General features: G+C 68.7%; 50 protein-coding genes, 3 tRNA genes and 1 pseudogene (1 of these 54 running past the window's edge). 21 read left to right on the plus strand and 33 right to left on the minus strand.

Annotated features, from left to right (window positions below; all coding sequences use genetic code 11):
- Positions 1 to 269: 269 nt before the first annotated feature.
- The 11 genes from L324_RS25835 to L324_RS25885 all read left to right on the plus strand — a co-directional run bounded on the left by L324_RS25835 (position 270) and on the right by L324_RS25885 (position 16422).
- Positions 270 to 1586 carry a nucleotide sugar dehydrogenase gene (locus L324_RS25835; RefSeq protein ID WP_037314143.1) on the plus strand — a complete coding sequence of 439 codons (1317 nt, stop codon included), beginning with the start codon at positions 270 to 272 and terminating at the stop codon, positions 1584 to 1586.
- Complete coding sequence (locus tag L324_RS25840) at positions 1567 to 2754, plus strand: glycosyltransferase family 4 protein (RefSeq protein WP_037313934.1); 1188 nt, start codon at positions 1567 to 1569, stop codon at positions 2752 to 2754. Before L324_RS25835 ends, L324_RS25840 begins: the two co-directional genes overlap by 20 nt.
- 139 nt (positions 2755 to 2893) lie before the next feature.
- Positions 2894 to 4174, plus strand: a complete 1281-nt coding sequence (locus L324_RS25845) for a GumC domain-containing protein (RefSeq protein ID WP_051174099.1) — start codon at positions 2894 to 2896, stop codon at positions 4172 to 4174.
- Positions 4171 to 5811, plus strand: a complete 1641-nt coding sequence (locus tag L324_RS25850) for a Wzz/FepE/Etk N-terminal domain-containing protein (RefSeq protein WP_037313944.1) — start codon at positions 4171 to 4173, stop codon at positions 5809 to 5811. Before L324_RS25845 ends, L324_RS25850 begins: the two co-directional genes overlap by 4 nt.
- Positions 5812 to 5826: 15 nt before the next feature.
- Positions 5827 to 7734 carry an asparagine synthase (glutamine-hydrolyzing) gene (gene asnB / locus L324_RS25855; RefSeq protein ID WP_037313947.1) on the plus strand — a complete coding sequence of 636 codons (1908 nt, stop codon included), beginning with the start codon at positions 5827 to 5829 and terminating at the stop codon, positions 7732 to 7734.
- Positions 7735 to 7749: 15 nt separating this feature from the next.
- Positions 7750 to 9921, plus strand: coding sequence for a bi-domain-containing oxidoreductase (locus tag L324_RS25860; protein WP_037313950.1), 2172 nt, complete (start codon positions 7750 to 7752; stop codon positions 9919 to 9921).
- Positions 9921 to 11867 carry a heparinase II/III family protein gene (locus L324_RS25865; RefSeq protein WP_037313953.1) on the plus strand — a complete coding sequence of 649 codons (1947 nt, stop codon included), beginning with the start codon at positions 9921 to 9923 and terminating at the stop codon, positions 11865 to 11867. Before L324_RS25860 ends, L324_RS25865 begins: the two co-directional genes overlap by 1 nt.
- Positions 11864 to 13393, plus strand: a complete 1530-nt coding sequence (locus L324_RS25870) for a right-handed parallel beta-helix repeat-containing protein (protein ID WP_037313956.1) — start codon at positions 11864 to 11866, stop codon at positions 13391 to 13393. The genes L324_RS25865 and L324_RS25870 overlap by 4 nt, the downstream gene beginning before the upstream one ends.
- 1 nt (position 13394) lies before the next feature.
- Positions 13395 to 14612 (plus strand): O-antigen ligase family protein, encoded by a 1218-nt coding sequence (locus L324_RS25875; RefSeq protein ID WP_037313959.1) that lies wholly within the window; start codon positions 13395 to 13397, stop codon positions 14610 to 14612.
- Complete coding sequence (locus L324_RS25880) at positions 14609 to 15790, plus strand: glycosyltransferase family 4 protein (RefSeq protein ID WP_037313962.1); 1182 nt, start codon at positions 14609 to 14611, stop codon at positions 15788 to 15790. The genes L324_RS25875 and L324_RS25880 overlap by 4 nt, the downstream gene beginning before the upstream one ends.
- Complete coding sequence (locus L324_RS25885) at positions 15787 to 16422, plus strand: phosphatase PAP2 family protein (protein ID WP_037313964.1); 636 nt, start codon at positions 15787 to 15789, stop codon at positions 16420 to 16422. Before L324_RS25880 ends, L324_RS25885 begins: the two co-directional genes overlap by 4 nt.
- Here the strand turns inward: L324_RS25885 and L324_RS25890 are convergent.
- The 17 genes from L324_RS25890 to L324_RS25970 form a co-directional block, all read right to left on the minus strand.
- Positions 16406 to 17077 (minus strand): hypothetical protein, encoded by a 672-nt coding sequence (locus tag L324_RS25890; RefSeq protein ID WP_328286159.1) that lies wholly within the window; start codon positions 17075 to 17077, stop codon positions 16406 to 16408. The two genes, L324_RS25885 and L324_RS25890, sit on opposite strands and share 17 nt — an antisense overlap.
- A 401-nt stretch (positions 17078 to 17478) precedes the next feature.
- Complete coding sequence (locus L324_RS25895) at positions 17479 to 18924, minus strand: right-handed parallel beta-helix repeat-containing protein (RefSeq protein ID WP_152547002.1); 1446 nt, start codon at positions 18922 to 18924, stop codon at positions 17479 to 17481.
- Between the two features lie 56 nt (positions 18925 to 18980).
- A complete protein-coding gene (locus L324_RS25900) occupies positions 18981 to 20480 on the minus strand; it encodes a right-handed parallel beta-helix repeat-containing protein (RefSeq protein ID WP_235783650.1) in 1500 nt (499 codons plus the stop codon).
- Positions 20477 to 21793 (minus strand): glutamate-1-semialdehyde 2,1-aminomutase, encoded by a 1317-nt coding sequence (locus L324_RS25905; RefSeq protein ID WP_081736472.1) that lies wholly within the window; start codon positions 21791 to 21793, stop codon positions 20477 to 20479. Before L324_RS25905 ends, L324_RS25900 begins: the two co-directional genes overlap by 4 nt.
- Before the next feature lie 6 nt (positions 21794 to 21799).
- Positions 21800 to 22348, minus strand: coding sequence for a dTDP-4-dehydrorhamnose 3,5-epimerase family protein (locus tag L324_RS25910; protein ID WP_037313968.1), 549 nt, complete (start codon positions 22346 to 22348; stop codon positions 21800 to 21802).
- Positions 22345 to 23532: a polysaccharide pyruvyl transferase family protein gene (locus L324_RS25915; RefSeq protein WP_037313971.1), complete on the minus strand. Its 1188-nt coding sequence runs from the start codon at positions 23530 to 23532 to the stop codon at positions 22345 to 22347. Before L324_RS25915 ends, L324_RS25910 begins: the two co-directional genes overlap by 4 nt.
- Positions 23529 to 24479 (minus strand): glycosyltransferase family 2 protein, encoded by a 951-nt coding sequence (locus L324_RS25920; RefSeq protein ID WP_037313973.1) that lies wholly within the window; start codon positions 24477 to 24479, stop codon positions 23529 to 23531. The genes L324_RS25915 and L324_RS25920 overlap by 4 nt, the downstream gene beginning before the upstream one ends.
- Positions 24476 to 25750: an MATE family efflux transporter gene (locus tag L324_RS25925; protein WP_037313975.1), complete on the minus strand. Its 1275-nt coding sequence runs from the start codon at positions 25748 to 25750 to the stop codon at positions 24476 to 24478. The genes L324_RS25920 and L324_RS25925 overlap by 4 nt, the downstream gene beginning before the upstream one ends.
- A 2-nt stretch (positions 25751 to 25752) precedes the next feature.
- Positions 25753 to 27030 (minus strand): DUF4910 domain-containing protein, encoded by a 1278-nt coding sequence (locus L324_RS25930; protein WP_037313977.1) that lies wholly within the window; start codon positions 27028 to 27030, stop codon positions 25753 to 25755.
- Positions 27030 to 28052 carry an NAD-dependent epimerase/dehydratase family protein gene (locus tag L324_RS25935; RefSeq protein ID WP_037313980.1) on the minus strand — a complete coding sequence of 341 codons (1023 nt, stop codon included), beginning with the start codon at positions 28050 to 28052 and terminating at the stop codon, positions 27030 to 27032. The genes L324_RS25930 and L324_RS25935 overlap by 1 nt, the downstream gene beginning before the upstream one ends.
- A gap of 5 nt (positions 28053 to 28057) precedes the next feature.
- Positions 28058 to 28711: a PIG-L deacetylase family protein gene (locus tag L324_RS25940; RefSeq protein ID WP_037313983.1), complete on the minus strand. Its 654-nt coding sequence runs from the start codon at positions 28709 to 28711 to the stop codon at positions 28058 to 28060.
- Positions 28708 to 29505 (minus strand): sugar phosphate nucleotidyltransferase, encoded by a 798-nt coding sequence (locus tag L324_RS25945; RefSeq protein WP_037313986.1) that lies wholly within the window; start codon positions 29503 to 29505, stop codon positions 28708 to 28710. Before L324_RS25945 ends, L324_RS25940 begins: the two co-directional genes overlap by 4 nt.
- Entirely contained in the window at positions 29502 to 30737 is a 1236-nt protein-coding gene (locus tag L324_RS25950) for a class I SAM-dependent methyltransferase (RefSeq protein ID WP_037313989.1), read from the minus strand. The genes L324_RS25945 and L324_RS25950 overlap by 4 nt, the downstream gene beginning before the upstream one ends.
- A 272-nt stretch (positions 30738 to 31009) precedes the next feature.
- Positions 31010 to 32977 (minus strand): DUF8729 domain-containing protein, encoded by a 1968-nt coding sequence (locus L324_RS25955; RefSeq protein WP_037313994.1) that lies wholly within the window; start codon positions 32975 to 32977, stop codon positions 31010 to 31012.
- Between the two features lie 150 nt (positions 32978 to 33127).
- Positions 33128 to 33652 (minus strand): acyl-CoA thioesterase, encoded by a 525-nt coding sequence (locus L324_RS25960; RefSeq protein ID WP_037313998.1) that lies wholly within the window; start codon positions 33650 to 33652, stop codon positions 33128 to 33130.
- A gap of 10 nt (positions 33653 to 33662) precedes the next feature.
- Entirely contained in the window at positions 33663 to 34850 is a 1188-nt protein-coding gene (locus L324_RS25965) for a BtrH N-terminal domain-containing protein (RefSeq protein ID WP_037314001.1), read from the minus strand.
- A gap of 40 nt (positions 34851 to 34890) precedes the next feature.
- A complete protein-coding gene (locus L324_RS25970; RefSeq protein ID WP_037314004.1) occupies positions 34891 to 35859 on the minus strand; it encodes a YncE family protein in 969 nt (322 codons plus the stop codon).
- Between the two features lie 143 nt (positions 35860 to 36002).
- On the opposite strand from L324_RS25970, the gene htpX reads away from it, so the two are divergent.
- Entirely contained in the window at positions 36003 to 36869 is an 867-nt protein-coding gene (htpX, locus tag L324_RS25975) for a zinc metalloprotease HtpX (protein ID WP_037314007.1), read from the plus strand.
- A gap of 245 nt (positions 36870 to 37114) precedes the next feature.
- On the opposite strand, the gene rfbA is transcribed toward htpX, so the two are convergent.
- Together rfbA and L324_RS25985 are read right to left on the minus strand one after the other, a co-directional pair.
- A complete protein-coding gene (gene rfbA / locus L324_RS25980) occupies positions 37115 to 37996 on the minus strand; it encodes a glucose-1-phosphate thymidylyltransferase RfbA (protein ID WP_037314010.1) in 882 nt (293 codons plus the stop codon).
- Positions 37997 to 38049: 53 nt separating this feature from the next.
- Positions 38050 to 39198 (minus strand): sialidase family protein, encoded by a 1149-nt coding sequence (locus tag L324_RS25985; protein ID WP_037314012.1) that lies wholly within the window; start codon positions 39196 to 39198, stop codon positions 38050 to 38052.
- Positions 39199 to 39381: 183 nt separating this feature from the next.
- Here L324_RS25985 and L324_RS25990 point away from each other — a divergent pair, with 183 nt between their 5' ends.
- On the plus strand, positions 39382 to 40071 hold the full coding sequence (locus L324_RS25990) for a hypothetical protein (protein ID WP_037314014.1): 690 nt from the start codon (positions 39382 to 39384) through the stop codon (positions 40069 to 40071).
- A gap of 52 nt (positions 40072 to 40123) precedes the next feature.
- Here L324_RS25990 and L324_RS25995 read toward each other — a convergent pair whose 3' ends face one another.
- Positions 40124 to 40615, minus strand: a complete 492-nt coding sequence (locus tag L324_RS25995; RefSeq protein ID WP_037314015.1) for a YajQ family cyclic di-GMP-binding protein — start codon at positions 40613 to 40615, stop codon at positions 40124 to 40126.
- Positions 40616 to 40734: 119 nt separating this feature from the next.
- Here L324_RS25995 and L324_RS26000 point away from each other — a divergent pair.
- Positions 40735 to 40816, plus strand: a tRNA-Tyr gene (locus L324_RS26000).
- Positions 40817 to 40877: 61 nt separating this feature from the next.
- On the opposite strand, the gene L324_RS26005 is transcribed toward L324_RS26000, so the two are convergent.
- From L324_RS26005 to L324_RS26020, 4 genes are all read right to left on the minus strand, one after another.
- A complete protein-coding gene (locus L324_RS26005; RefSeq protein WP_037314018.1) occupies positions 40878 to 41873 on the minus strand; it encodes a hypothetical protein in 996 nt (331 codons plus the stop codon).
- A 9-nt stretch (positions 41874 to 41882) separates the two neighbouring features.
- On the minus strand, positions 41883 to 42206 hold the full coding sequence (locus tag L324_RS26010; RefSeq protein WP_037314019.1) for a hypothetical protein: 324 nt from the start codon (positions 42204 to 42206) through the stop codon (positions 41883 to 41885).
- Positions 42207 to 42319: 113 nt separating this feature from the next.
- Positions 42320 to 42697, minus strand: coding sequence for a hypothetical protein (locus L324_RS26015; protein WP_037314154.1), 378 nt, complete (start codon positions 42695 to 42697; stop codon positions 42320 to 42322).
- Positions 42698 to 42793: 96 nt separating this feature from the next.
- Complete coding sequence (locus tag L324_RS26020; protein ID WP_037314021.1) at positions 42794 to 43363, minus strand: dihydrofolate reductase family protein; 570 nt, start codon at positions 43361 to 43363, stop codon at positions 42794 to 42796.
- A 39-nt stretch (positions 43364 to 43402) separates the two neighbouring features.
- Between L324_RS26020 and L324_RS26025 the strand changes: the two genes are divergently transcribed.
- Positions 43403 to 43942: a GNAT family N-acetyltransferase gene (locus L324_RS26025; RefSeq protein ID WP_037314025.1), complete on the plus strand. Its 540-nt coding sequence runs from the start codon at positions 43403 to 43405 to the stop codon at positions 43940 to 43942.
- On the opposite strand, the gene L324_RS26030 is transcribed toward L324_RS26025, so the two are convergent.
- Positions 43924 to 44562 carry a TetR/AcrR family transcriptional regulator gene (locus L324_RS26030; protein ID WP_037314026.1) on the minus strand — a complete coding sequence of 213 codons (639 nt, stop codon included), beginning with the start codon at positions 44560 to 44562 and terminating at the stop codon, positions 43924 to 43926. The genes L324_RS26025 and L324_RS26030 overlap by 19 nt on opposite strands.
- A gap of 96 nt (positions 44563 to 44658) precedes the next feature.
- Here L324_RS26030 and L324_RS42860 point away from each other — a divergent pair, with 96 nt between their 5' ends.
- Positions 44659 to 44802, plus strand: a complete 144-nt coding sequence (locus L324_RS42860; RefSeq protein ID WP_161780884.1) for a hypothetical protein — start codon at positions 44659 to 44661, stop codon at positions 44800 to 44802.
- A 46-nt stretch (positions 44803 to 44848) separates the two neighbouring features.
- Positions 44849 to 45229 carry a VOC family protein gene (locus L324_RS26035; protein WP_037314027.1) on the plus strand — a complete coding sequence of 127 codons (381 nt, stop codon included), beginning with the start codon at positions 44849 to 44851 and terminating at the stop codon, positions 45227 to 45229.
- Between the two features lie 62 nt (positions 45230 to 45291).
- On the opposite strand, the gene L324_RS26040 is transcribed toward L324_RS26035, so the two are convergent.
- The 4 genes and pseudogenes from L324_RS26040 to L324_RS26055 form a co-directional block, all read right to left on the minus strand.
- A complete protein-coding gene (locus L324_RS26040; protein ID WP_037314028.1) occupies positions 45292 to 45681 on the minus strand; it encodes a VOC family protein in 390 nt (129 codons plus the stop codon).
- Positions 45678 to 45881 (minus strand): annotated as a pseudogene (locus L324_RS26045) (helix-turn-helix domain-containing protein); the annotation flags it as partial. The pseudogene L324_RS26045 and the gene L324_RS26040, both read right to left, overlap by 4 nt.
- Positions 45882 to 45887: 6 nt before the next feature.
- Positions 45888 to 46532 carry a response regulator gene (locus L324_RS26050; protein WP_037314031.1) on the minus strand — a complete coding sequence of 215 codons (645 nt, stop codon included), beginning with the start codon at positions 46530 to 46532 and terminating at the stop codon, positions 45888 to 45890.
- Positions 46523 to 47674 (minus strand): sensor histidine kinase, encoded by a 1152-nt coding sequence (locus L324_RS26055; protein ID WP_037314033.1) that lies wholly within the window; start codon positions 47672 to 47674, stop codon positions 46523 to 46525. Before L324_RS26055 ends, L324_RS26050 begins: the two co-directional genes overlap by 10 nt.
- A 135-nt stretch (positions 47675 to 47809) precedes the next feature.
- Between L324_RS26055 and L324_RS26060 the strand changes: the two genes are divergently transcribed.
- Positions 47810 to 48460 carry a DedA family protein gene (locus L324_RS26060; protein WP_037314035.1) on the plus strand — a complete coding sequence of 217 codons (651 nt, stop codon included), beginning with the start codon at positions 47810 to 47812 and terminating at the stop codon, positions 48458 to 48460.
- Positions 48461 to 48522: 62 nt separating this feature from the next.
- Here the strand turns inward: L324_RS26060 and L324_RS26065 are convergent, their stop codons facing one another.
- From L324_RS26065 to L324_RS26080, 4 genes are all read right to left on the minus strand, one after another.
- On the minus strand, positions 48523 to 49683 hold the full coding sequence (locus L324_RS26065; protein ID WP_037314038.1) for an alkaline phosphatase PhoX: 1161 nt from the start codon (positions 49681 to 49683) through the stop codon (positions 48523 to 48525).
- A 140-nt stretch (positions 49684 to 49823) separates the two neighbouring features.
- Complete coding sequence (gene lon / locus L324_RS26070; protein ID WP_037314041.1) at positions 49824 to 52226, minus strand: endopeptidase La; 2403 nt, start codon at positions 52224 to 52226, stop codon at positions 49824 to 49826.
- A 359-nt stretch (positions 52227 to 52585) separates the two neighbouring features.
- Entirely contained in the window at positions 52586 to 53437 is an 852-nt protein-coding gene (locus L324_RS26075) for an SAM-dependent methyltransferase (protein WP_438938465.1), read from the minus strand.
- Between the two features lie 36 nt (positions 53438 to 53473).
- On the minus strand, positions 53474 to 54412 hold the full coding sequence (locus tag L324_RS26080; RefSeq protein WP_037314045.1) for a GNAT family N-acetyltransferase: 939 nt from the start codon (positions 54410 to 54412) through the stop codon (positions 53474 to 53476).
- A 280-nt stretch (positions 54413 to 54692) separates the two neighbouring features.
- On the opposite strand from L324_RS26080, the gene L324_RS26085 reads away from it, so the two are divergent.
- The 3 genes from L324_RS26085 to L324_RS26095 all read left to right on the plus strand — a co-directional run.
- Positions 54693 to 57308, plus strand: coding sequence for a putative bifunctional diguanylate cyclase/phosphodiesterase (locus L324_RS26085; protein ID WP_037314049.1), 2616 nt, complete (start codon positions 54693 to 54695; stop codon positions 57306 to 57308).
- 79 nt (positions 57309 to 57387) lie between these two features.
- Positions 57388 to 57460: transfer RNA gene (locus L324_RS26090), tRNA-Thr, on the plus strand.
- A 49-nt stretch (positions 57461 to 57509) separates the two neighbouring features.
- Positions 57510 to 57542, plus strand: a tRNA-Met gene (locus tag L324_RS26095); it runs 40 nt beyond the window's last position.

Below are 57542 nucleotides of genomic sequence, written 5' to 3' on the forward strand. Positions count from 1 at the left end.
GTGGGTCGTGAGTGGTAAGTGTCGTTCTAACGACACTTACCACTCACGACCCACGCGACCCACTCGGTCCCGCCGCCGCCCCTCCCGCCGCGCCCCAATCGAGACGAAACCCTTACGCGCGGCCTGTAGCGTTTCGCGGCTCTCGAACGATGAGTAATTCCCTTGCCGCACAGGCATTCCGCCAAAAGCAGGCGAAGCGTGGACACCGGTAACGAAGCCGGTCCTTCCGCCGACCAACGGGCAGCGGAATGCGGCTGGAGGAATTCGTCATGAAGATCAGTGTCTTCGGGCTCGGTTACGTCGGTTGTGTGTCGGCGGCGTGCCTGGCCGGGCGCGGGCACGAGGTCGTCGGGGTCGACGTGAACCCGGTGAAGATCGACCTCATCTCCAGCGGCAAGGCGCCGGTGGTGGAGGAACGGATCGGGGAACTGACCGCGGAGGTCGTCGCCAGTGGTGCGCTGAGAGCCACCACCGACGTCGGACAGGCGATCGCGGACAGCGACGTCTCCCTCATCTGCGTCGGTACCCCCTCGGCTCCCAACGGCAGCCTGTCGACGGCGTTCCTGGAGCGGGTCGCCGAGGAGATCGGTGAGGCGCTCAAGGAGAAGGCGACCAGGCACACCGTCGTCTTCCGCAGCACCATGCTGCCGGGCACCTGCCTCGACCTGCTCGTCCCGATCCTCGAGAAGGCGTCCGGCCGCACCGCCGGCGTCGACTTCGGGGTCGCGGTCAACCCGGAGTTCCTGCGCGAGGGCAGCAGCGTCAAGGACTTCTACGACCCGCCCAAGACCGTCATCGGCGAGCTCGACGCGGCCAGCGGCGACGTCGTCGCGGCGCTCTACGAAGGGCTTCCCGGCGAGGTCTTCCGCGTCGCGATCCCGGTCGCCGAGATGACCAAGTACGCCGACAACTCCTTCCACGGGCTCAAGATCGGCTTCGCGAACGAACTCGGCGCGATCTGCCGCGCGCTGGGGCTCGACTCGCACCAGGTGATGGACGTCTTCCTCGCCGACCGCAAGCTCAACATCAGCCCCGCCTACCTCCGCCCCGGGTTCGCCTTCGGCGGCTCGTGCCTCCCCAAGGACCTGCGTGGCCTGGTCTACGCCGCGCACCGCGCGGACGTCGCCGTCCCGATCCTGTCGCACGTCCTTCCTTCCAACGACGAACACCTGCAGCGTGCCTTCGACCTGGTCGCGCGCACCGGCAAACGCAAGGTCGGGCTGTTCGGCCTGTCCTTCAAACCCGGCACCGACGACCTCCGCGAGAGCCCGCTCGTCGAACTCGCGGAGCGTCTCCTCGGCAAGGGCTACGACCTCCGTATCTACGACGCCAACGTCAGCCTTTCCCGGCTGATGGGCGCGAACCGTGAGTACATCGAGGGCAGGCTGCCGCATCTCGGCCAGCTGCTGGCCGGTTCCATCGGCGAGGTCGTCGACCACGCCGAGGTCTGCCTCATCGGCTGCACCGACCCGGACGTCCTCGCGGCGCTCCCGGCGGGCGGCGGCCACACCATCATCGATCTCGTCCGCGTACCCGACGCCGACCGGCGCCGGACTGAAGAGGGATATGTCGGTCTTGCCTGGTAAAGCTCTCATCCTCGTCGAGAACCTTTCCGTCCCCTTCGATCGCCGCGTCTGGCAGGAGTGTCAGACCCTCCGTGACGCCGGCTGGGAAGTCCACGTCATCTGTCCACAAGGGACGAAACGGGACACCGAGGCCGAAGTCACCATCGACGGCGTCCACATCCTGCGGTACCCGCTGAAGGCCGCCACCGGCGGTCCGGCCGGGTACGTCCAGGAGTACGGCTCGGCGCTGTGGCACACGCTCCGGCTGGCCCGCAAGGTCGGCCGGGTCGACGTGGTGCACGCCTGCAACCCGCCGGACCTGCTGTTCCTGGTCGCGCTCTACCTCAAGCGCCAGGGCGCGAAGTTCATCTTCGACCAGCACGACCTCTGCCCCGAGCTGTACCTCTCGCGGTTCGACCGCGGCGAGGACTTCCTGTACCGGGCGGTCTGCGCGCTGGAGCGCCGCACCTACAAGACCGCCGACGTCGTCATCGCGACCAACGAGAGCTACAAGGACGTCGCCGTGAAGCGCGGCGGCAAGTCGCCGGACGACGTCTTCGTCGTGCGCAGCGCGCCGGTGGTCGAGCGGTTCCACCAGGTCCCGGCCGAAGTCGAGCTGAAGAAGGGCAAGCCGCATCTGCTGGCGTACCTCGGCGTGATGGGCCCGCAGGACGGCGTCGACTACGCCCTGCGCGCGCTCGCTTCGCTGCGTGACACCGTCGGGCGCACCGACTGGCACGCCGTGTTCATCGGCTCCGGTGACGCCTTCGACGCCATGGTCGCGCTCTCCAAGGAACTCAAGCTCGACGACCAGGTCGAGTTCACCGGCCGCATCTCCGACGAGGACCTGCTGCGCTACCTGTCCACGGCCGACGTCTGCCTTTCGCCGGACCCCCTGAACCCGCTCAACGACGTGTCGACCATGAACAAGATCATGGAGTACATGGCGATGAGCCGCCCGATCGTCTCCTTCGAACTGCGGGAGGCCCGGGTTTCGGCCGGGGAGGCCGCGCTGTACGCGCCGGCGAACGACGAACCGGAGTTCGCGAAGCTGATCGCGCATCTGCTCGACTCGCCGGATCAGCGGGCCGCGATGGGTGAGCTGGGGAGGGCGCGCGTCGCCGGTCCGCTCTCGTGGGAAAACTCCCAGAAAGCCCTGCTCGCGGCCTATGCGGCCGCGGTCCGTTGATCGACATCCCGGTCGCGTTTTGAACAAGACTCGGGCAATCCTGTAACCAACGCCGCGATCAAGCCGACGGGATTGATGCCGCACGCACACGCACCGATGGGAGATCCCGGCTTTGACTGACGATACGGTGCGCCTGTCCATGATCGGGCAGGTTCTGCGCGGACGATGGCGGACCCTGGTGGTCGTCGCCGTCCTCGGTGCCCTGGTCGGCGCGGGATCGTCGGTGATCCTTTCCCCCGGCTACCGGACCACGTCCAGCGTGCTGCTCCAGGGGCCGCGCGAGGCGGACGAACTGCTCACCCAGGCCGAGGTGGCGACCAGTTCGGTCGTCCTCGACCGGGCCGCCGCCGTGCTCGGTGACGGCCAGACCGGCGCCGACCTGCGGGACAAGGTGGCCACGTCGGTCGCACAGGGCAATGTGATCACCATCGAGACCACCGGCGACACCGCCGAACAGACGCAGCGGCTCGCGGATCAGGTCGCGCAGGAGTTCGTGAAGTACTCCACCCAGATCATCGCCGGTTCCGCCGACGCCGCCGTCCAGCTGGCGCAGGAGCGCCGCGAGACGTTGCGCCAGCAGGTCGCGCAGACCAACCAGCGGATCAGTGAGCTTTCGACGAAGGTCAACGACGGCAAGACGACCGTGGAGAGCGTCCAGCTCCGCACCGAACTGCAGGGCCTGCGCTCGTCGATCGAGTCGGCGATGTCCACGCTGAACGCGGCCGACACCGCCAGCGGCCTCGGCAACATGGTCGTCCTGGGTTCGGCCGAGCTGCCGTCCTCGGCGGCGGCGCCCACGCTGCCGCAGCTCGCCCTCGGCGGTGCCGCGCTGTTCTTCCTGATCGGCCTGTTCGGCCACCTCTTCACCGCCCGCGTCGACCGGCGCCTGCGGGACGAGGAGGAGATCGCCGCGGCGCTCGGCGGCCCGGTGCTGGCCACTTTCGACGTCGTGGACGAGCGGCCGGCCGGGACCTCGCTGCGGGCGAAGATCCTCCGTGACGACAGGCCGTGGAACATCCCGCGGGTCGACGTCTTCGCCGACGAGATCGACACCGTCGTCCAGTACCGGCGCCTGGTGTCGCGCCTCCCGCACCGGCGGCTGCTCGTGCTGGCCGCCGCCGACGACCACGCCGGGCAGCGGGCCGCCGAGCGGATCGCCGGCTTCGCCGACCGGTGGTGCGACGTCGTGACGGTTTCCCCGGTGCGGCCGGTCATCCAGGACACCGAAGCCGAAGGGGTCCTCGTCGTGTCGAGCCTCGGCTCCCGGTCCGCCTGGGAGCTGGTCGGGATCGCGGAAGCCTGCGCCGACGCCGGTCTCTCCGTGGCGGGCACCGTGCTGACCCGCCCGGTCCGGCCCACCCGCGGCCGCTCCGCCGCCTCCACCCCCACCGACCACGAAGCACTGGCAGGGACACCGTGACGAGCGCCGAAAAAGCGAAGTCCGAGCCGCTCATCGACCTGCAGCGGCTGGTCGTCTCGGTCCGGAGACGCCGCCGCCTGTGGCTGGCCACCGCCCTGCTGGGGCTGATCCTCGGCGGCCTGGTCGCGGCGTTCCTGCCGTCGCCGCCCACCGCGGTGGCGCAGATCCTGGTCGTCCACCCCGACGACTCGCCGACCGACAGCGGGACGCTCATGCGGACCGACGTCGCCGTGCTCCAGACGACGAAGATCGCCACCGAGGCGCTCAAGAAGCTGAACAGCACGCAGGCGCCGGAGGAGTTCCTCAAGGACTACGAGGGACTGGGCCTGACGAACAACGTCCTGCAGCTGACGGTCAAGGCCAAGAGCAAGGACGAGGCGCTGGCCCGCGCGCAGGCGCTTTCCGACGCCTTCATCACCGAGTACATCGCCCGTAACCAGGCGGCCGCGGCGGCGCAGCAGAAGGCCCTGCTCGACCAGCGCAACCAGGCCCAGAACGAGCTCACCCCGATCGAAGCGGCGATCGTCACCGAAGAGGCCAAGAACCGCAACGCCAACCCGGCCCAGCTGGAGCGGCTGTACGCGCGCCGGGCGGAGCTGACCTCGAAGATCTCCGACTACGACGGCCGCGCGCAGGAGGCGGGCATCGGTACGCCGAAGGTCGCCGCCGGGACGCAGATCGTGGACGCGCCGCGGATCCTGCCGCGGTCGCTGCTCAAGACCCTCGCGACCGACATGGGGATCGGGCTCGCGCTCGGCCTGCTCGCCGGGCTGGGGCTCGCCGCCGTCACCAGCGTGGTGAAGGACCGGCCGGTGCTGCGCCGCGAGATCTCGCGGCACCTCGGCGCCTCGGTGATCGCGCAGCTGCCGAAACCGCTGCGGTTCCTGCGGAGTTCACGGGCGGGCGCCCGGCGGCAGCGGGTCGCGGCGACCCTGGTCCGGGCCGTCCGGCAGGGCAACGGCCCGGTGTCGCTGCTCGACCTCGGCGCCCGCCAGGTCACCGCCGCGCTCGCCGTCGACATGGCGCGTGAGCTGGCGGAGACGGGGCCGGTCTCGCTCGTCGACGACCTGCCGAAGGCGAACCTCCGCGAGCTGGCCGGTGAAGGCCCGGTCCAGGTGCTGGACCGCGGTGACGCGCCGGTGGCCGCCGGCGAGCGCCGCATCGGCGTCGGCTCGGTCGAGCCCGGTACCGCCTGGACCGACCTCGAATTCCTCGGCAAGGAGACGATCCTCGTCGTCCGCACCGGCCACGCGAACACCGAATGGCTGCACACCGTCGCGCGGCAGCTGGCGGACCGGCGGATCCCGATCATCGGCGTCGTCGTGGTGGATCCCGATCCCCGCGACCACACCGACGGGACCCTGTGGGACGGCCTGCACACCGCGCTGCGCGGGCGGGCGGGCGTCGTGCCGGAGCGGCGCGAGGAGGTGCCCGAGCGCAAGGCCGCGCCGGTCCGGCGGGCGCCGGTCGAGCAGGCCGAGCGGCCCACGCCGAAGCCGGTCGAGATGTTCCCGCGGGAGAAGAAGATCGGACGGCGGCATCCGACTCCGTACAAACGGGCGGGCGAACTCGACAACGCCGATCAGCCGACCAAACGATTCGCACCGGTTTCACCCGATAACGCCGAAGCTTTGTAAGGGGAGCGAGCGCAGATGTGCGGTATCGCAGGGGCCTACCTCTGGCCGGACGGGGGACCGCTCCGGGATCGGCTCACCAAGACCCTCGCCCACCGCGGACCCGACGGTTCCGGCCGGTACGACCACCGGGCCGGTGACGGCGAGGTCCACTTAGGACACCGAAGGCTGTCGATCGTCGACCTGACCGAGACCGGCGCACAGCCGATGGTCAAGGACGGTCTCGCGCTGACCTACAACGGCGAGCTGTACAACGCGCCGGAGCTGCGGAAGGAACTCGAAGCGACGGGCGTGCGGTTCCGGGGGACGTCCGACACCGAAGTCCTCCTGGAGGCCTGGCGCGAGTGGGGCACCGAAGGCATTTCCCGGCTGCGCGGCATGTTCGCGTTCGGGGTCTTCGACGAGCGTTCCGGCGAACTGGTGCTCGTCCGCGACCAGCTGGGCATCAAACCGCTGTTCCTGGTGCGCCGGGGCAAGGGGGTGGCGTTCGCCTCCGAGCTGAAGGCGCTGGCCGCCGAACTCGGCGGTTCGCTGACCGTCGACGACACCGCGCTCGTCGCCTCCCTGCTCTACTACTGGGTTCCGGACGGCCGTTGCGCCTTCAAGGAGGCCGAGAAGCTCCCGCCGGGCAGCTGGGCGCGGTTCCGGCCGAACGGCGACGTCGAGCGCGGCACCTTCTGGTCGCTGCGTCAGGTCGCCGAAGAGGGAGCGGCGTATGAAGGCGAGTTCGACCTCAACGCCGTCATCGAGGACTCGACGCGCAAGCACCTGATCGCCGACGTTCCGGTCGCCACGTTCCTTTCCGGCGGGCTCGACTCCAGCTACCTGACCGCGCTCGCCGCCCGCGAGCAGCCGGGGATCTCCGCTTACACCATCGGTTTCCGGGCCGAGGACGCGAAGTTCGAGGCGATGCCGGACGACCTGATGTACGCGAAGAAGGTCGCCGCGAAGTTCGGTGTCGACCTGCACGAGATCGAGATCGCGCCGCAGGTGCTCGACCTGCTCCCGCGGATGACCTACCACCTCGACGAGCCGATCGGCGACCCGGCGGCGATCAACAGCTACCTGATCTGCACCGCCGCCCGCGAGGCCGGGGTCAAGGTGATGCTGTCCGGGATGGGCGCGGACGAGCTGTTCGCCGGATACCGGAAGCACCTCGCGAACAAGATCGCCGTGCAGTACCAGCGGGTGCCGGGTCTCGTGCGGCGGCCGGTGGAGTCCCTTGTGGACAGACTGCCGGTGGCGACGTCGAAACGCGGGTTCCGCTCGGTCCGGTTCGCCAAGCGGTTCCTCTCATTCGCGGAACTGCCGGAGGAGACCGCCTTCCGGCGCAGTTACACGATGTACGACCAAGCCGAACTCGTCGGTCTGCTGAACCCGGACCTCGCGGGCGCCGTCGACGACGTGATCACCGAACACGCGGACACCTATCACGACAACACGTTGACCGACTTCGTGAACCGCATGTGCCTGGCCGATTCCCGGCTCTTCCTGCCGGGGCTGAACCTCGCCTACACCGACCGGTCCAGTATGGCCGCCTCCACCGAGGTGCGGACGCCGTTCGTCGACATCGAGGTCGTCAAGGCCGCGTTCCGGATCCCCGGCGACAAGAAGATCGTGAAGCGCCAAGGGAAGATGGCGCTGAAGGAAGCGGCGCTGTCGATCCTTCCCGCCGAGATCGTGCACCGGCCGAAGGGCCTGTTCAGCGCGCCGCTGCGGGCCTGGATGAGCCGCGACCTCGCGCCCCTGGTGCGCGAGGTGACGAACGAAGGCGAATTGGTGAAGGCCGGTTTCCTCCGCCGTGAGGCCCTGCAACGACTCGTCGACGAAGACGCGTCCGGGCAGCAGGACCGGTCCAAGCATCTCTGGCACATCTTGACCCTCGAGTACTGGTACCGCGGCGCCGTTTCGGCCCGATCCACTTGATCGCTTAGGAGCGACGTGAAGCAGGTAGTGCAGAACTACAAGAGCGGGGAGCTGGCGCTCCTCGACGTCGGAGTCCCCGCGTGCAAACCGGGTGGTGTGCTGGTCCGCACCGCCTATTCGCTGATCTCCACCGGCACCGAGATGATGAAGGTGTCCGAGGCGAGCCTTTCGCTGGTGGGCAAGGCGAAGGCGCGGCCGGATCAGGTCGCGAAGGTGATGCAGAGCGTCGCGACCAACGGGCTCACGGCCACCTACCGCAAGGCGATGAACAAGCTCGACTCCTACACGCCGCTGGGGTACTCGCTGTGCGGTGTGGTCGAGGAGGTCGGCGCGGGCATCGACGACGTCGCCGTCGGCGACTACGTGGCGTGCGCCGGAAACGAGCACGCGCTGCACGCGGAACTCAACTGGGTGCCCAAGAACCTCTACTCGAAGGTGCCGGACGGCGTCGATCCCCGGCACGCCGCGTTCGGCACGGTCGGTTCGATCGCCATGCAGGGTGTCCGCCAGGGCGAACCGCAGATCGGTGACATCGCGCTGGTCATCGGGCTCGGCCTGATCGGGCAGCTGGTCGTCCAGCTGCTGGTGGCCTCCGGTGTCCGCGTGGTCGGCGTCGACCCGGACCCGGCGCGCTGCGCGCTGGCCGAACAGCTCGGGGCGCTGAAATGCGGTGATCCCGGATCCGGCGTCATCGACACCGCCGTCGCGGAGATCAGCTCCGGGCACGGCGTCGATCAGGTGTACCTCGCCGCGGGCGGCAGCACGAACGAGCCGGTGGAGCTGGCCGCGAAGCTGGCCCGCGACCGCGGCCGGGTGATCGACATCGGCAAATGCTCGCTGAACCTGCCGTGGAACGCCTACTACGAAAAGGAACTCGACGTCCGGTTCTCGCGTTCGTACGGCCCCGGCCGCTACGACCCCGAGTACGAACTCGAGGGCCGCGACTATCCGATCGGCCAGGTCCGCTGGACCGAGCGCCGCAACCTCGAATGCGTCGTCGACCTGATGGGCAGCGGCCGCCTCGACGTCGAACCGCTGATCTCGCACGTCTCGGACTTCTCCGACGCCGTCGAGACGTACCGGAAGCTGAACGAGGGCGAACTCAAGGCCGTCGCGGTGCTGTTCGAGTACGAGAAGCGCGCGGCGGCCGCCGCCGAGCAGGCCGTCGCCTCGGTTTCCGTGCCGAAGCCCTCGGCGGTCCGCGCGGCCCCGAAGTCCGGCGGCGTGCGGATCGCGTTCGTCGGCGCGGGCAACTACGCGTCGTCGATGCTCCTGCCGCATCTGGCGGAGATGGAGTACGTCGATCTCACCGAGGTCGTCACCACCTCGGCGCTCTCGGGCGCGAACGCCAAGCGCAAGTTCGGGTTCGCCCGCGCCACCACCGATCTCGACACGATGCTCGAAGACACCGCCATCGACGCGGTGTTCATCGTGACCAGGCACAGCTCGCACGCCGAGCTGACCAGGCGCGCGCTGCTCGCGGGCAAGGCCGTCTTCGTCGAGAAGCCGCTGGCCCTGACCGAGAAGGAACTCGAGATCGTGCTCGGCGCGATCGAGGAATCCGGCAACGACCGGCTGCAGGTCGGCTTCAACCGCCGGTTCGCGCCGCTGCTGAACGAGTCGATGCTCCACTTCGGACCGCGGATCGGCCCGGCTTCCGTGCGGTACCTGGTCAACGCCGGTCAGCTCGACGCCGGCAGCTGGTACAACCAGGCCGACAGCGAGGGTTCGCGGTTCGCCGGCGAGGGCGGCCACTTCATCGACACGGTCAGCTGGCTGCTCGGCTCCGACCCGGTCTCGGTGTACGCCACCGCGACGCCGGGGCACCAGGACCTGCAGATCCTGCTGCGCTATCCGGACGGCTCGACGGCGTCGATCGCCTACACCACCAGCGGTTCGTCGGCGTTCCCGAAGGAGACCATCGACGTCACCGCCGACGGCAAGGTGCTGAAGTTCGACGACTTCGCGCGCGCGTCGGTGTTCGGCCGCAAGAAGTGGGCGAGTTCCCGGATCCCCAAGGGCCGCGACAAGGGCCAGGCCGCCGAACTCGAAGCATTCGTGAACGCGCTGACGACCGGGGTCGCGATGCCGGTGTCCGTCGATTCGCTGGTCTCGACGACGTTGGCCACGCTCGCGGTGAACCGCAGCCTGGAAACCGGCGCACCCGTCCAGATCGGGCGCGACTGATGGATCCCTCCTGGTACCTGCGAAGACTGTCGCGGATGGGGCCCGCCGAGATCGCGGGCCGGGTCACCGACGTCGTGCGCAAACGCCAGTGGCGCGCGGTCGCGGGGGAGAAGGCGGCCTGGCTGCCGGACCGGCGGTTCGCGCCGGTGCCCGGTGACGAGGTCCTCGCCGCCGTCTCCGGTGAGGCGGTGAAGGATCTGCTCGTCACGGCGGATCGCCTGATGGAGGGCCGCGCCGAGTACTTCGGTGTCGAACGGGACGACCTCGTCGACCCGGACTGGTCCTTCGATCCGAAGACCGGCAGGCGCGCACCGTCCGATGTGTACTCCTTCGACATCCCGTACCGGAGCGAGGAAGCGGTCGGTGACATCAAGCAGATCTGGGAGCCGTCCCGGCATCAGCACCTCACCGTGCTGGCCGCCGCGTACGCCCTGACCGGCGAGGAGCGCTACGCCGAACGCGTGGCCGCGCACCTGAAGTCCTGGTGGGCGGCCAATCCGCCGATGCGCGGGGTGCACTGGGTCAGCGGGATCGAACTCGGCATCCGGCTGCTGTCGTGGGTGTGGGTCCGGCGGCTGCTCGACGGCTGGCCGTCCGCGGCGGCGTTGTTCGAGGACAACCCGGTGGCGCTCAACCAGATCTGGCATCACCAGCGCTGGCTCGCGGCGTTCCCCAGCCGGGGTTCGTCGGCGAACAACCACGTGATCGCCGAGGACGCCGGGCAGCTCGCCGCCGCCTGCGCGTTCGGCTGGTTCCCGGAATCGCCGCGGTGGCGGGACGCGGCGCTGGCGTCGCTGGACAAGATGCTGGGCCACAACACCTTCGACTCCGGCATCAACCGGGAACTCGCCACCGAGTACCACGGGCTCGTCCTGGAGCTGGGGCTCGCCGGGGCGCTGGAGGCGAAGGCCGCCGGTGTCGCGGTGCCCGAATCGACCTGGCTCGTCCTGCTCCGGATGACCGACGCGCTGGCGTCCCTGGTGGACGACAGGCTGCGGCCGCCGCGTCAGGGTGACGCGGACGACGGCTTCGGGCTCATCGTCGATGGGGACGAAACCAGTCGCTGGGCGTCCTTGCTCGACACCGGATCAGTCCTTTTCGGACGGTTGGACTGGTGGCCCGAGACGCCGGGTGGCGATGTCCGCACCCAGCTCTTCTCCGCACTGGCCAAGGACATCCAGGTCGGCGCGCGGCGTCCGGTGCGGCGGCGGGACGACTTCGCCGACGCCGGGATGACCATCCTGCGCGAGGGCGGGATCTGGTGCCGGTGCGACGGCGGGCCGCACGGCTTCCTGTCCATCGCCGCGCACGCGCACGCGGACGCGCTCTCGGTCGAGGTCCGGCACGACGGCGTGGACATCCTCGCCGACCCCGGAACCTACTGCTACCACGGTGAACCGAAGTGGCGGTCGTACTTCCGCTCCACGGCCGGGCACAACACGCTCGAACTGGGCGGTCGCGACCAGTCCGTCTCCGGCGGCCCGTTCCTGTGGACGAGACACGCCGTCACCACGGTGATCTCGGCCGGGACGCCGTCACGCTGGAGCGCCGAGCACGACGGCTACGCCCCCGCGGTCCACCGGCGCTCGGTGGAACTGGAGGGCTCCGGCCTGCGGATCCTCGACGAGGTCCGCGGCGGCGAGTCCCAGCCGTGCCGCCTCGCGTTCCACTTCGGCCCGGCCGTCGAGGTGGCGCTTTCCGGCGGGACGGCGACGCTGTCCTGGACGGTCGACGGCCAGGAGCGGAAGGCTTCGCTCGAACTGCCGCCCGAGCTGCGATGGTCGGCGCACCGCGGCGAGACCACCCCGCCACTGGGCTGGTACTCGGCCGGGTTCGGCAGGCGCGAGCCCGCGTGGACGGTGCTCGGCGCCGGCACCGCGGCCGACGGGGCCACGTTCACCACCACGCTCACCTTCGAATCAGGTAACGAGGATCCCCCATTGTGATCGCACGACCGCCCCGCCTCCGCCGGGCAGCGCTGCTGGTGCTGCTCGGTTCGATGACGCTCACCGCCTGCACCACCCCGGCCGACGAGGCCGGACCGGGACCGGATCCGGCCAAGGTGCCGTCCGGTTCGCTCGCCCAGGTGTGCGACAAACTGCCGGAAGGCCCGGCGGAGGTGCCGTCGGGGGCGGTGAAGATCGACCCGGCGGTGCCGGGTGATCTCGCCGCGAAGACGCGGTCGAGCCCGCCGGGGACGACGTTCTGGCTGGCCCCGGGTACGCACAAACTCGGCGACGACCGCTACGACCAGGTCAACCCGAAGCCGGGCAACAGCTACGTGGGCGCTCCGAAAGCCGTCCTGGACGGCCGGAAGATCAACCAGTACGCCTTCGCGGGCAACGCCGCCGACGTCAAGATCCAGTACCTGACCGTGCAGGGCTTCGCCGCACCGCACGACGAGGGCGTGGTCAACCACGATTCGGCCGACGGCTGGATCATCGAGCACAACGCCGTCCAGGACAACGACGGCGCCGCGCTGATGGCGGGCGCGCGCCAGCAGGTCCGGGGGAACTGCCTGCGGCGCAACGGGCAGTACGGGATGAACGCCTACGCCCAGGGCAACCGGATCACCGGTCTCGTCGTCGAAGGCAACGAGATCTCCGGCAACAACACCGGCGACTGGGAACGCAAGATCGACGGCTGCGGCTGTACCGGCGGCGTCAAGTTCTGGTCGGTCGACGGCGCCGACATCCGCGGCAACTGGGTGCACGACAACCGCGGTGTCGGACTGTGGGCCGACACGAACAACAACGACTTCCTCATCGAGGGCAACGTCATCGAGAACAACGACGGCTCCGCCCTGATGTACGAGACCAGCTACAACGCCGTCATCCGGGGCAACACGATCCGCCGGAACAACTGGGTGGACGGCAAGGGCTACATCGATCGCGGAGACAGCTTCCCGGTGGCGGCGATCTACGTGTCCGAATCCGGTGGCGAGCCGAGGGTGAAGGCGCGGACGGACAAGCTGGAGATCTCCGGGAACTCGTTCGAGAACAACTGGAACGGGGTCACCCTCTGGGAGAACTCCGACCGGTTCTGCAACAGCCCGGCCAACACCTCGTCCGGATCCTGCACGCGGCTGGTGCCCGAGCAGGCGAAATGCGCGCAACCCGGGATCGCGGCGGGCGCGCTGAACGCCGACTGCCGGTGGAAGACCCAGCGCGTCGAGATCCACCACAACCGGTTCGTGCTCGATCCGGCCGCCACCGGCTGCGAGGAGAGCTGCGCGCGGATGGCGATGCTCGCGAACTTCGGCACGTTCCCGGAGTGGTCGCCGTACAAGGGCGAGGCCGTCCAGCACGCCATCACCTTCGCGCAGGGCAACCGGTTCTCCGACAACACCTACTCCGGCCCGTGGACCTTCGTGGCCTTCGAGCCGAGCCGCGTACTGGGCTTCGGCGAGTGGCAGGGCGCGCCGTACAAACAGGACGAAGGCAGCAAGTTCGCCCGAGCGGGAGGTGGCTGACGTGCTCGATCCCGCGGTCCGCCCGGCGACCGTCACCCGGCCCGGCCTGCCCAAGGCCGCCGGCCTCGCCTGGACGCTGCTGATCATCAACACCCTGGGCTCGACCGGCGCGAAGACGGTCATCCCGCTGCCGAGGTCGGTCAGCCAGCTGATCACCATGGGCTCGCTCGGCGCCGCGTTCCTCATCGCGCTCGCCCTGAACCACAAGCTGCGCATCAGGCCCAGCGCGTACCTCTCCCTGCTCACCCTGTTGCTGGTCTTGAGCACTTTCGCGAGTTTGGACCTCGAAGGCGGCTTCGGCTCGCTGTTCCGCTGCTTCCGGTTCACCCTGTTCCTCAGCACCCTGTGGTTGCTCACCCGCTGGTGGGGCAGCCTCGACCTCGTCCGCACGTACATCCGCGCGTACGCCGTGGTGCTGGTGACGGTGGTGATCGGGCTCGCGATGAGCCCGGCGAAAGCGATGCCGTTCGAGTACGGCGGACGGCTCACCGGGGCGCTGTGGCCGCTGACCCCGCCGCAGGTCGGCCAGTACTCGGCCATCGTCATCGGGCTCACGATCCTGTTGTGGCTCGGGGGACGGCTGGACCGGCGGAACGCGCTGATCGTCATCGTCCCGGCGTTCGGGATCCTGCTGCTGACCCACACCCGCACCGCGACGCTCGGCCTGGTGGCCGGGACCGTGGTGGCGCTGATGTCGCAGTGGATGTCCAGCGCCCGTGCCCGCAAGGTGTTCACCGGGCTGGTCTTCGGCGGCGTGTTCCTCGTGGTGGTGCTGGGCGGACTGCTGCAGGCGTGGTTCCTGCGGGGGCAGTCCGAGGAGAACTTCTCCAGCCTCACGGGCCGGGCGAAGGTGTGGGACGCGCTCCTCGACGCGCCGCGCACGACGCTGGAGTACCTCTTCGGTGTCGGCCTGACCGACAAGTCCTACGACGGGCTCCCGATCGACAGCAGCTGGCTCGCGGTCTACCACGAGCAGGGCTTCGTCGGGATCGCGATCGTGGCGGCGTTCCTGCTCGTGCTGATCGTGGTCGCGGTGCTGCGGCCGCCGTCACCGGCCAGGGCGTGCGCGATCTTCCTGATCACCTACTGTCTTTCCGCCTCCTACACCGAGGCGGGCCTCGGCGACGCGTCGCCGTACCTGCTGCACCTGGCCCTGGCCGCGTCGCTGCTGGTGCGTGTACCCGCCGAAGAACCCGAATTCCTCAAGGAGACGGCGTGAAGGTCCTCGTGATCCACAACCGGTACAGATCCGAGCAGCCGAGCGGCGAGAACAACGTCGTCGACCAGGAGGTCGCGCTGCTGGCCGGGGCCGGGCACGACGTCGGCCTGTTCGAACGGCGCAGCGACGACATCTCGGAGATGTCGTTGCCGCGCAAGGCCGTCGTCCCGCTCCAGGTGCCGTGGAACCGCGCCGTACGCGCGGAACTCGCCCGCCGTCTCGCCGACGACCGGCCCGACGTCGTCCACATCCACAACACCTTCCCGCTGCTGTCGCCGTCGGTGCTGGCCGCCTGTGCCGACGCGGGTGTCCCAACGGTCGCGACCGTGCACAACTACACCCTGATCTGCCCGCCCGGCACGCTGTACCGCGACGGCCAGGTCTGCACGGACTGCGTGGGACGCAAGCCGATCCCGGCGGTGCGGCACGGGTGCTACCGCGGTTCGGCGCTCGCCACCGTGCCGATGGCGGCGAGCCTGATGCTGAACCGCGGGCGCTGGTGGTCCGGGGTTTCGCGGTTCTTCTGCATTTCGCGGGCGCAACGCGAGGTGCTGATCACCGCCGGGATGCCCGCCGAGCGGCTCGCGGTGAAGTACAACTACGTCGATGACCCGGGCAAGACCCGCCGGGGTGCGGGGGAGCATGTGCTGTTCCTCGGCCGGATCACCGCGGAAAAGGGCGTCGGCCTCCTGATGACCGCCTGGGACCAGCTCGCCGCGGCGGGCGGGCCGCTGCCGCCGCTGGTGATCGCGGGCACCGGCCCGATGCAGGACGAGGTCGCCCGCTGGGCGCACGGCCGCGACGACGTCCGCTACGTCGGCCTCCAGTCCAAAGAGGAGTGTCGCGACCTGATCGCCCGCTCGAACGCCGTCGTCGCCCCGTCGGAATGGCTGGAGACGTTCGGGCTGGTCGTGGTCGAGGCGATGGCCGCCGGTGTCCCGACGGTCGCCGCGGCCCACGGCGCCTTCCGCGAACTGGTGGAAGACGGCGTCACCGGCCTGCTGCACGAACCCGGGAACCCCGAATCACTCGCGGCGCGGCTGCGGGAGATCGTCGGCGACGCCGAACGGAACCAGCAGATGGGCTGGGCGGCCCGGCTGGTGTACGAACAGGAGTTCACCCCGAAGGTCGGTCTCGAACGACTTGTCGGCGGGTACCAGGCCGCGATCGACGCATGATCACCGGTCCGCCCGCGGTCCCGCCGAGGGCGCGGATCCCGCTCTGGGTCTTGGGTGCCTTCGGCTTCCTCGTCGCACTCGTCCTCGGCGTGCGCTACGCCGGTACCTCCCACACCGCCGGACTGGACGCGCTCCTGCTGCCCGCCATCGACCGCGTCGAAGGCCCGCTCTGGTACCTGGCGACCGCGATCGACTTCGTGGGCGAACCGGTGGGCGCGGTCGTGGTCATCGCGCTGTTCGGCTGGGTATGCCTGCGGCACAGGCGGCCGAGGACGGCGATCCTGCTGGTGGCCGCCGCCGGGGTGACGGTGGCGCTGACCACCGGGCTGAAACCGCTGACCGGGAGGCTGATCCACGGCGAGTTCCTCTCGTATCCGAGCGGGCACACGGCCTTCGCGGTGACCGTGGCGTCGGTCGTCGCGCTGCTGGTGATCGACGTACGCGATCTCGGGCCCGGCAGTGCGGCTTCGGTGCTGGTGGGACTGGTCGCCTTCGCGGGGCTCGCGATGGGGTGGGCCGAGGTGGCACTGGGCGCGCACTATCCGACGGACACCTTCGGCGGCTTCGGCGTCGCTGTCGCGGTGGTGCCGGTGGTGGGGTGGGCGGTGGACCGGCTCACGCGGCGGGATTGACGTCCGGGCGCTGCCGGGCCCGCGCCGCCCGGAACGCGGCGCGGAGTTCGGCGAGTACCCGGTCCGGCTCGGTGCGCAGCCGGGAGGGAAGGGTCTGCAGCACGACGATCCCCGCGGCGGCGTATCGGGCGTTGCGGGCGACGGTGGCGCGGTGGTCTTCGAGGCTCGTGTGGTGACGGTAGGAGTCGATCTCCCAGGCGAAGGCGACCGCATCGCACCAGAAGTCGGAAGTGGCGATGTAGTTCCCGTTCGCGTCGTAGATCGCGACGTTCCACTGGCCGGGCGGGAGACCGGAGCGTTGCCAGAGGCGGTAAGCGTCGGCTTCCGCGACGGATCTGGCGCCATCGAGAAGCGGGGCGAGGGCTCGTCTCGGTAGGGCGGTTCCGGTGCGTCCCGCTTGGTCGAGTTCGTGGGTGAGCATGGCGGTGGTGCAGAAGCGGCGTTGGACGGCCTCGGCCATCATCGCCTGGATCTCGTCTTCGTCGGTGAGCCTGCGTGCGGCGTCGATGACGGCTCGGGGGACGGGCGCGACGGGAAGGCCGCCTCGGAGGTGGGGGCGGGGCAGGTGCCGTGTCCGTTCGACGTGCACGAAGCCCGCCGTGACGACTCGGCGATCGTGAGGGATCAGGATGTGCACGTCGCGTGGTGAGGGCAAGCGCTCCAAGCCATGGCGACGAAGTGCCCAGAGACCGGTCAGGCTCGTGTCTTCACCTCCATGGAGCAATGCACCGCGGAGTCGTTGTTCGTCGGTGGGTTCTCCGCTGTGGAGCAGCACGATTCCGGGCAAGAGCCGCTGCCAAGGGCCACCGGGAGCGCATCGGCGCCGGATCGTCCGTTCCGGCACACCGGCGGCTTCCAGGTTTGACGCCCGGATGACCGGTGGGCCATGCGTCAAAAGGGGACTGTTCGCCCAGGTTCGTCTTTGCACCTGATCACCATGCGCCCCACCACCGACAAGATCGCGCTGTGAGCAGCATGAGCGGACCTGTCACGCCGAAACTCGCTCGAGTGGGGAAGATTCCGGCCGTTGGACGGCCGGAATCTTCCCCACTCGCCTCAACATCCACCGTCCCCAAAAGAACTACAAGCGTCCTGCGAGTAAGGAGCCCCCCGCCACTCCGCAAACCCCACCGTCCGCGAAGTGTCATGAACGACGAACCGCCAATCCCCCGAGTAAGCGTTCTCGTACCACCGATTCTCCTGCCGGAACGTCACCGCGTCCGAAATCACCGAGCCCCGGTAAGGCGACCAGTCCGGATAGGTCCCGAAATTCGCCAAAAGCGCCATCCGCCCGCAGAACCCCGTGCACCCCGAGCCGTGAGAGAACCTGTTGCCGTGCACCGAAACCCGCTGCGTCTTCCACCGGCAGTCGTCGTACAGCGGCCGCGACGCGATCCCCGGCGCGGAACAGGAGGACACCGAAGGCACAAGCCGGGTGCACGAGCCGGACGAGGTGTTCGCCGGGCTGTTGCAGAAGCGGTCCGCGTTCTCCCACAGGGTGATCCCGGCCCAGTTGTCCTCGAAGACGTTGTCGACGATCTCGATCAGCGACGTCCGCGCACGAACCCGCGGCTCACCGCCGGACTCGGACAGGTAGATCGTCCCGACCGGGAAGTCGTCCCCGCGCGCGGCGAACGCGCGGCCTTGGACAAGGGTGTTGCGCCGGAACGTGTTCCCCCGGACGACGAGGTTGTAGGAGATCTCGTAGAACAACGCCTCCGCCTCGTTGTCCTCGATCACGTTGTCCTCGATGAGGAAGTCGTTGTTGTTCGTGTCCGCCCAGAGCCCGGCGCCGTGGTTGTGGTGGACCCAGTTGCCGCGGACGTCGGCGCCGTCGACCGCCCAGAACTTGACGCCGCCGCTGCACCCGCAGCCGGGGACCTTCTGCTCCCAGTCGTCGGTGTTGTTCCCGCTGATCTCGTTGCCCTCGACGAGCAGCCCGGTGATCCCGTCGCCGGCGCGGTAGGCGTTGATGCCGTACTGGCCGTTGTTCCGCAGGCAGTTCCGCCGGATCTCCTGGCGCGGCCCCGCCATCATCGCCGCGCCGCGGTTGTCCTCGATGGTGTTGCCCTCGATGATCCAGTGTTCGCCGGAGTCATGGTTGACCACGCCCTGATCCAGTGGTGCCGCGAAACCGCGGATCGTCAGGCCGCGGATCACGACGTCGCGCGCCTGCTGGGTGAAGGCGTAGCGGTTGACGCCGCCGCCGTCCAGGACGGCGCCGGGTGCGCCGAAATAGGCGTTGCCGTCCTTCGGGATGATCTGGCCGAACTCGTCGGGGCCCAGCGTGTGCTTGCCCCCGGCCAGCCAGAACGTCGTGCCGGCCGGGAGTTCGCGGGTCTTCGCGGAAAGATCGATCCCCGGTTCGATGACCACGGCGTCGTCCGGTTTCGACGGACTCGCCGGTCCCGCGTCGCAGACCGCGGCAGGAGCCGCCGTGGCCGGGGAGGCCGTGACGACTCCTGCCGCGAGGAGCAGCGACAAAATCAGGAACACGGGCATACCGCAAACGGTAAGCCACTATGGACAGTCCCAGAGGGACACTTACAGGTGAAACTTCAGCAGGTCGTCCCCTCCCCGAACCCACTGCAAACGTCCTGTCGATACGGCTCGGCCTGCCATTGCGCCGCGGTCAGCCGCCGCGACGTGTCGTGGGCGACGAACGTCCACGGCCCGTAGTACTGGTTGTCGTACCACCGGTTCTCTTGCCGGAAGGTGATCGCCTCCGAGATCACCGCACCCCGGTACGGCGACCAGGCCGGATAGGTCCCGTAGTTCGAGAGCACCGCCATCCGCCCGCAGAGGGCGAGGCAGCCCTCCATCGTCGAGTCGAACTCGAACGTGTTCTCGTGCACGGAAACCCGCTGGGTCTTCCACCGGCAGTCGCTGTACAGCGGCGCCGTGGCGATGCCCGGATCGGAACAGGCCGAGGTCGGGGAGACCAGCGCCGTACAGGAAAGCGTCGAGGTGTTGGCCGGGCTGTTGCAGAAGCGGTCCGCGTTCTCCCACAGGGTGATCCCCGACCAGTTGTCGGAGAACAGGTTGCCGCGGATGTCGATCTTGTCGGTCCGGGCCGGAAGCCGGGGTTCCCCGCCCGATTCGCTGAGGTACACGGCGGCGACCGGGAAGTTGTCGCCCTTGGCGGCCCGGGTGCGGCCCTGGACCAGCGCGTTGCGCCGGAACGTGTTCCCGATCAGTTCCAGGTTGTAGGAGATCTCGTAGAACACGCCCTCGGACGCGTTGTCCTCGATCAGATTGTCCTCGATGAGGAAATCGTTGTTGTTCGTGTCGGCCCAGAGCCCGACACCGTGGTTGTGGTGGACCCAGTTGCCGACGATGTCGGCGCGGTTCACCGACCAGAACTTCGCGCCACCGCTGCAGCCGCAGCCCGGGATCTTCGCTTCCCAGTCGCCGGTGTTGTTGCCGGAGATCTCGTTGCCTTCGATGACCAGATCGGTCAGCCCGGTGGCGAACCGGTAGGCGTTGATGCCGTACTGGCCGTTGTTGCGCAGGCAGTTCCCGATCACCCGCTGGCCGGATCCGGTCATCATGGCGGCGCCGTCGTTGTTCTCGATGACGTTGCCCTCGATGACCCAGCGGTCACCGGAGTCGTGGTTCACCACGCCCTGATCGCGTTCGGCGACGAAACCGCGGATGGTCAGCCCGCGGATCACGACGTCCTTGGCCGACGTGGTGAAGGCCGCCCGGTTGAGCCCGCGCCCGTCCAGCACGGACCCTGGTGCGCCGAGATAGACGTTGCCGTCCTTGGGCATCACCTGCCCGTACTGATCGGAACTCAAGGTGTGCGTGCCGGGCGCGAGCCAGAACGTGGTCCCCGGCGGGTTGAAGCGGGTCTTGTCGGTCAGATCCGTTCCCGGTTCGACGACCAGTGCGCCTTCCGGCGCGGTGGGGACGCCGACGGTCGTGCCGCACACCCCTCGGGTCGGCTCAGGATCCGCCACCGCTGTGCTTTCAACGGCGACCTGGAGCAATAACACCGACAACGCGACGCAAAGCGCGCGCGTGCCGGCCGAGCGGCGTGCGATCCCTGGGGTCATACCCTTCTCCGAAATACCGGCTTCACCGGACGGCCACCCAGCCACGGCGCCGGATCATCCGCGTCGAGTGCTTTGCGGTACACGAGGCAGGCCTGCGCGACCACTTCGACAGTCCGGTCGATGTCTTCTTCGGACAGCGCGCTGCTGACCACGAACGACGGTCCGAGGATCCCGCCCGTGATCAGCTGCCGCAGGAACAACGTTCGGTAGTCCTGCGACGGTTTCTTCTCGGCGTCGAGCGTGCCGAAGACGAGGTTGCTCGCCCGGCCGCGCACGACGACGTGTTCACCGACCCCGGCCGAGGCCGCGACTTCGCGGACCCCGGCGGCGAGCCGGTCGCCGAGCGCGTGCAGCCGCGCGGCGATGCCTTCTTCGGTGTAGGTCTCCATGACCGCGATCGCGGCGGCCAGTGAATGCGTCTCGGCGCCGTGCGTGGTGGACAGCAGGAAGACGCGGTCCCCGCCGGTGCGGAGCCCGCCGAGTTCCATCAGCTCGCGTTTGCCCGCGAGCGCCGAGACGGCGAACCCGTTCCCGAGTGCCTTGCCGAACGTCGAAAGATCCGGCGTGACACCGTAGAGCCCCTGCGCTCCGGCCTCCGACCAGCGGAAACCGGTGATCATCTCGTCGAAGATCAGCACGCAGCCGTACCGGTCGGCGAGTTCCCGCAGGCCGATGAGATACCCCGCCGGGGGTTCCTGCTGCGTGGACGCCTCCAGGATCAGGCAGGCGACCCGGCCCGCGTGCTCCCGCAGCAGCGCTTCCGTCGCGGTGAGATCGCCGTAGGGGAACGACACGGTCAGGCCGGTGATCTCGTCCGGGATCCCCGACGCCATCGGCGTGGTGCCGATGAACCAGTCGTCGATGGAGAAGAACGCGTGGTCGCGGCAGATCGCCACCAGCGGCCTGCCGGTGGCCGCCCTGGCGAGCTTGACCGCGGCCGTGGTGGCGTCCGAACCGTTCTTGGCGAACTTGACCATCTCCGCGCCTGCGACGGTCTCCAGGAACTTCGTCGCCGCCCGTTCCTCCACAATGGACGGACGGGCGAAGTTGGCGCCCCGGTCGATCTCGCGGTGGGCGGCCTCGCTCACCCGCGGGTGCACGTGCCCGAGGCTGACCGCGCGCAGTCCCGAGCCGTACTCGATGTACTCGTGCCCGTCCACGTCCCAGACGTGCGCGCCGCGCCCGTGGGAGATGACCGGTGCCAGGTTCTCGGGGTACTGGTCGTCGCCCTTGGCGTAGGTGTGGGCGCCTCCGGGGATCATCGCGTGGAGACGCTCGTTGGCCCGCATGGATCGGGGAAGATGCCGGTGCACCTGTGCTCACCTCATGTTCTGTAGTGCCTCGGAAAGCGAGAGGGCCTGCCGGTCCCGTGCCGAGACGAACGCGACCGGCAGGGGCCAGGAAATAGCCAGATCGGGGTCGTCGTAGGCGATCGCGACGTCTTCCGCGGGATCGTGCGCGCGGTCGATCCGGTAGGAGACGTCGGCGTACTCGGTGAGCGCCTGGAAGCCGTGCGCGCAGCCCGCCGGGATGTACACCGACACCTGGGTGTCCCCGGTGAGTTCGAACGTCTCCTTGCCGAGATAGGTCGGCGAATCCGGCCTGAGGTCGACGACGACGTCGAAGACGGCGCCCCACGAGCATCGGACCAGCTTCGCCTCGCCGAGACCCGACCGGAGGTGCATTCCGCGCAGCACTCCCTTGCGGGACCGCGAAACACTGTCCTGCGGGAACCCGTCCGGATCGATCCCCACCGACCGGACGACGTCGGCGTCGAACGTGCGGCTGAAGAAGCCGCGTTCGTCGACGTGCGGCGTCGGCTCGAACAGGTACGCCCCCGCGATGGCGGGCACCGGGATCGCTTTCATCGGACTCCCTTCGGCAGGAAGGCGGCCGACAGCTCGGAGAACTGCCGGTCCAGCAGCCGCTCCTGCTCCGCGCCTCGTTTCGCCACGACTTCGGCCAGTTCGCCCGCCCGGGATTCGAGTTCGGCGAACTGGCGGACCAGCGCGTCGAAGTCGATGTCCTTGGCCTGCTGGCAGAACTCCCCGAGGCCCAGTTCGGTCATGAGCACGTCGTTCTTGCGGGCGTACCCGATGGACAACGTCGGTTTCGCCAGTTTCAGCGCGCACAGGACGTTGTGGTACCGGGTGGCCACGACGGTCTCGACCCTCGACATCGACCGCAGCAGTTCGTCCAAAGTGGACATCTCGGCCGCCGCGACCAGCGGCGAGCCGACCACCGTCACGATCTCGTCGACGACCTGCCGGTCCGCCTGGTCGCCGATGAACAACCGGACCGGGCGGCCGTCGGCGACCAGCTTGGCGATGAACCGGGTCATCTTGTCCACATAGGACCGGTAGATCTCGTCGGCGCGTGCCCTGTCCTCGTTCCCGCCGTGGTAGGCCATCACCCCGACCCCGACGGAGCGGGGCAGCACCGGTTCGGACGGCACCGGCAAGGCGAAGGCCAGATCGGGATAGACGTGATCGCGGGTGACGTCGACGCCCATCTCGCGCATCGCCTCGCGGGAAGGTTCGTCCCGGTAGGACCGGAACGCCGCCAGCCGCGCGGCACCGCCGACGATCGCCCGGATGGCCCGTTGCCCGCTCACGTTGGCCCCGACGCTCACCAGCGCCACCTTGGTGCCGACCAGGCGGCCGGACGCCGACAGCAGGAACAGGGAGTACGGGAAACCCCACGGGCGCACGGGAAGGGTGGCTTCGAGGACACCCATCCCCGGCACGATCACCACATCCTGGCGCCGGACCCACGCCGCCGTGCGGACGACGTCGACGAGCTTGCCGAACCCCTTCATCGCGATGGACAGCGGTCCCGAGGCCGTCCGGTACTCGCCCTGGTACCAGTTCAACGCCGTCGTCTCTAGGCCGTAGCGCGACGCGACGATCTCCGGACCGCCGCACATCACGCTGATCGCGGCGTCCGGATGCGCCGCGCGCAAATACCCGAGAACCGCCTCGAAGGAACCGTCGTTGCCGAGGTTCCCGGATCCGAGGAGCCCGAAAAGGCCGATCCTCGCGGGCGGGGTCAAGGGACTCTTCCCTCCTGGCCGGCGACGACTGAGAGCACGGAGACCTCACGCGGGCCGAGTTCGGCCTCGGCCTGCACCGGCATCCGGCCCATCGCCGGGTTTCCCGCCCGGTTCAGCAGCCATTGCCGCAGGTACCGGAAGCATTCGCGCTTCTCCGCGCCGGTGATCGGCGCGTTGCGGATCGCGTTGACGTACCCCAGGACGTACTCGCCGAGCAGCCGGACCATCGGATGGCGCAGTTTGTCGGCCCGTTTCGGGTCCAGGTTGCTGGCGCGTTTGCGCACGGTCGGGTACTCGTGCTCGGAGCGGCCGGGGTGGTCGCGCCGGAAGTACAGCCAGTCCGGCACCTGGTGGAACGGGCCGTGCAGGGCCAGTTCCGAGATGATCGTGCGGTCCGCGTGGTGGTAGCTGTCCAGCGGCGCGACCCGGCGGAGCACCTCGGTCCGGATGACCGCGCCGTCGTCGTCCCCGCCGGTGGCGAACAGCGTGCTGCGGAAGCGTTCCGCGGCGTGCGGCGAAACGGTGTTGAGCGGGTACTTCAGCGCCTGCGTGACGACGCCCTTCTCGTCGATCATCGCCGTCCACGAATGCGACAGCACGAATTCGGGGTGCTCGTCGAGCGCCTCGATGCAGCGCTCCAGCAGGTCACGTGCGTAGAGGTCGTCGTCGGAGCCCCATTTGAACAGTTCGCCGCGGGCGACGTCGACGCAGTAGTTGTGGTTGGGCGCGCAGCCGATGTTCACCGGTTGGCGCACGTAGCGAACACGGGGATCCTGCTTCGCGTACTCACGGCTGATCTCTTCGGTGTGGTCCGTGGACGCGTTGTCCGAGATGATCAGTTCGAAGTTCTCGTAGGTTTGGCCGAGAAGTGCGTCCAGCGCTTCGGCGAGGTAGTCCTCGCCGTTGTAGACCGGGACCCCGATGCTCAGCCGAGGAGCGGTGCTCATGACGTCCTCATCTCTTCCTTTTTCGAAGTCAGATGTTCTTTGAGCGCGGCGAGCAGCTGAAGCCACCACACCGCCGACCCGCAGGTGATCGCCAACGCGACCCCCCAGGCGGATCCCGACGCCCCGGCCAAGAAGGCGCCGATGAGCCCGAAACCGACGTAGCCGGCCGAGTTGATCAGCTGGGCGCGAAGGCTCCTTTTCGCAGCGCCGAGCGCACGCAATCCGGCGGCCGCCCCGGTGTTGAAGCCCGCCGCGGCGATACCGATGGTCACCGGGAGGATCAGTTCCGAAGCGGGATCCCAGACGTCGCCGAGGACGAACCGGCCGGCGTCGTGGGGTACCAGAAGCAGGGCGAGACCCCAGAGCAGGGCCGCGGCCGCCTGACCGGCGCCGAGAACGGCGCAGAAATGCCGGAGGCGATGCGGGGCCCGTTGGAGCACCCGCGCGCCTTCGGCCACCGTGGCCAGGGAAAGTCCCATCAGCAGGGCGAAGAACGGCCCGAGCAGCAGCTCGGCGCCGCGCACCGCGCCGACGCTCGCCAGTCCCGCGATCGCGCCGAGGCCGTACATCCGCAGTTGCGACGAGCCGCTGTTGCTGACGTTCTCGATCAGGTAGCGGGTGCCGAGGTCACGGTGCCGCTTGAGCCAGTCGAGGGTGCCGCGCGGAGCCGGCCGGACCCCGGCCTGCAGGCAGCCGTATCCGGCGGCGACCGCCCCGGACAGGCCCCACGCCAGGATGAAGGCGACGACCGTGTCGAACCACCGGTGCGCGACGAACAGGGCCGGGATCAGCGCGACACCCCAGACGACGTCGTTGACGAACGCCTTCTTCCCGTGTCCCGCGGCGAAGAACGAGAAGCGCCAGGCGTCCTGCAACAGCAGCGTCGGGATGACGAAGCCGAGTGCGACGAACGCGCCGCCGATGGGCCCACCCACCACGAGACCGGCGACCACGCTGATGGCACCGGCGACGACACCCGCGGAGAGCGCCGTCCCGGTCGCCTTGGCGGTCGCGGTCCGCCAGGTCTCGTCTGCCACCCCGGAGAACCGCACCATCAGCGGATCCGTCGTCAGCCCGCGGGAAAGGTTGAGCACCACGCCGTAGCTGACCCAAGCGAGGCTGAACATGCCGAAGGCGAACGTGCCGAGTGAGCGCGCCACGAACAGACCGACCACGAAGTTGGTGATGCTGGAGACTGCCTGGTCGCCCAGACCCCAGCTGAGCCGTCCGGCCATTGCCCGGACGGCCTGGGAACGCAGAAGTGATCGCATCTCTAACCCTTGAGCAATCCGGCGTCGTGCAGCGCCTGAGCGGCCGCGACGACGGAATCGAACGGCAATCCGGATCGCTCGGCGACGTCGAGCAGGCTGTGCTCGCCGTCCGAGAGGTTGAGCACCCACAGCATCGCCATCTGGGCCTGTTTCGCGTCGCTCCGGCCGCCGAGCGAGTCGTACAACCCGCGTTTGCCGAGCTGCGGCTCGCCGTACGGGCTGAGGTTGACGTAGCTGCGGTCGCGGTCGAGAACGGCGTACGTGTCCCGCAGCGTCTGGAGGGTTTCCTCCATGGCCGCCGTGGACACGAAATCGAGGTTGTCGGCCGAGGTGTGGTACTCGGGGTAACCCGCGTACGGCGTCCTCGTCAACGATCCGACACCGAGGTTGAAGCCGGGGGAGCAGAACTGGCGCTCGTCGTAGCCGTACGGCGAGAAGTCCACGATCTTGTGCTTGCGCCCGGCGAGGACGTACGCGAGCACGCGGTCGATCTCGGCGTCACCCCGGCGGCTTCGCTTGTACGTCAGCGATCCCGGGTCGCCGGCGCAGGCCAGCACCAGCCCGGCCTTGATCCGGCCGACGCGTTCGGTGTTGCGCGCGAGCCAGGTGATGGCGCCGATCGTGCCCGGCATGAACAGGAACCGGTACGTGTAGTGGGGATTCTCCAGCGTCTGCGCGAAGGCCGCGGCGATCGCGATCCCGGCCACGTTGTCGTTCGCCAGCGACGGATGGCAGGTGTGGCAGGAGATGATCACCTCGTCGGCGACCTCGCCGGGCACGACGTGCTCGGCGTAGGTGAGGTGCCCATCGTCCAAAGTGGAATCGATACGCACCTCGTACTCGCCGTCCGGCATCGCGTCGAGGGTCTCCTGCGCCAGGCAGAACCCCCACGTCGGCGAGTAGTAGCTGGTCCGGTATGGCACCCAGGACGGCTGTTCGGGCAGCGTGTGCAGGTGTTCGCGCAGCTCGGCGAGCGGCATCTTCCGCGACACCGGGACGCTGTAGCCGACGACGTGCAGGTTCGACTCACCGAAGTCGACCACGCGACGGCCGGAGGCGTCCTTGATGTACGCGTCGCGGATGTTCCACTCCTGCGGCACCGTCCAGTCCAGTACCTGGGTGCCGGTGGGGACTTCGTGGATCTCCAGCGGGATGTGCTCGCCGACGATCTCCAGCGTGCGGCGGACGCCGTCGCCGGTGATGCTGCGGCACAGCGGATACAGGCGCTCGACCAGCTTGCGCAGGTCGGCGCCCGTCTCCAGTCGCCGGTGGTCGGTCATCAGCGACGCCGCAGGGTGTCGTCGAGTTCACCGGCGGCGGTGCGGTCCTGCAACCGGGCCAGCCGGGTGAACAGGCGCTGGAAGCCATGCTCGGTCAGGCCGTGGGTCTTGTAGGCCTCGATCAGTTCGAGCGCGCCGTCCTTGACCGACCAGTCGCAGTCGAAACCGGGGATCGCCGCGCGGAACCGGGAGAAGTCGACCCGGTAGGAGCGCGGGTCCGCGCCCGCCTCGCCGGTGATCCGCAGCGTCGAACCGGGAACGGCCTCGACGACCTCTTCGGCGATCTCGGCCACGGTGACGTTGTTGCGTTCGGTGCCGATGTTGAACGCCTTGCCGTGCACTGCCTCCCTCGGCGCCTCCAGCGCCGCGGTGAAGGCCCGCGCGATGTCCTTGGCGTGCACCAGCGGCCGCCACGGCGTGCCGTCGGAGAGCACCAGCACCTCGCCGGAGAGGTGCGCGTGCGCGGTCAGGTTGTTGAGCACGATGTCGCCGCGCAACCGGGGCGAGAAGCCGAAAGCGGTCGCGTTGCGCATGTACACCGGGCTGAAGTCGTCGTCGGCGAGTTCCTGGACGTCGTCCTCGACCCGCACCTTCGACTCGGCGTACGGCGTCACCGGGCGCAGCGGCGCGTCCTCGTCGACCAGGCCGTCGCCGCCCGAAGCGCCGTAGACCGAACACGTCGAGGCGTAGAGGTAGCGCTTGACCCCGGCGTCCTTCGCCAGCTTGGCGAGCTTCACCGAAGCGTGGTGGTTGATGTCGTAGGTCAGTTCCGGCGCCAGCGAACCGAGCGGGTCGTTGGACAGCGCGCCGAGGTGGATCACGGCGTCCATCCCGGACACGTGCTCGGCGGTGACGTCACGGAGGTCGACCTCGAAACCCTCGGGATCTTCGGGCGCGGGGCCCAGCACGCAGGTGTCGTAGAGACCGGAGTCGAGGCCGATCACCTCGTGGCCGGCGGCGGCCAGCACCGGGGCCATCACCGTGCCCAGGTAACCCTTGTGCCCGGTCAGCAGCACACGCATGGCTTTCAGCCTTTCGAGGAGAGATCGAGCGTCAGTTTTTTGAGGTCGAAGGCTTCCGCGTACTTCTGCCCGCATTCGATACCGCGGACGCGGGCGAGGCCGAGGAAGGCTTCCCGGTCGTACCAGGGGCGGTGCCGCTGCGAGGCGTAGTGCTCCTGCAGCAGGCGGACCTTCTCCTCGGCGCGCTCGGCGGGCAGCGGGACGTACGCGGACGGTTTGCCGAGGTCGCCGTCCCATTTGACGATCTCGTACTCCAGCTGGAGATGGGTGCGGAACACCGTCGGCACCAGCGTCGCCAGGCCGCGGTGGTCCTGGTGCGCGTCGGCCGTGCGCGGGGAGAGGACGAGGTCCGGATCCGTGCGGCGCCGCAGCTCCTCCAGCGCGTTCTTGGCCTCTTCCCAATGCGAGGGAAACCGGCCGTCGGGCAGTTTCAGCACGGTGACCTCGACGTCGGCACCCGGGCAGAAGGCCGCGAGCGCGGCACGCTCCTCGGCCTCCCGTTCGGTGCCGCCGCCGGACAGGACGAGCGCGTCGACCCGGACGCCTGGGTTGTCCGCGCAGATCGTCAGCAGTGTGCCGCCCGCGCCGATGGCGATGTCGTCACAATGCGCGCCGAGCGCGACGATCCGCTGGAGCCCGCCGGTACCGAGTGCGATCACGCGATGCCCACCGGAGCCGGTTCGTGTTCCCACAACGCCCACGGGCGGTCGCCGTGCGCGTAGGCGTCGTCGAGCTGGACCCGTTCCTTGACCGTGTCGGTCGGCTTCCAGAAGCCGCGGTACGGGTAGGCGAGCAGTTTCCCCTGCTTGGCGAGTTCGCCGCAGCCGTCGGCCACCAGATCGCCGCCCTCGGGGATGTGGTCGAAGACCTCCTGGCGCAGCACGAAGTACCCGCCGTTCTCCCACAGCGGCATCTCGCTGACCGGGGTCAGCGCGCCGATCCGGCCGTCCTCGCCCATTTCGACGCAGTGGAACGACGACTGCGGCGGCACCACCATCATCGAGGCACCGGCGTCGGAGTTCGAGAACCGCTCGATCATCTCCGGGAGCGGGGCGTCGGTGAGGACGTCGGCGTAGTTGGCGAGGAACATCTCGTCGCCTTCGAGATACGGGCGTACCCGGCGCAGCCGCTCGCCGATGGCCGATTCGAGGCCGGTCTGCACGAAGGAGATCGACCAGTCCGCGATGTCGGTGGACAGCAGTTCCGCCTTGCCGTTCCGCAGGACGAAGTCGTTGGAGGTGGTCTCCTGGTAGTTGAGGAAGAATTCCTTGATGTGGTGCGCGCCGTAACCGAGGCAGAGGATGAACTCGGTGTGGCCGAAATGCGCGTAATACCGCATCACGTGCCAGATCAGGGGTCTGGGGCCGACCATGGCCATCGGCTTGGGCACGTCGGACGCGTCACCGTTGCGCATCCGCATGCCGTAGCCGCCGCAGAAGAGGACTACCTTCACGACTTCACCTCGACGATTTCCAGGTGCGGGATGGGAAAGACCAGTTTTCCGCCCCAATCGTCCACAAAGGACAATTGGGCGGTCAGTTCCTTCCGGAGGTTCCACGGAAGGACGAGCACGTAGTCGGGCCGGTCCGCCTCGATGCGCTCCGGCGGGAGGATGGGGATCCGGGTGCCGGGGGTGAACCGGCCGTGCTTGTACGGATTGCGGTCGACGGTGTACCGCAGTACGTCCGGGCGGATGCCGCAGTGGTTCAGCAGCGTGTTGCCCTTGCCCGGGGCGCCGTAACCGACGACGGTCTTGCCTTCGAGCGCCGCGTCGGTGAGGAACTTGTTCAGCTCGAGCCGGACCTTGGTGACCCGCTCGGAGAATTCGGTGTAGCCGGACATTTCGTGCAGTCCGGCGGCCTTTTCGGCGTCGAGGACCTGCATCATCCGCTCGCTCGGCTCACCGGCGACGGCGTCCGGGCGCGCCCACAGCCGGATGGAACCGCCGTGGGTGGGGAGGAGTTCGACGTCCACAACGGACAATCCGCCCCGCGAGAGGGCCCGGCGCGCGGATTCCACCGTGTAGTACTGGAAGTGCTCGTGGTAGATCGTGTCGTACTGGTTCTCCTGGATCAGCGTCAGCAGGTGCTGGACCTCGATGCTGACCCAGCCGTCGTCGGCGACCAGGGCGCGAAGGCCCTCCGTGAAGCCGATGATGTCCGGAATGTGAGCGTAAACATTGTTCGCCACGACGAGGTCGGCGGGACCGTGCTCCGCGCGGACGTCACGTCCGGTTCCGGGGCTGAGGAAGGCGGTCTTCGTCGGCACCCCGGCGTCACGCGCGGCTTGGCCCACGTTCACCGAAGGTTCCACGCCGAGACACCGGATCTGCTGCGCCACAACGTGTTTGAGCAGGTATCCGTCGTTGCTGGCGACCTCGACGACGAAGGAGGACTCGTCGAGCCCGAGCCGCTCGACGGCGCCGTCGACGAACGTCTTGGCGTGTTCGACCCAGGAGGCGGAATACGACGAGAAGTAGGCGTATTCGGTGAAGGTCTCTTCCGGGGTGATCAACGGTGGGATCTGGGCGAGCCAGCATTCGGTGCAGACCCGCAGGTGCAGGGGGTAGGTCGGTTCCGGTTCCGCGAGCTGCTCGGCGGTCAGGAAACGCTCGCACGGCGGCGTCGCCCCGAGGTCGACGACGCTGGCGAGATGGGCCGAGCCGCAGAGTCGGCAGGTGGTCATCGAGAAGCTCCTTGGCTCGCGTCACGTATCCCAGACGTCGGCACCTTGGGTCGCCTCGTTACATGCCTTTCAAAGCTCTCGTGCTTCCGTCTCACAACCGAAACCTGCCGTCTCGGCCATCGGCGCAGGCGCCTCGGCCATCCGGGCGCGGGCAACCGAGCCGATCGCCTTTAGCGGGCTAACTGCGATCCGCGAGCCCCCCGCCCCGCCGCGTCGCGTTTAGCGGGCTAAACGCGACGCGGCGGGCGCGCAGCGTGGCGCCTCTCACACCGTCAAGAAACCACCAACGCGTAGTCCGCGTCGGTCGCCGAGGTCTCCGGATGCCCGTCGGCGTTGACCTGGGTCGCCACGACCTCCACCGTCCAGGTCCCCGCCGCCGGCTTTTCGAGGATGACGTTCTCCACCGTGTCGACGGTGTTCGGCGACCCGCCCGCGGTCGAGAAATTGCCCGCACGCAGGCCGTTGTTGCCGTAGTACACGGTCCCGTTCGGCGCGGTGACCTTCAGCGTCAGGTCGTTGACCCTGGTGACCGACGCGGTCGGCGAACCGGCCGGATCGGTGTAGGCCAGCGTCGCCTTGAACTGTTTCGTCCCGTTCACCGCGACCGTGTACTTCTTGCTCTGCCCGGTGTCCAGCAGATCCGTCTCGTTGACCAGCACCGGCAGCTTCCACCCGTTCGCCTTGGCCTGTTCGTGCAGGTAGCGCACGTTCGCGGTACCCCAGCCCTGATGCGTGCGGGTCATGTCGTGCGACGTGCCGCTGAACGCGAACTGGTCGGCCCCGTTGACCAGCAGCGCCTTCGCGGTCGCGGCGTGCGGTCGGCTCGCGAAGACGTCACGGGCCTTGCCGGGACCGCCGTCGAACACGCCGTCGGCCCACATCTGGAACAGCAGCCCGGCGTTTCCGCAGGTGATCGGGGTCGCGCCGCTCGTGCCGCCGAACGAGGTCGTGTACGAGGTGTCACTGGTGGACGACGTCGTGTCGATCCGGTCGTAGTAGTTCGACAGCTCCGGCTTGATCCGCCCGTCGGCGGCCGGGCCGATACTGGCGCCGCCGCTCCACTTGTCGTCGGTGCGGCCCAGCGTGTTGTAGTGGTACTGCCCGCCGACCGAGAGCACGTTCTTCGACCACGCCTGCGGCCGCGACTGCTGCGTCCCAGCGTTGCTCTGCGACTGGCAGATCAGCAGGTCGTGATCGAAGACGATCTTGTCGAGTTCGGCCGAAACCGAGGTGTACGCCGTCGTCAGCCCGCCGCCCCAGCTGTTGCTCTGGAACACCGCGCGGTACTTGCCGGCCGGGTCGACGAGTTCCTTCGTGTGGGCGTAGCGGTCCGGTGCGTTGTAGGTGGCGAAGATGCCCTGGCCCTCGGGCAGCAGGCCGCGCTGCGGCGCGCTCACGCCGGAGGCGAAGATCTCGCCGTAGGTCGAGGTGCCGTGGCTGGTGCTGGTCGAGTTCGAGCCGTGCAGCACCGTAGGCCGGGCCTTGAACTCCTGGTGGGTGACGCGCAGCCCGCCGTCCATCACCTCACCGCGCACGCCCTGGCCGCGGTAGCCCCCGACGCTTTCCAGGTAGTTCGCGCCCCCGCTCTCGCGGGCGTTGGCCATGTCGGTCTCGGGCGCGGTGATCGCGCCGACCGCGAGCACCTCGGCGCCCTCGGCCACGGCACCGACCTGACCGGCACCGAGCGTCGCGACGATGTGCTGCCCGCTCTGCGAGATCGCCTCGATGCCGCCGCCGAGCCGCAGGATCCGCTCGGCGACCGCGCGCTGGTCCCGCGCGTCGGATTCGACCAGCGTCACCAGATAACTCCCGGTGCCGCTCGCCGAGAATGCCGACGCCTCCACCTTGTCACCCGGCCGGTATTCACCGAGCCAGCGGACGAAATTCAATTTCGCGATCGATTCCCGGTTCTCCGGACGCAGGCGGACCACGTACGCGAAATCGGGAATGTAGGACCCGATTCGCACGCCGAGCGCGCGCAGCCGCCCCCGCTGCGCGTCGGTCAGCGCACCCCGGACCTGGAGCAGGTAGGCACCCCGCCACTCCTGGCTCGCGGCACCCCGCTGACTTGCGTTTAGCGGGCTAAACGCGCTCCGCTCGCCTAGTGGGTCGAAGGTTCCGCCGGCCAGGCGGATGAACTGCGGGTCGCCCTCGGCCGGGGTGGCGGCGGCCACCCCGCTGGTCAGGAGGAGCGCGCCGACCAAGGGCGCGAGTAAGCGGACAGACTTCGACCGTGGCATGAAATACCTCCGGGGATCTCTGCAGGGGAGAGTCTTTCGAAGGTACCGGCCGAAAGGCGCGGTGATCAGCCGCTGAACGGCCCAGCTGTATTTCGTGCCTGCGGGAAATGGAGCATAAACGGTTAAAAAGAATTCCGTCGCCGCTCTTGCTCAGCGCGCGGTGGGGAGTTCGTCGATCGTTCCGCTGAACCGGGTCAACCGGGCGCGTTCCTCGTCGTCGAGGCGCCGGGTGCTCCCCTCGGGCAGGGTGCACGCGATCCAGATCGTCCGGCAGCGCGCGTAGACGGCCCGCTCGTCCCGCAGCCTGCTGTTCACCACGACGTCGGAGGTCCCGATCCGGCCGACCACGGTCTCCACCTCGACGGGATGATCGCGGAACGTCAGCCGCCGCACGTAGCTGACGTTGTGCTTCGCGATCAGATAGGTCGGCCCCTTCGTCCGGAAAACGCGCTCACGCCGCGGGTCGAGCATCGCGACCTGGGCTTCCTGGAGGTAGTCCAGCAGCCGCACGCTCCCGACGTAGCCGAGGTGGTCCAGGTCGGTGACACGCAGGCGGTGGCGGTACAGGTGGATCTCGGGAGCGGGACGCGCACTGGTCGTCCCCAGCGGATGTGCGTGCACGAAGTGGATCTTGAACGATCGTGAGGCGATCCGGCCGCGCGGCGCCACGGACACCGGGCCGGGTTCACTCCATCAGGGCTTCGGCGAGCTCGCGGATCGCGGCCGTCTCGGCGGAGTGGATGTCCCGGAGCAGCGTCCCCATCGTGCCGAAGAGGGCGTCGACCTCGGCGTCGGTGAACGGCCTTTCGTCGTTGTAGTGCGCGCGCAGTTTCCACAGCTCCGCACCGGCCGCGGCGGCCGCGTCCTGCCCGGCGTCACCCTCACGGACCCCGGCCGACACCGCGCTGACCAGCCCGCGCACCCAGGCGAACTCCGCGTTGGCTGCCGGGAAGGCGGCCTCGGCCAGTTCGGCCCAGCGTTCGCCGATCCCGCGCCACGTCGAAGCCTGCTCGGCCAGTGCCGGGAGTTCGAGCAGGCCGGATGCCTCGGTGAGCGCGTCGGCGAACAGCCCGCGCAGATGCCCGCCCGTCATCCCGGCCGGCGTGACGCTTTCCCAGACGTTGAGCAGCGCCCCGACGAGCCCGTTCCGCTCGCCGAACGCGCGTGGCCAGCCTTTGGGATCGCGTTCGTCGGTCATCGCCGTCGCCCAGCGCTCCCACGCGGGCAGTGAGAACGATTTCGACGGCTCCGAGAGGTTCCGCGCGCAGTCCGTCAGCCCGGCACGCACGGCCGCCCGCCAATCGGAGACCTCGCCGGGCTGAAGCGTCGCGAGGAGGTTCTTGTACGAGCCGACCCGGCCGCGCGCGAGGTCGAAGGTCTTGCGGTCGACCGTCAGCGGGGCGAGATTCCGGTCGTCGACGAGCACCCGGCCGTCCTCTTCGCCGTACGCGACGACGAAATGCCCACCGCCGCCGGACGCCTCCGGCGGGAGCTGCCAGTAACCGAGCGACTCGCGGTCAGGGAGCACAATCACCGGTCGTCCCGCTTCGAGGTCGACGGTGAGCCGTTTCGCGGCGGCGCGTTTGCCGCCGGTGCTGTGGATGTCCGCCCGAAGGCCGAGGCGGTCCATTGTGGACTTCAGCCATTCCCGCGGATACTGCCAGCGCGCACGGAAGCCGAACACCACCGTCGACTGCGAATCCCGCGCGAAATCCCACAGGATGTAGCCCGCCCCGATCCCGCCGGAGACGGCGAAGATCAACGCCTCGCCGGGCGTCTTCCCGTCCGGCCCTTCGACGCCGTGGTGCGCCAGGACGGCGGTCACCGCCGACACGTCCGGCTGGAGTCCGCCCCGCAACTCGTACTCGCTCACCCCGCCATCATGCCCGCGAACGCCCGCGCGGGGTAATGCCTCAGAAATCCCTGATCAGGGAAACCCTGCCATGCAAGGGATCCGTCACGTACACGGCTTTGGAACGCTGGTCGATCGCGACCGCGCCCGGGTTCACGCCGAGCGACAGGTCACCGGTGAGCAGATTGGTCACGCCGTCGATCCGGGCGACGCCGTTGGCCCCTCCGTTGGCGTACACGGTGTTCGTTCCCTGGTGCATCGCGACCGCCGAGGATTCGGAGCGCAGCAGCACCGTCGCCTTCTCCTTGCGCGCGCCCACGTCCACAACGGACAGATGATGAATGGCCGAATTCGCGACGAACACAGTTCCGCTGCCGCGATGCACGGTGGCCCCAGTCGGTGATTTGCCGACCTTCACGCCGCCGGTGAACTTTTCCGCGCCGATGTCGAAGATCTCCAGGGAGTCCGTGGTCGGGCTGGTGCAGTGCGCGAGTTTGCGGCCGCCGTCCACCGCGATCGAGGACAGCCCGGACGTGGGCCCGGGGACCAGTTTCAGCAGGCGGCAGCCGACGCCGTCGATGATGGCGAGCATCCCGGTGACGTCGCTGACCGCGTAGATCCGGTTCGCCTGCTCGTCGATGTCGATACGGGACGCCCCTGGACCGGCGGGGACCACGCTGACGACGTCGTTGGTCAGCCCGTCGAGGACGAGGACGGTCCCGGCGGGCGGGTTGGTGACGAAGACCCGGTTGGTCACGGTGTCGACGGCCAGCCCGGCGGGTTCGCCGCCGACCGGGATCACCGCGCCGACGGTCCCGCTCCGGGAGTCGAGCACGACGATCGTGCCGGTGGAGGGGTCCGAGACGTAGGCGAACCCGGTGACGGAATTCACCGCGACCGCCTCCGGAGTGCCCCCGACCTCGATCACCAGGACTTTCTCGGCTCTGGCCGCCGGGGCGAGGGCGACCGCGGAAGCACCGGCCGCGGCCAGTGTGAGCAGGGCTCGGCGGCTCAGTTCGGGTCCTCGCACAGGCGCCTCCCCAAGATCGTTCCGGGGCTCGACGATAACCCGCGGTTCGTCCGGGCGAAGGAACTTCGCGTCCCCCGATCGCGTTGTTTCCGGTGAGTAACCACCACATCCGCATACTCGGAGCAGGAGAGGAGCAGGACGCCGTGCACAAGCATCAGAACGGGCTGAAGACCGTCGTCCTGCTCGGCGTGCTGTCCGCGCTCATCGTCGGGATCAGCGGTTTCTTCGGGCGGGGCGCCCTCGTCATCGGCCTGGTGGTGGCGCTCGCGGTCAACGCCTACGCCTATTTCAACTCGGACAAGCTCGCGCTGCGGGCCATGCGCGCCCGTGCGGTCTCCGAGGCCGAGCAGCCGGCGATGTACCGGATCGTGCGCGAGCTGGCGACCACGGCGCGGCAGCCGATGCCGCGGTTGTACATCAGCCCCACCCAGGCCCCGAACGCGTTCGCCACCGGACGCAGCCCCCGGCACGCGGCGGTGTGCTGCACCACCGGGATCCTCGACCTGCTCGATGAGCGCGAGCTGCGGGCGGTGCTCGGGCACGAACTGTCGCATGTCTACAACCGCGACATCCTCATCTCGTGCGTCGCGGGGGCGCTGGCGAGCGTGATCAGCGTGATCGCCAACATCGCGATGTTCGCGAGCGTCTTCGGCGGCGGAAACCGCGAGGACGGTGACAGCCCGCTGGTCGCGCTGCTGCTGGTGCTGATCGGGCCGATCGCGGCCGCCATCGTGAAACTCGGCGTGAGCCGGTCGCGGGAGTACCAGGCCGACGCGTCGGGCGCGGAACTCACCGGCGACCCGCTCGGCCTCGCGTCGGCGCTGCGGAAACTCGACCGGGGGACGCGCGCGGCGCCGCTGGTACCGGAGCCGAAGCTCGTGTCGCAGTCGCACCTCATGATCGCGAACCCGTTCCGGCCGGGCGAGGGCCTCTCGAAGCTCTTCTCGACCCACCCGCCCATGGCCGAGCGCATCCGCCGCCTCGAAGAGATGGCCCGCCGCCCCCTCTGACCCCCTCGCGCGTCGCCTTTCGCCCCCTAATCGCGCTCCGCGCGTCGCGATTAGGGGGCGAAACGCAAGTCGCGCGCCCTCTGCCCCTCGGGCCGCATTCAGAGGACGAAACGCGCTCCGTCTCGTGCGCGTCGCGATTAGGGGGCGAAACGCAAGTGGGTCGCGGTCGCCTGGGGGAGCGCGTTTAGCGGGCTAAACGCGACGCGGTGGCGAGGCGGGACGGGGCGGGGCGCAGGGGGAGGCAGTCAGCCGGTGGCGCCTTGGGTACGGGCGACGTTCATCAGGTACTCGCCGTACCCCGACTTCGCCAACTTCGCGCCCAGCGCGAAGCACTGATCCGCGTCGATGAAGCCCATCCGCAGCGCGACCTCCTCGAGACAGGCGATCCGGACACCCGTCCGGTGCTCGAGGACCTGCACGAACTGGCCCGCTTCCAGCAGCGAGTCGTGCGTCCCGGTGTCGAGCCACGCGAAGCCACGCCCGAGGTCGATCAGGGTGGCCCGGTCCTGCCGAAGATAGGTGAGGTTGACGTCGGTGATCTCCAGCTCGCCGCGCGGCGACGGCTTGAGGTCGCGCGCGATCTCCAGGACCTGGTTGTCGTAGAAGTACAGGCCGGTGATGGCCTTGTTCGACTTCGGCTTCGCGGGCTTCTCCTCGATGGACAGGAGCCTGCCGTCCGCGTCGATCTCGCCGACGCCGTAGCGCTGCGGATCCTTGACCGGGTAGCCGAACAGCACACAGCCGTCGAGCGCGGTCGCGGCGGCCTGCAGCCTGCTGGAGAACCCCTGGCCGTAGAAGATGTTGTCCCCGAGCACGAGCGCGACGTCGTCATCGCCGACGAAGTCCGCCCCGATGACGAACGCCTCGGCGAGCCCGTTGGGCGCGGCCTGTTCGGCGTAGCTGAAGCTGAGCCCGAACTGGCTGCCGTCGCCGAGCAGCCGCCGGAAATGCGGCAGGTCGACCGGGGTCGAGATGATCAGGATCTCGCGGATCCCGGCGAACATCAGCACCGAGATCGGGTAGTAGATCATCGGTTTGTCGTACACCGGGAGCAGCTGTTTCGAGATCGCCTGGGTGATGGGATGCAGGCGCGTCCCACTGCCCCCCGCCAGCACGATGCCCTTCATGCGATGCCCCCGCTTCGTAACCGATCGCTCGGGATCTCACACTACCGGGTGGCTCAGAACGCCGGGCCCTTCGCGAAGTAGGCCTTGCAGCCGAGGTTGTACTCGGTGGAGATCTGCAACACGTTCTTGCCACCGTCGACAGGCAGCAGTGTCGAGCTGTAGTTGGGGCAGAAGTTGTTGTGAATGCCGACGATGTGCACCGGCGCGGGCAGTTCGTACCAGTGCCCGGACCCGAAGTTGTCGTTGGCGAGCAGCACCTGGCCGTTCTTGGCCTGGGGGACGCCCGCCGCGTTCGTGTAGATCTGCCCGACCATCAGCAGCCGCACGCCGTTCGGACCGCCGGGGAACAGCGTGATCGTCTGGGCGTGCTGGAAGTAGTTGCCGCTGGCCGTGGTGACGCGGGTGCCGGGATCGAGCGGATCACCCCAGTTGGCGCCGTCGGAGGAGATCTTGAAGTACGGGTCGCAGTAGCGGTCGCCGTAGTTGCAGATCTCGTAGGCCAGGTAGTACCGCCCGTCGGGGAGGCGGCGGATGATCGGCATACCCGGCCGCACCCGATGCGGCGGGATGGCCATCGTGCGCTGCTTGGTGCCCCAGTTCACCCCATCGGTGGACGCGACCCGGTTCATCACCTGCGCGAACTGCGGCGCCTCGGTCTCGTCGGCGTAGTGCAGCCACAGCGTGCCGCCCGCGTCGACGACGAACTCGGGTTCCCAGATGCCGTCGTGGTTGTGCGAGCGCGCGGCTTCGGACAGGAACGACCAGCTGCGGCCGGCGTCGCGGCTGGCCCAGATCTTGATGCCGATCCGCCGCTGCGGCCCGGCGTCCTGCCGGTAACTCGCCGCCCACAACAGCGTGCCGGGACGAAGCCTGCCGACCCGCTGCGGCAGCTCGTACAGCGTTCCGCAGCACATGCCGTAGCGGCCGTCACGGTCGCGGATCTCGCCGATCTTGTGGAAGCTCTGTCCCTCGTCGGTGCTCTCCATGATCGGGGTGAACTTGCCGCTGCCGTCTTCGCTGGTGAGCGACGCGAGGATCCGGCCGCGGCCGGACGCGGAATGCTCCAGGCGGATGAGCCGCGCGTACGAGCCGTAGCCGGGTACGAGCTGTTGCCGCTCGGCGGCTTGCGCGGACGTGAGCAGCGACGCGATCACGGTGAGTGACAATGCGAGGGCGAATACGGTGCTGAGACGGCGCTTCATCGGGACCTTCCTTGAACGCGACCGCCGGATTACACCACGGGGATTTGTCCACTTCGGACTGCCGCGAAGGCGTCGCGGCAGAAACCCACGCCCGAGTGGCTTGAATCGCTCGGCCGGGTGGTCCGGTAACGCTGGGCTATCGGTCGGCGAAGATCCCATGACTGCTCGACTAGGGGGAACAACGTGATCAGGCGCTTGTGCGCGGGTTTGGGCGCCGTGCTGCTTACCGCCGGCCTGGTGGCCTGCTCGCCGGCGAACCCGGGCCGCGTCGTCCCGCGGGCCGCGTCGGAGGGTCTGCGTTCCTCTCCGACCCCTTCCTTGCCCACCCCGCCGCCGTCGACCTCCACCTCCCCGAAGCCCGGCCCCCAGCCGCCGGAGACGCACTCGGGTAAGGGAAACGCCTCGGTCCCGACGACCTGGCCGATGCGCCTCGGCTTCGTGACCTTCGACTGTCCCAAATGCTCCGGGCACGTAGCGGTTAACACCGAGAACGAGCTGATCGTCAACGACGTCGGCCCGTACAAGGGCACGCAGTGGATCAACGACATGCCCGGCCATCAGGCGAGGACGTTCACCGTCAAGGCCAACGCCGCGTGGACGCTGACCATCACCGACGAAAGCGGCCTGCCCGTGCTGGAGCCGGGCAAGACCCTCTCGGGCAAACGCGACGCTGTCGTCTCCGTGCCCGACGCCGTCTCATCGGTCGCCGTCACCACGAAGGGCAACGGCAATACCGCGGTCTGGGTGCACAGCGGCGACTTCTCGGATCTTCCCGTGAACCAGCTGGGCGACTACAAGGGCAGCGTGCCGGTGTCCGGCCCGGCCGTCGTCTCACTCGAAGGCGACGGGAGCTGGACGGTCACGGCGTCCTAGGTATGACGAAGGCCACCTTCGAGAGGTCTGAAGGTGGCCTTCCCCGCTGGGCTCAGCGGTAGTTCGTGAACTGCAGCGCGATCTCGAAGTCCTTGCCCTTCAGCAAGGCGATCACGTCCTGCAGCTGGTCCTTCTTCTTGCCGGACACCCGCAGCTGGTCACCCTGGATCTGCGCCTGGACGCCCTTCGGGCCCTCGTCCCGGATGAACTTGGCGATCTGCTTCGCCTTGTCCGACGCGATCCCCTGCAGGATCTTGCCGCTCACCTTGTAGATCTTGCCGGAGAGCGCGGGCTCGTCCGCCTCGAAGGCTTTCAGGGAGATGCCGCGCTTGATCAGCTTCTCCTTGAACACCTCGACCGCCGCCAGCGCCCGCTCCTCGGTCTCGGACTCGATCGCGATCGCCTCCTCGCCGGACCAGTCGATCTTGGTCCCGGTACCCCGGAAGTCGAACCGTGTACCGAGTTCCTTGCTGGCCTGGTTCAGGGCGTTGTCCACCTCCTGGCGATCGACCTTGCTCACCACGTCGAAAGAGGGATCCGCCACGTGTTCTCACACCTCGTACTCGCTTGTCAGGAGCTTCCACCCTAGCCCTGCGTAACCCGGTTGACGGGCCCGCCACGGCCTTGGGTATTCTTTCATCTCGACCGGGCTTGCCCGGCCACGGCGAGTTGCCCGAGCGGCCAAAGGGATCTGACTGTAAATCAGACGGCTACGCCTTCGGGGGTTCGAATCCCTCACTCGCCACCCAGAGCGGCCCCGTGACCTGGTCACGGGGCCGCTCTTGTTCGTCTGGTCCGGGCGGGGCTCAGCTCCCGACGGGAGCCCCGGGCGGGCGGTGTTCTTCCTTCTTCTTCTCCTGGGGCATCTCCGGCGCGCTCGTCTCGCCCGCCTTCTTCCCGAGTTCCGGGCTGGCGTTCCCGTTGGCCAGCGAGAGCAGCTGCGCCAGCGTGAGGCCGGTGTGCCCTTCCCAGCTGGGGATGTGGTCCTTCCACTCCAGGTCCGCGGTGTTGCGGGCGTCGATGTGGGCGAACAACCGGTCCATCCGGCCGTTCAGCGCCTTCACGGCGTTGCGGTAGTTCTCCATCACCTTGTTCAGTTGCTGCTGGAACGCCCACATCACGTCGGTGACCCCGCTGCTGTGGCCGACCTCGATATGCGTCGGGTCCCCGCCCTGCGTCTGCACGGGTGATCCGGGGGTCAAGCCGCTCGTGCCCCACAGCAGCCGGACCACGTCCAGGCCGAGTTTCCCGTTGGGAACGGTGCCGATCGCGAGTTCGGCTACCTTGCCGCAGAAGAGCATGGCCGCGTGCATGTCGGCGCCCTCGTCGAGCCGGTCCAGTGCCGAGTCCAGCGACTTCCCCAGTTCGTGCAGGTCGTTCTTGCGGGCGGCTTGGACCGCGAACGCCGCGTCCAGCAGTCCGGACGCCTCGGGCAGGTAGCCCTCGGCGTCGTCGATGTTCTCGGATCCGCCCGCGAAGTACCCCAGGTGGTCTTGCACCAGGCCGAGATACGTGACGTACTCCCGCGCCGCCTCCCCGGACCAGTGGCTGTTCAGCCGGTCGCCGATGCCTTTCAGGATGTTCCGGGACTCCTCGAACGCCTCCTTCTTCCGGAGCACGTCGCCGGGCGCCCCGGCGAACGCGCCGAGATCGCCGTCCACGGCATATTTCAGCCAGTCCCGCAGCGGCTGCAGCAGGAAAAGGGTGTCGTCGGTGGCGTTCGTAGTGGGCCACTCGCTGCGGGCCTTCTCACACAGGCTCTTGTACATCGCCTCGAAGGCCGCTGGGCTGAGGTTGGTCATCGAAGTCCCCTACTTCCCGGCGATTTCTCGTTCGATCCGCTCGTACATCTCGGCGATGGTCTTGAGCCGGTCCGACGCCACGTCGAGCGAATCGCTGATGCCCAGCCCGCCCGTGATCAGCAGCGCGATCAGCTTGTTCCGATTGCGGCCGAGGTCCGCCGCCTCGGCGACCTCGGTCCCGAACGCTTCCGTGGGCGAGGTGTAGAGATCACGCATCGACGTCGACGCCGATCGGACCAGGTTTTCGGCGCTGGGCATCCCGTGGCCGCCCTTGTCCGTGGCCATGGCCTTCAGATCGTCGATCTCGACGCTGAACCCCTGGGACTGTGGCATTTGACCCCTCCATGTCACTTAGGCCGGTCGAACAGCAGACGCTAGACGAAGCTCGTCGGTTTCCCGAGTCACCAGGTGGGGAAGAATCAATCGCATCCGCAAACGCGGGAGGCTCACCGGCCGTGATCCGGCCTCGACGGCCACGCCGGATGCCTGCTCGGTTCGGCCAGGTCTTCGAGGTAGGTGTGCTGGCTGAAGTCCTCGTCGTCCGCCGGAGGCGCCGCGGACGGGCGGGTGCGCTTCTTGGGTTCGGCGGGCGCGGGCTCGACGTCCGCGGCGACCTCGGCCAGCAGCGGCCACAACTTTTCCTGGGCCTTCGGCGTGAACAGCGCCTGCGCGAGCGGATGCGCGCAGGTTCCGGCGGCGACTTCCGCCCAGCTGAACTTGCCCTCCAGGACGCAGTCCGCCGCTCTGCTCAACCGCGGTGGCGCGTCGGGCCGCGCGGCCGCGCGGGCGAACACCTCGGCCGTGAACTTCGACGCGTCGACCATGATCGCCACCTCCGTCGTACTCCGGTCGCTACGCCGGAGTACGACGACCCTACCGACCTGCCGGTGAACCCGACCCGGTGAAGCGGCGACCGGGTGTCAGCCGGCCGTGGCCCGGTAGCGCAGCAGCACGATGCCCGAAGTGAACGCCCGCTCCTCCACCAGCCGCAGCTTCGGCACGCCGGTCGCGCCGTCGAACAGCCGGCGGCCTTCCCCGGCCACCACGGGGTAGACGAACAGCCGGTACTCGTCGACGAGCCCCTCGGCGATGAGGGACCGCACCAGCGAGATGCTGCCCGTCGTCACGATGTCCTTGCCGTCCGCCGCCTTCAGCGCCTCGATCTCCGTGCGCAGACCGCCGGAAAGGACTGTCGTGTTCTCCCATTCCGGCTCGGTCAGGGTGCTGGAGACCACGTACTTGCTCACTGAGTCGAGATAAGCCGAAATACCTGTCGTGTCGTCTGCCCGTTTCGGCCAGTAGCCGCGCATGTCCTCGAAGCTGACGCGCCCGAGCAGCAGCGCGTCCGCCGCGTTTCGCTGCTGTTCGAGTGCGGCCAGGACGTCCGACATGTCGACGTCCGGATCGGTGTCACCAGGGCTGAACCAGCCGCCCGCCAGCTCGATGACGCCGTCGATGGTGCTGTTCTCCGTGACGATCAGCTTTCGCATCCTGCGACGGTAGCGCCGGGGTCCGACAAGAATGGGCCGATGACCGAGCCCCCGCCCTGGCCGGGCACGCCACCGGCACACGGAGCCGTCGTCCTCCGTGAATTCACCGAAGCCGACGTCCGCCTGGCGCTCGAACTCGGCGAAGACCCGTATGTGCCGCTCATCGGCAGCCTTCCCGCGAAGCCGACCCGGCGAGAAGCCGAAGACTGGGTGCGGCGCCAGCAGAGCCGCCACGCGGAAGGCCGGGGGTTCCCGTTCGTGATCGACGTGCGGGGAACCGGGGTGGGCACCATCGGGCTCTGGCTGCGGAAGCTGTCCGAGGGAATCGGGATCGTGGGCTATTCGGTCTCGCCCGAGCATCGGCGCCGCGGTTTCGCCTCCGACGCGCTCATGGCGATCACCGAGTTCGCCTGGACGGTGCCGGGCGTGGAGCGGATCGAGCTGTACATCGAACCGTGGAACCGCGGCTCGATTCGCGCGGCCGAGAAGGCGGGCTATCGGGACGCCGGACTGCTGCCCGCCCACCACGAGATCGGCGGGGCCGCGCGGGACATGCTCCTCTACTCCCGGATCGCGTAGCCGCCGAAAGCGGGTTCCAGCAGCTCGAAAGCCCGTTTGGCCGCTTTCGCGAGTGCGTCGGCGATCTCGTCGTCGTTCTCGCCGGCGTGCGATCGCCGCAGGACCTCGCGGAAGAGGACGCGGTCGATCGCGTTGAGTTCGGCGGCCGCCATGACCGGGGTGACGTCGTCCGCGGCCGCGCCGGTCTCGGTCGCGAGGAGATCGGCGAGCGCCGCCTCGCGCAGATCGTGCAGCTCCCGCAGCCGCGCGGTCAGCGTCGGGCTTTCCAACACCATCTTCGCGAAGGCGGGGCCGGTGAAGCCGATCACGGGCGAGTGCGCCGCCACCGCGTCCAGGAAGGTACGCCGTAGCGCGGCGAGCGCCGACTCACCGGCCCGCCTGGCGGCGACCGCGTTCGCCAGCCCGTTCGTGAACTCTTCGTGCTGGTCGAGCGCCAGATCCTCTTTGCGTGCGAAGTAGTTGGTGACGGTCTTCTTCGCGACCCTCGCCGCCGCGGCGATCTCGGCGATCGTCGTCTCCTCAAAGCCCTTCTCGATGAAGAGGGCCGTCGCGTGGTCGGAGATCAGCTGCCGCGTCTCCTGCTTCTTGAGCTCCCGTAAGCCCACATCCGCACTGGTCATGAGCGAACTTTACCACCGACGCAAAAATATCCTTGACTTATGATGCGCCGGATGTAAACTTACGTCCGTACTACCGACTGCGAGAGAAGAGGCTCCTTGACCGCTCGAATCCCCCAAGGCAATGAAGGCACCAACCGCGCCCAGGCCCGGCGGAACGACCGCCGTCATCAGCAGCCGTTCCCCGGCCGCTCGACGCCCGTGCGCCGCTCGATCGGCGTTCCGCGCCGCCGGTCGTACTGACCGATCAGCTCCTCTCGAAACCAGTGCCGAACGAAGGGATTCGTCCATGAACGTCCTTGCTTCCACCGTCTCGCTGACCGTCGACGACGTCGCCGCCTCCAGTCGCTTCTTCACCGAGCACTTCGGCTTCACCGAGCAGATGGCCGCGGAGGGTTTCGTCTCCCTCGGGCACGAAACCGCGAAACTGTCCATCGTGCTGCTCCAGGCGGGGATCGAGGTCCTGCCGGAGAACCTGCGGCAGCAGCGCGCGTCCGGTGTGATCGTGGCCTTCACGGTCGAGGACCTCGAAGCCGAGGAGAAGCGCCTGCGCGACGAGGGGGTCGAGATCACGTTGCCGCTGCGGGAAGAACCGTGGGGTGAACGCCTCTTCATGGTCACCGACCCGAACGGGGTCTGCGTGGAACTCGTGGAATGGCCGCAGCAGTAGGGGAAACATCGAAACGGGGCTTGGTCCACTGTGGACCAAGCCCCGTTTTTCGCGCCGTGCGCCTACTTCATCGCGGCGAGCTGGATCAGGTTGCCGCAGGTGTCGTCGAACACGGCAGTGACGACGGGGCCCATGTCGACGGCGTCCTGGGTGAACTCGACGCCCAATCCCTTGAGTCGCTCGACCTCGGCGTACACGTCGTCGACGGCGAACTGCGTGAACGGGATGCCGTCGCTGACCAGTGCCTTCTTGAACGGGCCCGCCGCCGGGTGGCCGTCCGGCTCCAGGAGCAGTTCGACGCCGTCCGGATCGGCGGGGGAGACCACGGTGAGCCATCGGGCGTCGCCGGTGGGCACGTCGTTCTTTTTGCGGAACCCCAGTTTCTCGGTGTAGAAGGCGAGCGCCTTGGCCTGATCGTCGACGAAGACGCTGGTGAGGTTGACGCGGATCATGGATTCGGTTCCTCTCGGTCGAGGGGCCACCGCTCGGCGATCGAGCGCAGCGGGCTCGTGTCGATGTGGTGGAACTTGTAGCGGCCCTGCCGCCGGGTGCGCACCAGGCCCGCCTGTTCGAGCATCGCGAGATGCTGCGAAATGGCCTGGCGCGACGAGGCCAGCCCGTGCTTCATGGTCAGCCGTCCGCAGATCTCGAACGGGGGTCAGGAGCCCAGATAACGCAGGATCGCCAGGACACGGCGGCTGTAACCGGCGGTGTTGGCCAGGCCGAGCTTGTCGAAGATCGCGTTCACGTGCTTCTCGACGGCGCTCTGCGACACGTACAGCGACTCGGCGATCCCGGCGTTCGTGTGGCCCTGCGCCATCTTCTCCAGCACTTCCCGCTCGCGGGCGGTCAGCTTCGCGAGCGGATCGGTGTGCGTGGTCCGCGCGAGCAGCCGCCGCACCACCTCCGGATCGAACGCCGCCCCGCCCGCGGCGACCCGGTCGAGCGCGTCCAGGAATTCGCCCACCTGGGCGACCCTGTCCTTCAGGAGATAGCCCACGCGTTCACCGTCGCCGGTGATCAGCTCGGCGGCGTAGCGCTTTTCGACGTACTGCGACAGCACCAGGACGCCGATCTCCGGCCAGCGGTTCCGGATTTCGAGGGCCGCGCGCAGGCCCTCGTCGGTGTGGGTCGGCGGCATGCGGACGTCAGTGACAACCACGTCGGGCCGGTACGCGGCGGTCGTCGAGACGAGCGCCTCGCCGTCGCCGACCGACGCCACGACGTCATGCCCCTCCTCGACCAACAGCCGGACCAGGCCTTCCCGCAGCAAGGTCGAGTCCTCGGCAAGGATCACCCGCACGGCAGCACCGCCGTCACGACGGTCGGCCCGCCGGGCGGACTGTCCACTGTGAACTCCCCGTCCGCCGCCGCGACCCGCCGCGCGAGGCCGGAGAGGCCGCCGCCGGACTCCCTCGCCCCGCCGGTGCCGTCATCGGTGATCCGCACCCGCACGCTGTCCCCGTCCCGCTCGGCCTCGATGTCGATCCGCGTCGCCGCGGCGTGCTTGATCGTATTGGTGACCGCTTCGGAGGCGACGAAGTAGACGACGGTCTCGATGGCCGCCGCCGGCCGTTCGGGCAGGTCGACCCGCAGATGGACCGGCACGCCCGAACGTTCCGCGAGTGCTTCCAGCGCGGGATGCAGCCCGTCGGTGTCCAACGCGATCGGGTACACCCGCCACGAGACCTCGCGCAGATCGTTCAGGGCGCGCTGGGACTCCTCGTGCGCCTGCCGCAGCAGCTCCGACGCGTGGTCCGGATCGGCGGAGCGCCGGGCCCGGCCGAGCAGCATGCCGAGCGCCACGAGCCGCTGCTGGACGCCGTCGTGCAGATCCCGCTCGATCCGGCGGCGTTCGTCGTTGACCGCTTCGACCACCTCGGCGCGGCTGGTGGCCAGCTCGGAAACCCGGCGGCGCAACTGCTCCTTCTTGCTGGGGCCGAGAAAGTGCCGGGCCAGCTTGCGATCCAAGGTGGCGATGCCGACGAGTCCTTGCACGGCAAGAAAAACGAGCAACGCGCCGAACAGTGTGGTGGTGACGAAGTCGTACCAGTCCGCGGGTGCCCCGCCGCCGGGCGACTCGCCGTTGAGCAGCTGGTGGATCACGATCACGCCGGAGGCGGCGCCCAGCAGGGTCAGGATGAAGATCCCGGCGCCGAGCAATCCCACGAAACAGCGCGGGACGAGATAAGCCATCGCACGGCGTCCGGTGTGGTCCGTCGCGTTCTCGGCGCCGAAGTACTTCTCCAGCCGCCGACGCTCCACTTCGGACAGTGCGCGGGCGCCCTCGAAGACGGGTCGGCGCAGTGCGGGGATCGCGAGCGCGATGCCGCCGAAGAGGACGTAGAAGAACTCGGCGAACGCTGTCGTGGCGCCGATCGCCAGGCCCAGCGTGCCGCGGAGCAGCTTGCGCAGATGGCGGCGCGTAGCGGCTGGAACAGGCATAACGCCAGGTTAGCGGGGTACCCGAAGATCGGGATTGCGGTTTTCCTCAGTGATCTGTGCCGCTTCACCACAGGGTGCGGAACCCGGGCGATTCGTACGTTCGTTGGCACCTGCAGACGACCATGAAAGGCCGCCATGAACCTCCTCCTCGCCGAAGCCGCCAACGAACCGATGAGCGGCCTCGCCGGCTGGGCAGTCTCGCTGATGGACGCACTGGGTGGGCCGGGGGCGGCGATCATCGTCGGACTGGACAACCTGTTCCCGCCGATCCCCAGCGAACTGGTGCTGCCGCTCGCCGGGTTCTCCGCCAGCCAGGGCACGTTCAGCCTGGTGGAAGCCCTGGTGTGGACGACCTTCGGCTCGGTCGCCGGCGCGATCATCGTGTACTACCTCGGCCTGCTGCTCGGCCGTGACCGCACGCGCCGCTGGATGGCGAAGATCCCGCTGGTCAAGACGTCCGACTTCGACAAGACCGAAGCCTGGTTCCAGAAGCACGGCGCCAAGGCGGTGTTCTTCGGCCGGATGGTGCCGATCTTCCGCAGTCTCATCTCCCTGCCCGCCGGGATCGAGCGGATGCCGTTCTGGCGTTTCCTGACCCTGACGACACTGGGCAGCCTGATCTGGAACACGGTGTTCGTGCTGGCCGGGTACGGGCTGGGGGAGAGCTGGCACCTCGTGGAGGAGTACGCCGGGTTCTTCCAGTACTTCGTGATCGCGGCCGTCGTGGTGGCGCTCGCGCTCTTCGTCGTCACCCGGCTTCGCGAGAAGTCGCGCACCGACGCCTGACGAACGCGCGTGAAGGTCCCCTTCCCTCGGCTCAACCGAGGGAAGGGGGCCTTCACGCGGGATCAGGAGCGGAAAGGACCGGTGACCTCGTAGGTGATCCCACCCGAGGAGGACCCGGAAGTCCCGCGCTGCGACGAGAAGTACAGCCGGTCGCCCGCCGGGGTGAACGCGGGACCGCAGATCTCCGACGAGCTCTGGCCGGTGATCCGTAGGAACGGCGCCACGATGTCGTCCGGCGTGATGATGCAGATCTCCATGTTGCCGCCGTCCTCGGCGACGAACAGGTCGCCCGACGAGGTGCCGGTGACGTTGTCGACCCCGGTCAGCGGCGCCGAACCCGGGCTGACCAGCGAGTCGTCGTAGGCCAGTTCGTAGGTGCTGTTCGTCAGGTTGAGCTGCCAGACCCGGTTGTCACCCTTGGTGGTGAACCAGGCGGTGTCGTTGGCGTAATGCAGACCCTCGCCACCGGTGAACCGCTTCGCACCGGACACCTGGTTGCGCGTGGCGGTGGGCGAGCCGTCGGGGTCGGGCACGTTCGCCCAGGTGAAGCTGCCGGACGTCGCCGTGCCGGCCTTCAGCACCTGGAGCGTCCCGGCGGAGAGGTCGCCCCAGGTCGTCGGGATGAACCGGTAGAAGCAGCCGTCCGTGACGTCCTCGGTCAGGTAGACGACCTTGCGCACCGGGTCGGCCGCGGCGGCTTCGTGCTTGAACCTCCCCATCGCGGGCCGCTGGACCGCGGCCGTGGCGGGCCCGCCCGGCTGGCATTCATAGACGAAGCCGAGGTCGATCTCCTCACAGGAAAGCCAAGTGTTCCAAGGGGTTTTGCCGCCGGCGCAGTTCTGGCGCGTATTCGCCAGGATGCGGTGGGCGCCGGTGATGTTCCCGCTCGCGTCGAATTTGACCGCGCTGGCACCGCCGCCGGGGGTGATCTCCGAGTTCGACACGTAGATCCAGCCGCTGCCGTCGGCGAACACCGCGCCGCCGTCGGGCGCGCTGTGCCAGGTGTAGCCGGTGCTCGCGACCTGACGGCCGGAGCGCGCGATGACGCGGCTGGTGAATCCCGCGGGCAGCTGGATCCCGTTCGCGTCGGCCGCCTGGAGCGCGCCGTACGGGCTGGGTCCGTTCTGCGCGGGCGCCGCCAGCGCCGCCCCCGAAAGCCTGTTGCCGAACGCCGTGACACCGGCGCCGACCACGGCCGCGCGCAGGAAATTCCGTCGCTTCACTCGTGCCTCCAAGAAACCGCTGATGTGGTGGTGCGGGAAGGAGCGGATCGGAGGTTACGGGTGAAAGGGGGCCGGTAGGTGAATTCCCGACATACTTCGGCGGCGGACCGCGAGCCGGTCCGCCGCCGAAGCAGGATGCGTTACGCCGCCTGGGCGACCGGGGTGGACGCCGGGGTCAGCGCGAGGTCCAGCACGTCGCGGACGTTCGCCACGGCGTGGACGTCCAGCTGTGCCAGCACTTCGGCCGGGACGTCGTCGAGATCCGGCTCGTTGCGCTGCGGGATGATCACCGTCTTCATCCCGGCCCGGTGCGCGGCCAGCAGCTTCTGCTTGACCCCGCCGATCGGCAGCACGCGCCCGGTCAGCGACACCTCACCGGTCATCGCGACGTCCGACTTCACGACCCGACCCGAAAGCAGCGACGCCAACGCGGTCGTCATCGTGATCCCCGCGCTCGGCCCGTCCTTGGGCACCGCGCCCGCCGGGACGTGGACGTGGATGCCGCGTTCCTTCAGGTCACCGACCGGCAGTTCCAGTTCGGCGCCGTGCGAACGCAGGTACGACAGCGCGATCTGCACCGACTCCTTCATCACCTCGCCCAGCTGGCCGGTCAGCTGCAGTCCGGTCGCGCCGGACTCCGGATCCGCCAGCGACGCCTCGATGTAGAGGACGTCACCACCGGCGCCGGTCACCGCCAGCCCGGTCGCCACCCCCGGGGTCGACGTGCGCTGGGTCGACGCGGGCAGCGACGACTCCGGCAGGTGCCTCGGGCGGCCGAGGTAGGTTTCGAGCCCGTCGGCGTCGATGGTCAGCGGCAGCTCGACTTCGTCCAGCGCGACCTTGGTCGCCACCTTCCGCAGCACCTTCGCGATGGTCCGGTTCGCGTTGCGCACCCCGGCTTCCCGCGTGTACTCGGCGGCGATGCGGCTGAACGCGCCGTCGGTCAGCACGACATCGTCCTTGCCGAGCCCGGCGCGGTCCAGCTCGCGGGGGAGCAGGTGGTCGCGGGCGATGGTGACCTTCTCGTGCTCGGTGTAGCCGTCGAGGGTGACCAGCTCCATCCGGTCCAGCAGCGGGCCGGGGATGGTTTCGAGCGCGTTCGCCGTCGCGAGGAACACGACGTCGGACAGGTCGAGTTCGACCTCCAGGTAGTGGTCGCGGAACGTGTGGTTCTGCTCCGGGTCCAGCACCTCCAGCAGCGCGGCCGTCGGGTCGCCGCGGTAGTCGGCGCCGACCTTGTCGATCTCGTCGAGCAGCACGACCGGGTTCATCGAGCCCGCTTCCTTGATGGCGCGGACGATCCGGCCGGGCAGCGCGCCGACGTAGGTGCGGCGGTGCCCGCGGATCTCGGCCTCGTCCCGGATGCCGCCGAGCGCGACGCGGACGAACTTGCGGCCCATCGCCTTCGCCACGGACTCGCCGAGCGAGGTCTTGCCGACCCCGGGAGGACCGGCGAGCGCGAGCACCGCACCCGAACGGCGGCCGCCGACCGGGCCGAGACCGGACTCCGCGCGGCGCTTGCGCACGGCCAGGTACTCGATGATGCGTTCCTTCACGTCGTCGAGACCGGCGTGGTCGGCGTCGAGGATTTCCCGCGCGGCGGCGATGTCGTGGACGTCGGTGGTGCGCTCGTTCCACGGCAGTTCGAGGACGGTGTCCAGCCAGGTGCGGATCCAGCCGCCCTCGGGGGACTGGTCCGACGTCCGCTCCAGTTTGTCCACTTCGGACAGTGCCGCCTTCTTGACGGCATCCGGCAGTTCGGCGGCCTCGACCCTGGCGCGGTAGTCGTCGTCGTTGGCGGTGCCGTCGAGTTCGCCCAGCTCCTTGCGGATCGCTTCGAGCTGGCGGCGCAGCAGGAACTCCTTCTGCTGCTTCTCCATACCCTCCTGGACGTCCTTGCGGATGGTGTCGGTGACCTCGAGTTCGGCCAGCTGCTCGCGGCTCCATTCGAGCGCCTTTTCGAGCCTGGTCGAAACATCGAGCGTGGAGAGCAGTTCGAGCTTCTGCTCGGTGTTCAGGTACGACGAGTTGCCCGCGAGGTCGGCGAGCGCGGACGGATCCTCGACCTCCTGGACGGCGTCGATCATCTGCCAGCCGCCGCGCTGCTGGAGGATCGCGATGACGACGCTCTTGTACTCGGAAGCGAGCTTCGCGGAGTTGTCGTCGGTGGTCTCGGCGGCGACCTCGGCGTGGACCCAGCGCGCGGCGCCGGGGCCGTCGGCGATGCGGCCGACCGCGGCGCGGCGGGTGCCGCGCAGCAGCACGGCGGTCTTGCCGCCGGGGACGCGGCCGATGCGCTCGACGGTCGCGATGGTGCCGAGTTCGGCGTACTCGCCGTGGACGCGGGGGACGATCAGCACCTCGGCCTTGGCCGTGGCGCTGGAGCGGATCCCCGGGAAGGAAGCCTGGGCAGGCGTGTTGGCCTGGGCGGACTCCACCGCGGCCCGCGTCTCCGTGTCGGCGAGGTCGAGCGGGACGATCATGCCCGGCAGCACGACGTCGTCATCGAGCGGGAGGACGGGCAGGAGGCGGTTGTCGGTCATCTGTGCACTCCTCGGTTAGTTGAGTCTGCCTAGCTCAACTCTCCGGTCGACCCGTTTGTTTCCTTTCCGCGTTCGCCGTCAGCGATCACTCACCCCTCCGACGTCTGCGCCCCAACGCGGCGCAGTTAGCCCGCGAAAGGCGACGCGACGGGGGCAGAGATCGGAGGGCTGCGGAGTCGCCGAGCGCGCCCGCAGGTGCCCCCGGACACGGAGCACCCCGACCCGCAGGTGCCCTTGGGCACAGAGCACCCCGAAGAGGGCTCCAGGGGCCGCCAGGTGCCCCGCTCCTCCGACGTCTGCGTCCCAACGCGGCGCAGTTAGCCCGCGAAAGGCGACGCGGGCGCGGCAGAGGTAGGACGTCAGGGGTGGGTGGCGACACCGCACCAGGCGAACGGGCGGGCACCTTCCTCGTCCCGCCGGAGTTCGCGGACGGGCCGCCAGTCGGGCAGGTGCACGATGCCGGGCTCCAGCAGCGGCCAGTCCCCGAAGAGGGGCTCGATCTCTTCGCGGTCCCGCATCCACACGGGGTTGCTCGTCTTCCGGTACTGCTCGACCATCCACCGGAGCCCGTCGGCGTCCTCGCCGGTCTGGCCGCCGAAGCTCATATGCGACAGCCCCAGCCAGCTCCCCGGCGCCAGCGCGTTCCGATAGGTCGCGACCAGCGCGGGCGGATCGTCGTGCGGCCCGGCGAAATGCAGCACCGCCATCAGCATCAGGCACACCGGCTGGTCGAAATCGATCAGCCGCCGCGTCTCCGGATGCCCCAGGACGTCCTTCGGCCGCCGCATGTCCGCCTGGATGATCCCGGCCCAGTCGGTCGCCTCGTGCCGTTCGAGGATCAGTTCCGCGTGCGCCACCGCCACCGGCTCGTAGTCGACGTACACGACCTTCGCCGTATCGCCCGGTTCCAGTTCCTCCTGGACGATCTCGTGCACGTTCCCGGCGGTCGGGACGCCGGAGCCCAGATCGATGAACTGCCGGATCCCCGCCGCCAGCGCCGCGCGCACGACGCGGTTCATGAACTCACGGTTGTGCCGCGCCCCCGGTTTGACCCATCGCCACTGTCGTTCCAGCTTGCGGGCGAACTCGCGGTCGACCGCCCAGTTGTGGGTCCCGCCGAGATACCAGTCGTAGATCCTCGCCGCGGACGGCTTTTCGGTGTCGACCCCGGTCGGCGCCACCGGTGCCGTGTCATCGTCGCTGGTCACCATGAACCCCCTGATCTTCGAAAGATCAGCGTATCGGGATCAGTACACCGCCGGCCGTCGCTGCCAGTAGGTCCAGAGCGGCCGGTAACCCTGCGCGTACCAGAACGGCGTCGAGCGCGGATTGGCCAGCGCGTGGTGCAGCAGCACGGCTTCCGTCCCGCATTCGTCGAAGACCTGGTGCGCGTGCGCGGCGAGCGCGGACCCCACTCCGCTCGAGCGCGCCTGCTCGGCCACCGCCAGCGACGACAGATAGCCGACCCGGTCGGCCGCGACCCGGTCGCCGATCCACGAGGTCTCGTCGGGGAACTGCACCCGGACCATCCCGAGCGGACGCCCGTACAGCTCCGCGATCCACAACGTCGGGTTTTCCCGGCCCAGCTGTTTCGACAGATCCGCGGTGATCGCTTCCTTCGCGCCTTCGCGCAAAGTGACAGATCCGAACTGCGCGTCATATCGCTGCAATTCCAGCTCGAGCCCGACGGCGGTTTCGAGATCATCCGCTTCGGCCGGCCGGATGTGCACTCCGGGCGTCGCGGGCGGCCCCGTCACGGCCAGCCGGTCGGCCGGGCGGACCGCGATCACCAGCACCGGCGCGAATCCGCGGCGCAGCAATTCGGCCGAGCCCGGCGAATCGCGGCTGGGCCGCACCACGGTCGCCGCCGTCTCGACATCCCCAGGTGGGGCGACCGCCTTCAGATGTTCATCCCATCGGGTGAGTAATGCGTCGAGGGCCGCTTCCGGGCGAGGTCCGGTGAGCCGGGCCTCGAGGCGATGTTCGACGAGGGCCCGCCACGGAGAGTCAACAGAATCGGGGCCCGCTTCGGTGCGTACCGACAATCCGGCGGCGGCCGAGTCGCCGGCTGTAGCGGAGAGTGACACGGCACCCTCGACAGGCTCCAGTGCAGGCATTTCCGGGAGCAGAGCGTCCACAGTGGCGAGCCGCTCGGCGTGCCCGGCAGCGATCGCGTGGCTATTCATAGGGCTATTCAAGCCCCTACTGACGGGTCCGCGGGGAACTTCACGAGATTGGCCGCGCCGTGGCGCCAGGTGACTTCCGGTAGTCGGAAGGAACGCGAATAACGCTCCCATTTCACCCCTTGGTCCACGCAGGTCAGCGCGACGCGCCCATTGTTAACCCTGGGGTGATCTCATACTGTCTCGAATGGGACTTGGGTACGCCCTCCGGGGTACTGTATTGCCCTCGTCCCCGAGGTCGCGGTAGGACAAGACCGGTTGGGCAGCCGGGAAGGAAGGTCGGATGCCGGACACGAACGGCAGGCCCGGGAGCGCCGCACAGGCGGCACCGGGCAAGGGAGGGGCCGTTACGGAGGCTCGTACCGACGAGCGACGATTCCGCGTCTACACCTTCGCAGTACTCACCATGGGCATCGCCGCCGCGGCCGCGGTCAGCCTCTGGCTGGACTTCGAGGCCTCCGACGATCTGCTGTGGATCGGGCCGATCCTCGCGCTCGCCTTCCTGCTCGCCGAACAACTCGGGATCAACGTCGACGTCCGCAGCGGTATCTCGTGGACGATCTCGTTCACCGAGATCCCGCTGGTCATCGGTTTCTTCGTCGCCCCCTTCGAAGTCGTCCTCGCCGCGCATCTCGCCGCGGGCATCGGAACCTTGCTGGCCCGCAAGGTCGCGGGCCGCGTCCTCTACAACGCCGGCGCCTTCCTCCTGGAGATCACCGGCGCGTTCGCCGTGGCAGGACTGGTGAAACAGGCCTCCGGCGCGCACAGCATGACGTGGATCGCCGCGCTGGCAGGCACTTTGACCGCGCCGCTGGTCAGCACACTGCTCGCGCTCGCCGCCGTCCGCGTACTGCGCCGCCGCATGCGCGTCAGCACCGCGATCCGGCTGACCGGCCGCATCCTCGTCGTCGGCTTCGTCAACGCTTCGGTCGGTCTTTCCGGCTATTTGGTCATTTCCGGTACCCCGAAGGCCTGGCCGCTCGTGCTGGCCGTCTTCCTCGGACTCACCGCGTTGTACTGGGCGTACTCCGACCTGCTCCGTGAACAGCGCGACATGGAAGCGCTATCCGATGTGAGCCTGATGGTCGCGCGCTCCGGTCAGCAGGCCGCCGCGCGGCCCGCCGGGCGGACCGACGAACTCGTCGGCGGGGTGGACGTCCGCGAGTGGGCCACCATCGCCGAACGCATCAAGGACCAGTTGGCGGCCGGCCGCGTCGTGCTCAGACTGCGGCTGGAACCCAAGGACACCATGCGCATGGTCGTCGCGGGCGACGAACTCCCGCCCGTGGACCCGGCAGCCGACGACCCGCTGCTGCGCCTGCCCGGCGCGCACGTCCGGCATTTCCGGATCACCGAAGCCAATCCCGACGTCCGTTCCGCGTTGCTCGACCGGGGTGCGCAAGAGGCGCTGGTCGTTCCCCTGCGCAGTGCCAACCAGCTGCTCGGCGTCGTCGAAGCGCACGACAGGCTGTCCCGCTGGCGTGGTTTCGGCAAGTACGACGTCCAGCTCCTGGGCACGATGGCCAGCCACCTCGCGACGTCGCTGGACAACCGGCGCCTGCTCGCGACCCTGCGCCACGACGCCTATCACGATCCGCTGACCGGTCTGCTCAACCGGCCGGGCTTCCGCCAGGTCGCCAAGGAACCGTTGCGGGAACAGGTCGACGCCGTCGTACTCCGGGTCGATCTGGACGTCTTCTCCACCGTCAGCGACGCGCTCGGCTATGTGTGGGCCGATCGGATGGTCATCGCGGCGGGCCGCCGCATCCGCGACGCGCTCGGACCCGACGTCCCGCTCGCCAGGCTCGAAGGCGCGTCCTTCGCGGCGCTCCTCGTCGGCTGCGCGCCGGAACGCGCTCAGGCCGCCGCGGAACTGCTCCGCGCGGAACTCGTCGCCCCGTATCCGGTGGACCGGCTTTCCGTCGAGGCCAACGCGATGATCGGCTACGCGACGTCCTCCGCGGACGACGACGACCAGGTCGACGTCGACGGCCTCCTGCAGCGCGCCGACGTCGCCGTCCGCGCGACCAAGGGCGGCGAAGAGGTCCGCGGCTACATGGCCAGCATGGGCCAGATCTTCATGCGCCGGTTCCAGATGGTCACCCAGTTCCGGCAGTCGCTCGAAGAAGGCCAGCTGAGCGTCCATTACCAGCCCAAGATCACCCTGCCGAACCGGCAGATCCAGGGCGTCGAGGCGCTGGTGCGCTGGGTGCATCCGGAGTTCGGCAGGCTCGGCCCGGACGAGTTCGTCCCGGCCATCGAAGCCGCTGGCCTCATCGGCGTCCTCACGTCCTTCGTGCTCGAAGAGTCGTTGAAGCGCGTGCGGAAGTGGCTCGACGAAGGCCTGCGCATCTCCGCCGCGGTGAACCTGTCGGTGCGGAACCTGGCCGACGAGGACTTCCCGACGAAGGTCGCGCGCGAACTGGACCGCTTCGGCATCCCGCCCGAGCTGCTCACCTTCGAGCTGACCGAATCCGGCGTGATGTCCGACCCGCAGAAGGCGCTGCCGATCCTGCGGGAACTGCACTCGCTGGGCATCGTCCTGGCCGTCGACGACTTCGGCACCGGCTACTCGTCGCTGGCCTACCTGCGGCAGCTGCCGGTCGATCAGGTCAAGATCGACAAGAGTTTCGTCCTCGGCATGGGCACCGACCTCGGCGACCTCGCCGTCGTGCGCTCCATCGTCGAACTGGGCCACTCGCTCGGCCTCACGGTCGTCGCCGAGGGTGTCGAGGAGGACGTCGCGCGGGATCAGCTCGAGGCGATGGGATGTGACGTGGCTCAGGGCTACCTCATCTCGCGGCCGCTGCCCGAGGACCGTCTGGAGGCGTGGCTGCAGGCGCGCACGGCGCGTTCGCCGGGGCGACACTCCGAGACCGTCTTGACCCTGCTGACCTGAGGTTTTGCGGTAAGAGGACCCCCCTGAATCCGGGGTCGTCCGGCGTTGGTAATCTTTCCAAGTCCTCGCGAGAGGCAAGGCCCCTTTAGCTCAGTCGGCAGAGCGTCTCCATGGTAAGGAGAAGGTCTACGGTTCGATTCCGTAAAGGGGCTCGCGACCTCAGCCGCGTCACGCAAGCGTGTCGCGGCCAGGAGCATGTAAGGCGGTGTAGCTCAGCTGGCAGAGCAAGCGGCT

The sequence above is a fragment of the Amycolatopsis orientalis DSM 40040 = KCTC 9412 genome (assembly GCF_000478275.1).
GTDB lineage: Bacteria > Actinomycetota > Actinomycetes > Mycobacteriales > Pseudonocardiaceae > Amycolatopsis > Amycolatopsis orientalis.

Bases quoted from the DNA above. Each gene is read 5' to 3' on its own strand.
- L324_RS25835 (WP_037314143.1), top strand. From the start codon at position 270: ATGAAGATCAGTGTCTTCGGGCTCGGTTACGTCGGTTGTGTGTCGGCG.
- L324_RS25840 (WP_037313934.1), top strand. From the start codon at position 1,567: ATGTCGGTCTTGCCTGGTAAAGCTCTCATCCTCGTCGAGAACCTTTCC.
- L324_RS25845 (WP_051174099.1), top strand. From the start codon at position 2,894: ATGATCGGGCAGGTTCTGCGCGGACGATGGCGGACCCTGGTGGTCGTC.
- asnB (WP_037313947.1), top strand. From the start codon at position 5,827: ATGTGCGGTATCGCAGGGGCCTACCTCTGGCCGGACGGGGGACCGCTC.
- L324_RS25865 (WP_037313953.1), top strand. From the start codon at position 9,921: ATGGATCCCTCCTGGTACCTGCGAAGACTGTCGCGGATGGGGCCCGCC.
- L324_RS25885 (WP_037313964.1), top strand. From the start codon at position 15,787: ATGATCACCGGTCCGCCCGCGGTCCCGCCGAGGGCGCGGATCCCGCTC.
- L324_RS25895 (WP_152547002.1), bottom strand. From the start codon at position 18,924: ATGCCCGTGTTCCTGATTTTGTCGCTGCTCCTCGCGGCAGGAGTCGTC.
- L324_RS25900 (WP_235783650.1), bottom strand. From the start codon at position 20,480: ATGACCCCAGGGATCGCACGCCGCTCGGCCGGCACGCGCGCGCTTTGC.
- L324_RS25910 (WP_037313968.1), bottom strand. From the start codon at position 22,348: ATGAAAGCGATCCCGGTGCCCGCCATCGCGGGGGCGTACCTGTTCGAG.
- L324_RS25920 (WP_037313973.1), bottom strand. From the start codon at position 24,479: ATGAGCACCGCTCCTCGGCTGAGCATCGGGGTCCCGGTCTACAACGGC.
- L324_RS25925 (WP_037313975.1), bottom strand. From the start codon at position 25,750: ATGCGATCACTTCTGCGTTCCCAGGCCGTCCGGGCAATGGCCGGACGG.
- L324_RS25930 (WP_037313977.1), bottom strand. From the start codon at position 27,030: ATGACCGACCACCGGCGACTGGAGACGGGCGCCGACCTGCGCAAGCTG.
- L324_RS25935 (WP_037313980.1), bottom strand. From the start codon at position 28,052: ATGCGTGTGCTGCTGACCGGGCACAAGGGTTACCTGGGCACGGTGATG.
- L324_RS25950 (WP_037313989.1), bottom strand. From the start codon at position 30,737: ATGACCACCTGCCGACTCTGCGGCTCGGCCCATCTCGCCAGCGTCGTC.
- L324_RS25955 (WP_037313994.1), bottom strand. From the start codon at position 32,977: ATGCCACGGTCGAAGTCTGTCCGCTTACTCGCGCCCTTGGTCGGCGCG.
- rfbA (WP_037314010.1), bottom strand. From the start codon at position 37,996: ATGAAGGGCATCGTGCTGGCGGGGGGCAGTGGGACGCGCCTGCATCCC.
- L324_RS25985 (WP_037314012.1), bottom strand. From the start codon at position 39,198: ATGAAGCGCCGTCTCAGCACCGTATTCGCCCTCGCATTGTCACTCACC.
- L324_RS26005 (WP_037314018.1), bottom strand. From the start codon at position 41,873: ATGACCAACCTCAGCCCAGCGGCCTTCGAGGCGATGTACAAGAGCCTG.
- L324_RS26010 (WP_037314019.1), bottom strand. From the start codon at position 42,206: ATGCCACAGTCCCAGGGGTTCAGCGTCGAGATCGACGATCTGAAGGCC.
- L324_RS26015 (WP_037314154.1), bottom strand. From the start codon at position 42,697: ATGGTCGACGCGTCGAAGTTCACGGCCGAGGTGTTCGCCCGCGCGGCC.
- L324_RS26020 (WP_037314021.1), bottom strand. From the start codon at position 43,363: ATGCGAAAGCTGATCGTCACGGAGAACAGCACCATCGACGGCGTCATC.
- L324_RS26025 (WP_037314025.1), top strand. From the start codon at position 43,403: ATGACCGAGCCCCCGCCCTGGCCGGGCACGCCACCGGCACACGGAGCC.
- L324_RS26030 (WP_037314026.1), bottom strand. From the start codon at position 44,562: ATGACCAGTGCGGATGTGGGCTTACGGGAGCTCAAGAAGCAGGAGACG.
- L324_RS26035 (WP_037314027.1), top strand. From the start codon at position 44,849: ATGAACGTCCTTGCTTCCACCGTCTCGCTGACCGTCGACGACGTCGCC.
- L324_RS26040 (WP_037314028.1), bottom strand. From the start codon at position 45,681: ATGATCCGCGTCAACCTCACCAGCGTCTTCGTCGACGATCAGGCCAAG.
- L324_RS26055 (WP_037314033.1), bottom strand. From the start codon at position 47,674: ATGCCTGTTCCAGCCGCTACGCGCCGCCATCTGCGCAAGCTGCTCCGC.
- L324_RS26060 (WP_037314035.1), top strand. From the start codon at position 47,810: ATGAACCTCCTCCTCGCCGAAGCCGCCAACGAACCGATGAGCGGCCTC.
- lon (WP_037314041.1), bottom strand. From the start codon at position 52,226: ATGACCGACAACCGCCTCCTGCCCGTCCTCCCGCTCGATGACGACGTC.
- L324_RS26075 (WP_438938465.1), bottom strand. From the start codon at position 53,437: ATGGTGACCAGCGACGATGACACGGCACCGGTGGCGCCGACCGGGGTC.
- L324_RS26080 (WP_037314045.1), bottom strand. From the start codon at position 54,412: ATGAATAGCCACGCGATCGCTGCCGGGCACGCCGAGCGGCTCGCCACT.
- L324_RS26085 (WP_037314049.1), top strand. From the start codon at position 54,693: ATGCCGGACACGAACGGCAGGCCCGGGAGCGCCGCACAGGCGGCACCG.